Here is a 57671-nt window from a genome sequence, read left to right as displayed (position 1 = left end):
CAAGCCGGTCTACGTGCTCGTCGGCAGGCAGGACCGGGCCATAGACCCGAGCCTCGAGCGGTACGAGGCCAAGCGCGCACACGCGCGCAAGACGGTGGAGATCAACTCCTCGCACGTGTCCCTGGTCTCCCACCCCCAGGCGGTCACGGATCTCATCGTGAGCGCGGCCCGCGACTCCGGTCACCGGTAGGCGAACGGGCAGCACCGAGCACACGCGGCGAGGGGCCTCCAATCCACTCGGGTTCTAGTGGTTGTCGCAACACCCCAGTTCAGGGGTGGCGATGGACTTCGAGATCCGGCGGGACCGGACCCCTCAAGGGCCCAGAAAGCCGAGTCGGGAGCGGGAGGCGTACTCCCGGCGGCTCGGACCACGCCTCGAAGTCCCAGCCGCGCGACAGGACCACCTCGCGCGCCCAGCCGAGTGCGAAGTTCGCCTTCGGCCGCGTGAGCAGATGCCGCGGCTTGACGTCCACGACCAGCGGTACGTCCTTCTCACGCAGCACGAGGAAGTCCGTGACGGGCCGGTGCCGATGCCCGTCCATGGTGGTCGAGAGGAGAAACGGCTGGGCGAAGACGGCCGTCACGTTCTGGTCGAAGTCGGCGTAGAGCAGGCGCGTCAGCTCAAGCCGCGACTCGTAGACGACATGGGCTGTAGGTCGCGGTGCCATCGCAGGATCGTGTCCGGGCGTACCAGCAGCAGGAGGTGACGCAGCTTGTCCATCGGGAGGTGGTGGAGCAGGCCGGCGAGGAAAGCACGGTCGGTGTCGGTGAACCGGGGCTTGCCGACTTGGTGCTGGAGGACGAGCAGTTGGTGCGGCAGCGCCAGGAACTCGATGCCCGGTCCGGTCAGCCGGGCTTCGGGGCACCGACCTGGCGGCGTAGCACGGCGACCTCGTGTCGCAGGGGCAGTATCTCGGCGTTCATCGCCGCGGTGGATCGGCACAGCAGAGCAAGCCACGCAAGGACCTCGTGGCGAAGAAGCAGATCATCCGTAGGGGCATGGGGGCTGATCTTGCCGTACCGCGGGCCGAGCACATCGCCGGAGATCAGCAGCGGTGAAGCCATTCTGAAGCCGTACGCGATTCCCGGGCGGACCCGGAGCGCACTGCTTACTCGGGGATGTCGTGGATGAGCCATAGCCGGTCCATGCTCCACCATGGGTCGAGCAGGGTTACCCAACTGTCCATGTGGTCCGGGTGCGTCAGACCCAGGATGTAGGGGGTGCCGTGGAGCGCGATTTGGTAGCAGTCGCCTCTGCGCTTGAGCTCCCATTCGTGGCGGGAGCCCGGCAGTTGGTCGTTCTCCAGCAGGACCGGGCCCTGGAATCGGATGTTCTCGTAGACGGCACTGCCCTCGGCTTTGCGTAGGGGTTCCACGAAACGGCCCGAGCTGACGTGCCGAATCGTGAAGGTGCCCGAGTTGGTCGGGGTGAGGCGGAACCGATGGTGCCCTTGGAGGCGCTCGTGGTCTTCCCGCAACGCTTTGAGGTGCTGGCGCTTGTTGATGAAGGAATCCGGGATCAGCACCCCGCCGGTATGGGCGCTCACGATCATCTTCTCGCCGTCCACCGGTTCCTCCGGGCAGAGGGGCGGGTAAGGGGACTTGCTGGGCATCGTCACCTCTCTTGAGCGTCGGCGGCGACGTTCGCACACCGATCCGTGATACTTCCGGAAGACCCCGCCGACAGCAGACCTACTGTTCCAGGTTCACCCGGACGAATGACAGGTAGTCGGGAGGTCCAGGTGAAGGTCGACATGAGCCTGTGGGCGCCGGATAGCACATCCACGCCGGTCAGGCTGTATGTCGGTACTCGTGGAGGGTTCCGCCGAGTCGGTCGCGTCGTCGTTGCGCGATCCTGGTGGTTAGTTCCTTCAGGCGGCGAGGCTGAGTTCGAGGCGGGCGAGGTGGCTGGTGCGTGTGCGGTCGAGGGGGCGGCCGTTCCACCAAGCGTCGAGGCGGATCAGGTTCAGGGCGGCGCGCTGTAGATGTGGTCGAGATGGGTTTTCGCCAAGCCGCGGTAGCGGGCTCGGCGGCTGCCGGTGACGGCGGTTGCCTGCCGGATGGTGCCTTCGACGCCGGCGCGCAGGGCGTAGTCGGCGTTCCAGTCCTTGGTCTGCTGCTGGGCGTGGGCCTGACGGAGTGCACGGTCATCTCCCTGGGATGTAGGGAGAGTTGGCGGCGGTTCTTCTTCGCGCTGGTGCAATAATCCCGGTGGGCGCAGGGGATGCAGTCGAGAGCGGCGAAGGAGACCACGGTCTTGGGGACCCCCTCTTGCGCGACCGGATTCCAGGTCACGCTGGTGTGTCCGGCGGGGCAAGTGGCCTGTTCGGCCTTGCGCTTGCCGGAAACTCATCTGCACTGGTGGGAGGCGGTGTGCGGGATGTCGGGTGATGTCGATGGCAGTGGCTTGAACCGGGGCTGTCGCGAGGGTGGCGATCGTCGCGGCATGTGATCGACTGTGCTGCTGCGACTGGCTTACCTGGGCGTGACGAACGCGTTCGCCATTCTGCGCCTGCTACCGATGAGCGGCGGCGACTTCTTCGAAGCGGTCACCTTGTCCGGGGCGCGGCTGTACGCGTTCGCTGTCATCGAGCACACCAACCGACGGATCCGGATCCTCGGCGCTACCGCGCACCCCGCCGCATCCTGGGTGGCGCAAGCCACGGAGAACCTCGTCATGGACCTCGAAGACGCAGGCTGCCGGGCGCGTTACATGATCAGGGACCGGGACGGGAAATATCCTGCCCTGTTCGATGCCATCTTGGCGGATGCCGAAGGTGCCGTTCACCTCACCGCGCATCCGGTTGAGCCGATGGCTGGACAGACCCCTCTCATCTGCATGGATGGACTTCTCGGCACCCACAGCGTTGCGTGCGCCGTTCGCACGCTACCTGGCGGAGTGTCCGTTGCTGTACAGGTACTGCTCAAGCCTGGCGCCGAGCCCCTTCGCGGCCTCCCCGTGCGGACCTGACAGAGCGGTGAGGACGGCGTACTCGACTTGCATATAAGGGAAGTTGTCGTAGGTGATGGCGGGACTTTCCGCGGCGATGCGGTTCTCGATGCGTTGGCTGATTCCGCTGACCGCGTCATTGTGCGGGGAGAGATATCTTTCGACGGTCTTCACGACCCTCAGCGTCTGGGGGGATGTGCCAGCGGCGAGGAGGAACTGCCGGACCTGAGGCCGGAATTCGAATGTGATGCGGTCGTGCGGATCGGTGTCCGAAGGTGCGTTGACGGCGGTCAGCAGGTTGCTGGTGAGGAGAGCCGCCAGCTCCTCAGGGCCTGATTCGGGGAGTAGTTCGGCTTGTACCAGCTGCATGATGTGGCGGTTCAGTGGAGCGGCGGCCAACAAGGTAGCCAACTCGAAGGCGGTAGGCGACACGGAGCCGCGGAAGGAGTTGACGCGATCGCCGGCGTCCACGTCGTCGCCGGATTCCACGGGATGCGGAAGGTGCGTGGGCGACCTGTACTGCGCTGGAACAGTGATCGCCTGATGCGGGACCCAGAGGTTGGACAAGACTAGCCGAGACCATTGTTGAAGCCAGCGCTTGCGCATTTCCAGGACGGGGATGACGACTTCCCTGTCGGTGAACTCATCGGGTTCCGCTGGTTTCTCGGTGGCGTCGACCTCTTCCGGACGGTGGGCCATCTCGCTGTTGGGGCTGCCCGGGTGTGGTGAGCGAAGCTTGAGCCGCCGGGTGCTCACGCCGGTGCGGGTCCACTCTTGATGGGGAAGCACGTGCAGGATGGCAAGGGTGTGATGACGGCCCCAGGCATTGAGTCGGGGCCATAGTGAACCGTATGACCAAGCGTGGCCGACCCCATCGGTGATGACGAAGACGACCTTGCGACGCCCTCCGCCGTCTGGTGTGTGCAGGTTGGCCCTCTGCGCGGCGGCATTGTCGACCGTCGCGTCAGGGCCGCCGTTGGCTTGGCTGTAGAGCCTGACGGTGTGGACGTCGGTGAAGAGGGAAAGCTCGTGGGCCTTGCGCGCAAAGGCGTCCACGGTGGGGTACCAGGCAACCATCGACGCACTGATGTCGACAACGAGGACGAGGTCCCAGACAGACCGGTGGTGGGGTGCCAATGGTGCCGCGCCCGGCGCGTTGGGGACGGCGAGCGCTCCGTGTTCCGCGCCCCCTGGGCGCGGTGACTTGAGCGCTTGCAAGGTGCTGGCGGCCGCCTCCGCGGCAGGCAGCGGTCTGACCGGCGGCCAGGAGGCCGGAGGCGCGCCGAACATGGGCTGATATGGGTTGGTGCGCGGGCGGACTCGGTCATGCTGCGAGTCCGCGGCTGCCACCGGCGGCGCGGTGATGATCCAAGGGGGCCGGAGAGGGGCCGGTCCGGCCGAGACGCCCGGGTGCGTCATGGCACCGCCTCGCGCGGCGCCACCAAAGGATTCATGGTGGGAAGGGGGCGGCTGGGGTCATCCCAAAGCAAGGTGACATCGCGCAGGGCGATCGCATCGTCGCTCTGCTCGGTTGCGGCGGTGTGCTGGAGTCGGCCGATGCGGGAGGGGAGGTCCTTCAGCGACCCCTGGAAGAGAAGGCGTTCCACAGAGAGCTGGAAGGATCGGGCGGAGCAGTTTTCGCGGTGCCAGAGAATGGCGGGGACGCCGGCCCGGATGGCGGCCATGAGCTCATTGCGTCCCTCCTCCGCATCCGGAGGAGCGCTCAGGACCAGCGCACTGACGTCGGGCTCGTCCTGGACGGAGACTTCGGGGGAGGTGTCGGGCAACCGGACATCGGCCTCCTCGTGCATGAGGTGCGTCCACCGCCTGTGCCATGAAGCGTGCCAGCCGGGGCTCCGTAGACGTTCCAGGCTGCGGACGATGACCTGGCAGTCAACGGGTTTCGCCGTGCCGGCGGGTGACCGGCACCACTCCGCCACCGGCTGGTTGACCAGTGACAGGGGCAGGCAGAACTCGACGGTGATGCTGGGGAGTTCACCACCTGAGTGCTGACGGAAGCTGCTGAGACGCTCGTATACGGTTCGGTGGATGTCCGTCTGGTGCACGCGCACATCGCTGTCCCGCATGGACGGTGCGCCGTCGCGGCCACCGCTCTCGTGCCACATGCTCAGGATGTAGTAGTTGGTCTGCAGGCCGTCCGGGAGCAGGACGAACATGGCGCGGGGCGCAAGGGGGGCGGACGGCGGGGATGCGGCGGCCGCCTTGGAACGGCATTCGGTGAGTTCGGAAACCAGGTCCCACCGGTGCGCCCGGCCGTCGTTCCACTCCTGGATCTTCTCCGCTGTCGCCCCGTCGGCCACCAGGGCCAAGTGCTCCAAGAAGGACATGAACGAGGGCAGGCCGTTCGGCAGGGCATTGCGGCGCAGCAGGTGCAGCAGGATGGTTGAGGCGTCCGTGCAGTGCGGGGGCAGTGGTGCCAGGAGGGGATGCAGCGACGCCTGGGCGATGACGGCGGCGTCCGGGGCGGATACTCGACGCAGTAGTCCTTCCAGCAAGGCAAGGTCGGATTCAGGCAGCCATGTCGGGGCCGACCAGCGATCGGCGAGGGCGTGCATCTTGCGGGTGGCTGGTGACTCGCCCATCAGCAGCTCTACCGCTTTGGCCAGAGCATGCGACCCCTCGGCGCGGTCTGTGCAATGCGTCACAAGTTGCAATAGTTGTACGCGAGGGTGAGCATGAGGATCTGTGTCAGGAATGGACGTCCCCATACTCCGCTCCAGGGCCAGGCAGAGCACCTTGCGGCCGGAGGACTTGAACAGGGGTGTACCGGCCAGGACGTCGAGCATTTGCTGCCGAAGAGAATCGAGTCTGGGCGGGGTCGGCTCTGTGGAGCCGGAGTTCTCGTCACTCTTCGCGGCGTCAGCGGACATGATGGGCCCTTCCCCCCGGCGGTACTGGACTGAGCGTGCGACATAGGACGCGCGCCACGTGCAGTGGACCAACTGTCCGGCACGCAAGCGGGGTTAGCCAAGGCACATTCTTGCTGAAATTGGCGTGCGGCGGCGATGGTTCCGCACAATGCGGTGGTCGGCGTTCGGAGTAGCGGCCACAATTCCATGTGTGACGGACTTGAGCGCGTTTGCTGCCTGGGCGGCGGCCCTGACGAGTGTGGCGACGCTCGTGGTGACCACGGTTGTGGGCGGTCGGCGCGAACAGCGCCGCTGGGCCCGCGAAGCGCTGACCGACGCGTTCGTCGCTTTCCTGGAGGCCAGTTGGCGTCACTCCGACCTGGCCAAGTCCGTGCCGCCGGGCAGGGAAGACCGTGCGGACAGCCTGCGGCAGACCTACATCGAGATGCGAACCCAGCTGACACGGTTGCGGTTGCTCGCCTCGGAGGACGTTTTGCAAGCGGGTGAGGAGTTGTTGCGGCGGCAACGTGCGGTTCAGGAGGCGGAAACCGGTGAGACACGAGGAGAGGCGTTGATCGCCGCGTCGCGGGGGCGTCGTTCGGTGGTAGCCGCCGCCAAGCGTGAACTGGGCCTGCGGTGACGGGACAGCACGCCTGGCCTCAGTGAACATAGCGCCCCAGTTTGGAGTTGATGTTGTCGCGGATCCCGGCGAGGACCGCACGAGTGGTAGCCGGCAGGCTGTCCATTTTTAGACGGCCGCTGATCCACGACGCGACGTGCGGAAGGCAGGTTTCCCCCTGAAGGGTGAACGGCCCGGGGAGCCAGTGCTCGATGATGTTGTGAGCGGCGCTGGCGAGAACCGGATCGTCCGGAGTGATACCCGACAGCAGATCGCGCCAGTCGCCGAGGAACCCAAGGCCGATGAGCCGGGCCCGCTCCAAGCTCGCGTGCAGGCCTTCGGCCTGCGGCCCCATATGCAGTAGGGCGTGGTAGGCATCCTCGGCGTAAGACGTATGGCCCTCGAAGTAGGCCAGTCGTCCCAGATAGCCCACGGCGGCGGTGGCATGCGCGGCCAAGCAGACTTCCACCAGGCCGTGTTGACCGTGGGAATGCCAGGTCAGCTCTGTCATGTTCAGGGGATCCTGGGCGACCTCCAGGGCGAACCGTAGGGACTCGTACAGACCGGCGTTGGCGGCGACCATCACGAACCGGTGGGCCGGCAGTCCCTGCGGCAGCCGCGGTTGGAGACTGTGCAGCCGCTCCTGGTCGGCCAGGGTCAAGGGCGGTGACTGGGTTGGTGGTGGAGCGTCCAGGAGCACATCGACACTGCTGAGGAACGCCAGTGCGGCGGCCGAGTCATCCTGATGGTCTTCCAGCGCCAGGAACTGTGCGATTTCCGTACGGTCGGGAATGGCCTGCCGCCAGGCCGCGGACCAAGGCCAGTAAAGGGCGTTCTCCAGTTGATCTTCGCTCAGTGCCCGCTGGACCGTGAGTGCCAGCCGGGGCCGCAGTTCGTGGTCCAAGGTGCCAGCCGCCGACACCAGACAGGACAGCGGCTCGATGTAGTCGGGTGCGATGCGCGAACTGTGCAGGTCGACCAGTCTTTCTATCACTGCCAGGTCGCGGGGGCTCAAACAGTGGACGAAGCCGGCGACAACGGCCAGCCGGGCCGGGGACGCAGAGCTGCCGATGGATTCCAGGCGTGAAGCCTCCACGGTGTAGCCCTCGGCCAGGAGACGGTGGGCGGCTATGACGGCCAGATGGTCGTTCTCCTCCGTCAGCAAGGTGAGCCACTCCTGACATGCCTTCGGGTCGGGCGGCGTGAGCAGATGGGAGGCCAGGACATCGAGAGGGGAGCAGCGGATACGGCTATCCGCCGCCGTTTGCAACATCGCCTGCCACTGAGGCCGTTCTGCCAGACCTGCACGGAAGCGATGGTCGAGGAGCGTCTCCAGATGGCCTGCGAACGCCATGATGCCCAGCAGCACCATGCGTTGCTCATTGAGCGAGTCCGCCGTCAGCGTGTCGGCGGTGGTGCGCAGTTCCTGATTGATGTCGGCCAGTCGGCGCCCGCAAGCCTCGACGTACGTTGCGCGCAGCCTTCGATCAGGCAGGATGGCCAGTTGCCGCAGGGTGCGCCATGCCTGTTCAACGACGGCCCACGGTTCGGAGAGATGGACGCGTGACCAGATATGCCCGGCCAGGCTTGTCAGACCGGCCACCGCCGCGCTGCGAAGTGCGCGCAGGACCAACGAGTCCGGCACGGGCTGTCTGTCCGCAGCGGGATCGAGCAGGTGTCGCAGGGTTTCTTCGAGCGCCTTCGTGGCCGCTGGCACACGGGGCCCGGACGCCCACCGATGCATCATCACCAGTCCGTCAAGCGCCGCCTCCGCGGCCTGGGGGGCGCTCCCGGAATGGGTGGTGATGCGTTGCAGGATCTTCAGGGCCTGTTCGTTGCCGTACCTCGCCAGGGCGTATGCGGCTTCCTTCCAGGCCGCACGTCCACTGCTGCTGGCACAGAGGGTGCGTTGCTGCTGTTCCAGGAGTTCCCGGCTGAAGGGGGAAGCGGGGGACTCCACCACCAGCAACAACCATGCCGCATAGGCGGGGCTGGCAGCCATGGCGCTCCTCAGCACCGCGGAGATCACCGCCGGGTCTACACCTGGTTTGGCGACCAGGAGCCGGGCGGCTTCCCGCCAGTCGAAGTGCAGGATGCGTTCGGTTACGGATTCCAGATCATCACTGGCGTTGCGCTCCAGCACCGAGGCCGCACAGTAGGCGTGAACCAGGGGAGCGGAGAAGGCGACCCAGGATCCCTCGCTGCGCAGAACGTCGGTGGCCAGCAGATCTTTCAACTCCTGCTCGGCATTGTCCTGACGGAACTTGGCGAAGATCTCGACGGCATCGCTGTAGCTGATGACGGAACCGCGGTCGGTCATATGACGCACGAGCGATTCCAGCAATGACAGCTTCCTTCGGATTTCCGGCGGGAGCTCACCATCGGGCTCGTCCGCCGCCATCTCGTCGTCGGCCGCCAGCAGACGTACTACGTACTCGCGAAGCAACGTCACCGGGCTGGCGGGGACTTGCAACGTGCGCGCGTAGTGATCCACCAGGATACGCAGAAAGCGAGGAGTACAGGCGAGATCCCGCAATGCCACGGCGTCCGGGTCCCCGAACAAGCGTGCTTCGAGATGCCCGGTGATCCTCTGCCAGTTGCCCGGATGCTGAGTGCGGAGGGTGTCGGCGATGTACGTACGTGCCTGCTGCGGCGTGACCTTGTGCAGGACCACCGCAGGCCAGCCGAGGAGGTCGGGATGGTAGTCCCACGCGCGATGGCACACGACGACATGGACACGGGGGAAGCTTTGACGGAAGTCCCGAAGCCACGCGGTCAGACCGCCCCGGTCTGCTGCGCCGACCATGTGCATGTGGTCGATCGTGACATGAACCGCGCCCAGGCTCAGCAAATGCCTCAGGCACTCCGCGGTGAGGTACTGGCGCAACGCGCAGGCCTCGTACAGCAACTGAGCCGCGTTTTCCCCGGATTCGCCGCGCACCATCTCGCTCAGTCGTAACGCGCTGACGGTCAGCGGCAGGCACGGTGGCGGCTCGTCGTCTTCCCACCCGCAGCCGCCGATCGGCGCAGTGAGGCGATCCAGCATCCGACGATGCAGTTCGTGGATCACCGTGGTCTTTCCCGAACCGCTGTCGCCGATCAGGACCACCGCTGGATGCCGCATCAGCAACTCAAGGCAGTGCTTGGGCGATATCGCCAGGGCACCTTCCCCCTTGGAGATCGGCTCTTTGGGGCTCAACTCCCGTGCCTCCAGCGGGATGTAGCCTCTCTCGCCGTTTCTGCACTCCGCGCGGCAGCCTTCGATCGCCGTTGCACCCAACGCGTTGATGACCGCCGGGAGTCGCTGTTGAAAGCGTACGCCGGACGGTTGCGGATCCGCCTGCCGACGGTCGCTCTCGGCTATCGCCTCGGCGAGCAGGGCCGCGGACCGCGGGCAGGGCGGAGCGAAGTCGGCCAGCAGCGCCGTGCAGGCCGTGACGAGATCCGCTGCCGGCCACCATTTGAAGAGTTGGTGTCGGCAGTCATCCATGAACTCGGCCGCCACGCCGGCGGCGATGGCCGAGGCGCTCACCTTGACTTCCGACTGATCGGCGTCCGCCCACTTGAAGGTGCGGCACGCCGCCAAAGTCAGGTGCTGCAGATAGTGTTCTGCCCACCGGCCCTGAGCAGCTCGCGGCGTGGCCTGCCAAGCGCCGCGGCGTACCGCCCAGAGCAGTTGGAACGCGACGCCCAAGGCTGGGGACGTCTCATCCAGGGACCGCGCCAGTTGGGTGGCGACGCGATCGACGGCATTCTCACCTCCCCAGTGCGAGGCGAGCACACTGGCCAGCGCCAGATAGCGCTGGAGTCGGCACATGTCGGTCCAACCGATCTTCTGCGCCACGACCTCACGCAACAGGCAGATTTCCAGCCACGCCGGATCCGCCAGCAGGTAGCCGTTCCGCTCTGCCGCCGCGTAGTCGATCAAGAAGATCAATCCGCCGATGACCAGAACATTGCGGGGATTGAGGTCCCCGTGGACGTCCGATCGCACTCGGCCTTCGCCGGGAACATCCAAGACGTCGTGGAGTGAGCGGAGAGGGTGGGCTACGGAGCAGCCATTACGTGTCAGGGCCACCGGGTCCTCGCTGAAGTCTCCGCTGCGCGAAAGCACCCGTGCCATGAGCTCCGACCATCGCCGCGAACGTACCGCGACCACGCGTCCGTAGACGTCCAACGCCTCCAAGGTGTGGAGCTCTGGTGGGAGCGGCTGCTCGCTCGCCTCTCCCACGGTGTGCACGGTGACTGTCGTCGCGTCCACGCGGCCCGTTATCTTCGCTCCGTCCATGCGAAGCTGACGTAACGTCAACGATGTGGAACTTCCGACCGACAGTGAGGCGGAGTCTGCGCTGCCGACAGGTGCCGTCGATGTCCTCAGCACCTCTCCACCATGTACCCGTCGCGACTCTAGTTCGCGCTGACTGGGTGAACCGGCGTGCAGTCGGATGCTCGCATCAGCCGTCCGTTTGACGGTGTCGACCTCAAGTTCCAGATCTGGACCCAGGCTCTCGTTGAACTCCCGCAAGGACAGCTGATTGGAGCTGGCCGCCGCCCCGCCGTACAGCGAGTTTCGAAGGCGGCGCATCAAGGACCCGACAGCCTGCAGAGCACTGGAAACGTCTTCCTCCGTGCCGCTCAGCGCACGGTCGAACAACTCTTCCAGTGTGCGGACGGAGCCTGTGTCATCGCCTACGCGATCAGAGGCATGTTGGTAGACCACGGCCTGTCGCTCACCGGTGGCGGCGCGGGTGGGGTCAAGGACGGCACGGCTCACTGCGACGATCGGCACGTACATCACCTGCCGTTGAGACTGCACGACGTTGGTGAACGCCTGCCACTCACGAGCCGCCGCATCACCCGTCGATACCTTCACCACCTGCCGAGAGCGGCCTTGGCCATGTTCGACCAGGATCTCCAGGACCTCAGATCCGCTCCGTCCCCCCGCCAACCTGCGCAAGACGGTGATGGCGTGTACGGAGCCGGGCCAATGGCCGCTCTGCTGGTGATGGCTCATCGCGATACCGCGCATGATCGCGACGAGCTCGTCCCGGTCGTGTCGATCCCCGATGCCGCAATCGTCGGCGAAGAGTACTTCGAGGGCCATACGCGGCCTCCCCCCGGTAGGCACCTCACGTCGTAGCGCGCTCCTACCACGGCGCAGCGTGGCCTACGAGTGACGGAGAGCAAGTGTAGCGAGGGAGGAGGGCCTTGGGGCCTGATCGGGCGAGGAGGAGATGGCAGAGGTCTGTGACGACCTCAAAGGGGGGCGGGGCGGCAGAACACCAGGCCGAGACGCCGTGGCAGAGCCTGGTCGGCCGGTTGGTGGAGGTGGTGCGGGAGGTGAGGGCCTGGGGCGCTCGCGGGGCGGCCTCACCAGCAAGATCTACCTGAGCGCCGACGGGTGCTGCCGACCGCTGTCCTTGATCGTCACCCCTGGGCAGCGTGCCGATTGCACCCAGTTCGAGCCGGTGCTGCAGAAGATCAGGGGTTCCCCGCCTGGGGCAGGGATTGCAACCTTGCAGCACTCGGGCTTCCCCGCTGTCTCGCGCCAGTGCGGGTGCCGATTAATCATCCGGCCTGCTCAGGCAGCACGTCGGTACTCGTGCAGGGTCCCTCCGAGTCGGTCTCGTCAGCGGACCTCCGAGTGCCTGACCTGCTCTGGCACGTCGATCGGTTCGGGCCGTGGGGCGAAGTGGTGCGGCTCGCTTCAGCGATCGGTGCGGTCGATGCCCGTTGTGGAAGGACTCAAAATCGAGCACGTGTAGTGGGACGTGGAGCAGGGCTTCCAGAGCGAGACGATCCCCACCGACGCGGCCAGTGACCTCGCGGTGGCCGAGATCGGGGACGCGCGGCACCGGCGGCACCGTCGAGCATCACATCTGGGGGCCGGGTACCGGGATGCACCACGACACCTGGGCACTTGGACCTCGTGGGGACGACGGGGCCTACGCTCTCGCCGACTCAGCCGGAGAGCGCCGGGCGAAGGCCGGGGCGTGCTCCGGGCGCGGGCCCAACGCGACCAGTCGGGAAGGGAGTTGACGGAACCCCGGTAGGTACCGGGTGGCCAGGACCACCGAGGTGGGTGGGCCGACCCGGCGGCCGGTGAGGACCGGGGCGAAGAAGCCGTTGTGCAGCATCATTTGTACGCGCTGCAGGATCACCATGGGCCGCCACCGCCGCCGCTGCACCTTCGCCAGGTCGGCTGTGGTCAGCCGGCCTTGGCACAGCGGTTCGGCGAGCAGCGTAGCCGCCGCGACCGCGTCCTGGACGGCGAGGTTGATCCCCACGCCGCCGGCCGGGGACATCGCGTGGGCGGCGTCGCCGATGAGCAGGAGGCCGTTGTCGTACCAGCGCCGAAGCCGGTTGAGCCGGACGTCGAGCAGGTGGACGTCGTCCATGCTCGGCAACTGGTCGACCCGGTCCGCGTACTGCGGTAACAGGTCGGCGATCCGCGCCTGGAAGCGTTCGATGCCTTCGGCGCGCAGGCGGGTGTCAGATCCCTTCGTGGTGAAGTAGGCGATCTGGAAGTAGTCGTTCCTGGTGATGCTCAGCGCGAACTCGCCGACCCGGAACGCAGGGATCAGCCGGGGCTCTTGGGCCTGCTCCGCGGCATGCCTGGGCAGCCGGAACCACCAGGTGTCGAAGGGGACCGGGAATTCCTGGGGCACCAGACCGGCGTGCTGGCGCAGCGCGGAGTGGCGGCCGTCGGCGGCGACGGTGAGGGTGGCGCGAATCTCGCCTTCCTCGCCGTCCCGGGTGCGGTAGCGGACGCCGACGACCTTGCCGCCCTCCCGGATCAGCCCGGTGGCCGTGGTGTTCATCCGCAGGGTGAACGACGGCTCCAGCCGGGCCGCCTGGGCGAGCAGGTTGAGCAGGTCCCACTGCGGGATCATCGCGATGTAGTTGTACGGCGTGGGCAGGCCCTCGAAGTCGGTCAGCCGCACCTGGCGGCCGTCCGAGGTGGGTATCTCCATGTTGCCGAGCCTGCTCTGCGGCAGCGCGGCGAACTTCCGGCCCAGACCCAGCTCGTCCATCAGGCGCACGGTGGACGCGTGGACGGTGTCTCCGCGGAAGTCGCGCAGGAAGTCACCGTGCTTCTCCAGCACGGTGACGTCGATCCCGGCCCGCGCCAGCAGCAGGCCCAGCATCATTCCGGCTGGTCCGCCCCCGGAGATGACGACGCTCATGACGCTCTCCCCTCATTCCGGATGGAACTCCCATATACAGAGTCTCTGGAATGGTCTCATGCGTCAAGTAGTATCATGTTGCACATGCAGGAACAGGAGCAGCTGCGGGATCTGGTGGCCGCCGCCCTGGCGGCGGCGAGGGAGCGCGGCCAAGACGTCGCGGACGTCCCACTGACAGCGATCGCGGGCGCCGCCGGCGTCTCCCGCAGCACTCTGCTGCGTCGGCTGGGCGGCTCCCGGGGCGCGTTGGACGAGGCGGTCCGGCGGGCGGGCGTCGACCCCGGCGGACGCCCGCCGGTCCGCGAGCGCGCGATCGAGGCGGCGGCGCAGCTCGTCGCCGAGCGCGGCCTCGGCACGGTGACCCTGGACGCCGTCGCGGAGCGGGCCGAGTGCTCGCTTCCCAGCCTGCACACGGTCTTCGACGGCCGGGACGGCCTGTTCGCCGCCGTCTACGAGCTCTACGGCCCGTTGCCCGACTTCGAGGCCCTGGCCGCCGATCCGCCGGAGCGCCTGGAGGACACCGTGCGGGGGCTCTACCGGGCCGTGATCACGACGTTCGAGCGCGAGCCGCGGGTGCTCCCGGCGATCTTCGCGGACCTCTTCAGCCGTCCGGACGGGCCCGCCGCGCGAGCGGTGCGGGCGTACTTCCCGCGCCTGTTCGACAGCCTCGCCCGGCTGCTGCTGCCGCACGTGGACGCGGGCCGGGTGCGACCGCTGCCGCTCCCGATTCTGATCCAGCTCCTGCTGGGCCCGGTGGTCAACCACATCCTCCTGCGGCCCGTCCTCGAACCCATGCCGGGCCTCGACCTCCCATCCGTGGAGGAGGCCTGCGAGCTCTTCGCCGAAGCCTACCTACGCGCGGTCACATAGCCGGAACAGTGACGATGAAGCGGTGACCGCAGGTCTGATCGCGAAGCCCACCGGCGACCTCGCGCTAGTAAGGTCGGGGACTGGAAACGGAGCATCAGCCACCGCGCCAGTCCCCGACCCTACTAAGGTCTGTCCCGTAACTCAGCACGGCGGTTGGCGAGCCACCGTCGTCGGACCAGGTTGCCCGGTTCTGCCCTGTCTTGCAGACTCGCCGAAGCGCCGCGCAGCCAGGTCCGCCCGCGAGCGGCATCCAGAGTTACGGGACAGGCCTCAGACTGCATGCCTCGTCAAAATACGCGGGGCAAACAGTATTGGCTGTTGTCCGGTCTTTAGGACCAGTTGAACTGGTAGCCACTCCCCCAGGGGGTGCAGGTGTAGGAGGTAAGGCCTCCCATTTGGGCCCATGTGTTGCCGTAGGTCTGGCACTCCAGCAGAGAACTGAAGACCATGCCCTCGCGAGGAGACCCGTTGTCGGATGCTGCTGCGGACGCGGGACCCGCAGCCAGAAGGGAAGCCGCAGCAGCGGCGGAGACGATTGTGGAGACCGCTACCGACTTCATCCCCATCTTACGCATTCATGCTCCCTTTATAGTTTTCCGTTTTTTGGACAATGAGAGAGTGCGGGTGATGGGCAGGTCAACCACTCACCGTCCACCCGCACCGCCTTCGACTCGCTCATCCGTGCCGACTGCCCGTCTACCTGTGGACTCATTCCTGCTGTACACACCCTCGATGTGCGGTGGGCGTGAGTTCGCGGCAGCATCCAGAATTCAGACGGATCGGGCGGCCGAGGACCGGCACCGCCAAGTCGGGCCAATATGGGGCTGGTTGGTTTTCCAGAACCTCGGCTCGGCCACTATAGGCAGACTGACGATCCACGCGGTCAAGTCCGCTGGACGTGGTGTATCGATGGCCACTGGAATTTGCCCCTATGGCCACTGGAGTGGTGTATCAATGACCACCCGTGATCCACTTGCGAGGTTGAAGGCGCGCAGATACGCATGTTGGTACTCGTGGAGGAGTCCGCCCAGACGCTCAAGCCTTCGTATGTCGAGATGGTTTGAGGGGTCCTGTGCTTCTCGGACAGCGGTTTTGAGGGTCTCTTATGCTGTGGCCTGCAGCTCTTCGTGCTCGGACTTGACTTCCGCGGGGGTCCTGTAGCCGAGGTTGGAGTGGAGGCGTCTTTGATTGTAGAACATTTCGATGTAGCGGACGACTGCCCCGGTAGGCATGTGCCCGTGTGGGGAAGGTAGTTCGATGGATGAGCTCGTTCTTGAGGGCGCCGTCCGGGACAGCACCCGGCGTGCCGGTGTCGTGCCAGAGTGCAAAGCAATCTGATCCAGCGTTGAGAGGGAGCGTCATGCGTACTGGCTACCTGTGGGACCCCGTGTTCGGATGGTTCGACCACGGCAGCGGCCCGATGTTCCCAGCCGACCCGCTTGCTGGTGTCCAGCCCATCGCCAGTCACATCTCGAGCCCGGACACCAAGCGCCGTCTGCACGAGCTCGTCGAGGTCTCGGGGCTTGTCGAGCACCTGCACCGCGTGCCCTCCCGCACGGCGAGCGACGAGGAGCTGACCCGTGTCCATGGTGAGGCGTACGTGTCCCGCATCCGCGCGGAAAGCGAGCAGCCCAAGGGTGGTGACGCGGGGGACGGTATCTCGTCCTTTGGTCGCCACGGCGACCGGATCGCCGCTGTCGCGGCGGGGAGCGCCATCGCGATGACGGAGGCCGTGCTTGACGGCGTCGTCGACCAAGGTTTCGCCTTGGTTCACCCCAGCGGCCACCATGGCCTGCCCGACCACGGGCAGGGCTTCGTCCTGTTCAACAACATCGCCATCGCGGTACGCCACGTCCGCGCGACACGCGACGTCGGGCGGATCGCCATTGTGGACTGGGACGTGCATCACGGCAACGGTAACCAGGACCTGTTCGCCGACGATCCGACGGTCCTCACAATCTCGATCCACCAGGACAACTGCTTCCCACCTGGTTCCGGGTCGATCGACGACCGCGGCACCGGGCCTGGCACCGGCTACAACATCAATGTCCCGCTTCCGCCCGGCACCGGCGACGATGGCTACCGCTATGCCGCGGACAGTGTCGTGGCCCCGGCCCTCGCCGCGTTCAGCCCTGACCTGATCATGGTGGCGTGCGGCTTCGACGCGAACGCCATGGACCCGCTGGCGCGCCAACTGGTCACCAGCGAGGGGTTCGCCGCGCTCACGCGGACGGTGATGGACGCGGCGCGTGACACCGCGCATGGACGGCTGGTCCTCGTGGTCGAGGGCGGCTACAGCCCGATCTACGTGCCGTTCTGCGGGCTGGCGACGTTGGAGACACTAGCCGGCACGCACGTGCTGGACGATCCGCTGCTGCCGATCGTCGGATCGATGGGCGGCCGTCGTCTCGAGCCCCACCAGAAGGACGTCATCGACCGCGCCGCGAACCTCGTCGCCGACATCGCGGCCTGAGCCCCCGAATCCACGTGCAGCGTGAGGCTCGGTGAATCGAAGGAGGTGCAAGTCCTCCTCGCCGGACTGCAGGGCTTCGGCGTAGTCGCGAGGCGGCTGATGGTGATGATCCCGTCAGATAGGTTGCAGGGCTGGGATGTTGACAGGCACGACTTCCAAGATGATGGAGTTCTCTACGCTCTCGACTTTCGACGTTTTCGTTGATCGTCATGTGGGTCGCTCGGGTGGGTGATGCGGTGTCATCTGGCCGCGCGGGTTGCAGACAGCGGAGAAGCATCGGCGGTGCTTTGCGTCTCCTCCGGGGAGGGCCGGCCGAACGGCTGAGCATCAGCCCGCGCACCGTGTGCGCCGTCGCACTTCAGATCTCGCGGAACCCGCCGACGCGGTGAGTCCTCTCCTGCCGCAACCGCAGGACGCGACATCGATGTCTCTGACTCCGAGCGATTGCGCGGCGGGCCGCCGCCGCACCGGTGGCTTCGGCGAGGTGCCGCGTATGCGAGGGGGGACCGTGGCGACGGAAGCGACGGGTGGACAGGGGGCAGAGAGGATTGCCGTCGCGCCGAGTCCTCGGGTATCCGCTGAACCACACGTGACCGCCGGTCCTGAGCACGACGCCGGAGCGGCGGTGTGGAGCGGCGCAATGGGACGCAGGCCCGCAATCCGGCTCGGGGCCGCGCCACGACCGCCGATGTCCGGACGGGCATCCGGACGGCGGGGAGTCGGCCTGCCATACGCCGCCCCGCTCCCGGCGACCTGGCAGGCTCGAAGCTCCCTCGACCGGCGGGTCCGTGGCGTGGCTGCCGTGCAGCATGACGTGCCCGACGAAGTGGTGGGACCGGGAGTGATCAGACCAAAGGAAAGGCAAGTGAGGAGTTGTGGTGGAGCGCCGTGCGCCACTCATCGGTAGGGACAGCCAGGTCAGCACGGTCGCCGAGGTCCTGCGGTCGTCTGGTGTGACGCAGACGCTGCTGGTCACCGGCGATGCCGGTGCCGGCAAGACGGCCGTGGTGGAACAGGGGCGGAGGACGGCGGTCGGTGGGGGCGCCAGGGTGCTGCGGCTGGCCTGGGAGGGTGTCAGTGGTCCGGCCGGAGCCGCCGCCCTCGTCGACGCGGTCTGCGGTGTCCTGTCCAAGATCCACGACGGTCGGCTTCCGGTGCGTATCACCGCGATACGCCGGGTTCAGTTGCGCACCACCGATGGCGGAAGTGGCAGCGAATTGGCCTTGCTGTCCATGGCGAGCGAGATGCTTGCGGACGCCGCCAGCTATATTCCGTTTGCTGTCTTCGCCGATGATGTCGACCGGATGCCACCGCAGACGGCCGCCGCGCTGCGGTTGATGCTGCGTACGTTCCGTCCTGCCGGCATACCCGTGGTGATGGCTGGTCGGGCGCCCGCGGGCCCGGGCGGCCAGGAACGGGCGGTGGCCGACCGGGTACTTGACCTGCCGCCGCTGCAGCCGGACGAGGTCGGCAGGCTCGTGGAGCAGCGGATCGGCAGGGCGGTTGAACCCGCTTTGGTGCAGGCTGTGCTGGGTGCGCTGGGGCCGCTGGCCGGGAACCCCGCCGCCGTGCTGTCGGTGCTGACCACGCTCGACGAGAACGGCGGCCTGCTGGAGCTGGGCGGCCGCACCGGGCTCGTCGAGCCAGAGGGCCGGTTGCTGCGCGCCCCGGATGTCGCGGAGCTGTGCCGGCTGGGCTGGCCGGACGCGGCACCGGACGCCAGGCGGCTGGAGATCGCCGGGACCTTGGCACGCCTCGTCCATCATGCCGAACTGCGGCTGGAGGACCTGTGCGGTGTGACGGTGCCGGGCGGCGATGTCGGCCGGACGCTGGACCAGTTGGTCCGGGACCGGGTCCTGTCCGTCGACCGGGACGGCCGGGTGTCCTTCACCGTTCCCGCGCTCGCTGCGGCGCTGCGGAGGTTGCCGGCCGGCCGTGACGTCCGGTCGGTGCACGCTGGTGTCGTACGGTCGGTGACCGACCGTCTGGGACCGGCCACCACGGGCGCCTGCCATCCCCGGCTGGCCGATCACGTGGTGGCGGCGGGCGCGATGCTGGACGACGCGCTGGCGGTGCCCTTGCTGTTGGCCGCGGCGCGCCAGGATGCCAGGGTCGACCAGCCGCGGGCGGCACGCGCCTACTCTTCGGCGCTGCGCCGCTTGCCGCCGGGCGACCGCGAGATGTCGGAGGCGCTGCGTGAGGCGGCCGCCTCAGGCCTTCGACACGCCGGCCATGGCGGCGTCCTCGCCCTCGGCGAGCCGCTGCTCGCCTGCATCGAGGCGCCCGAGCGCGCCGACCGGGCCGGCCTGGAACTCGTCACGCGGATGTGGACGCTGGCCGCGCTGCACGAGCACCGGTCACCATACGAGCCCGGCGCCGCGCCCGAATTCCACGCGGTGCTGGAGCGGATGCCGCAGGCCGCGGCGCTCGCCGCGCTCGGCGGCCGGTACGGGATCGGCCCGGTGGTGCCATGGCCGGCCGGCGCTGATGGCGCGGCGGAAACCGGCGGGGTGTGCGGACGCGGTCTGCTCCCCTCGCCCGCGCAAGTGCGCTTGCTGGCCGCCGCCGTAGGAGGCCGCGTGGCACTGGAACGCGCCGTGCGGAACCTGCCGCGGAACGCGGTCGGCGAGGCCGCCGTCGAACAGCTGCGGAGCGCTGCCGCATACGGCGACCTGGCAGGGGCCTTGGCGGCCGTTCTCGGCCAGCAGAGCGTGCCCGACGGCCACAGCACCGCCATCCGCTACCACGCCGTGGTCCGCGACTACCTGGCCGGGGAGTGGGACAGCGCCCTGGCGGGCGCCCGGCGGATCGAGGCACTTGGCCGGGCCGACGGCGGGTCCGGCGTCGGACAGCTGGCCCGGGCGCTGGCGGCCGAGATCCACAGCTTCCGCGGGGAGCTGGCACGGGCCCGCGAGTGGCTGGAGCTGATTCCCGATACCGTCGCACACCCGCTGGTGGCCCGGGTACGCCTTGGCGTGCGGTTCTGGTCGGGGCAATCGGACAAGGCACTGGAGGCGGCGTGGGACGACGTCAGCCAGGCACGCAGGAGCGGCCTGCTCGTGGGCGTCGACAGGCTCCTGCTGCGCATCCTGACGTTCGCGGTGGAAAGCGAGCAGGCGCAGACCGCGCACCAGGCCCTGGAGAAACTGGAGGAGCTGCACGAGGAGGTGGGCACGGCCATGACACGCGAGGCGGTGCTCCTGGGGCGCGGCGTGCTGCACCGCGACGCGGATGCCATGCATGCCGCCTACCGCTCGGTCGAGCGGCGCGGCGACCGGCACCTGACGCTGTACTGCTGCCAGGTCCTGACGGACGTCGCCGACGACCCCATGCCATGGCTGACCGAGGCGGCACACACCGTCCACGAGTTGGCGATCGGGCGGCCGGTGCGCGTCCTGTTCGGCCAGTTGGCGCAGCGGCTCAATTTGCCGCTGCCGAGGCACCGTTCGTTCGAGGAAGGGTTGAGCGACCGGGACGTACAGCTGATCGGCATGGTCAGCGACGGGGCCACCAACCGGCAGATCGCAGCACGCCTGGCATGCAGCGAGAAGACGGTGGAGCAGCGGCTGGCACGCCTCTACCAACGCACCGGCCGCCGCTCCCGGGTGGAGCTGGCCGCGGCCTGGCTTGACGGCAGTCTGACCTGGCTCGGCCCGGTGCCGGACGCCCTGCCTGCCGGCACGTCAGGACCGGCCGCGCGGTCCGGCCCGGTCGGCGCTTGAACAGGTGGGCAGAGCCCGCTGCCCGCACGGACACGGCCACCGTGCAGTGCCTGTCCGGAGCCGTGCTCCTTCCCTGGCCCGGCGCTGCGGCTCCAACCGCTGCTCCTGCAACGCCAGATCGGCAAGCCCGCGTTCACTGACACCGACCGCTTCCCGCTCACCGGCTTGCTCCACCACCTCCGCGACACAAGCCACGGCAGCGCCCGTTCCACGTACGGGAGGGCATGGTCACGTGCCCGACAGTGCAAGGAGAGCGCCGGTCGGCGCGCAAGGACATCGGGCCGTGGCAGCGTCGGATTTGGCTGCCACGGCCGGCCCGCGAATGCGGTTGCCGCGTCGGCAGCGAGCGGGACGGCCCCGGGTTGTCCTGCAACCGATCGTACGGAGAACGTGCACATGAGAACAGTGGTCGTGGGAGCGGGCTCCGCCGGCATGACCTGTGCGTGGAAGCCCAGCGAGGATCCCGGAAACGAGGTCGTCCTGGTAGAAGGCGGCGCCGATCCCGGCCCGGGCGTCCCCGACATCCTGCGCCAGGAGATCGGGCTGCCGCCCGATTACTACTGGAACCACACCGGTGCGGATACCGGCGACTTCCTTCCCTGCGGCAGGGTGTTCGGCGGCAGTTCGGCCGTGAACGCAGCGGAAGCGCAGCGCGGCCGCCCCTGGTGCTATGACGCCTGGGGTTCGCCGGAGCGGACCTGGCAGAAGTGCCTTCCGGCGTTTTGCGCCCTCGAAGCCGACCAGCAGTTCGGGGAAGCCGAGCATCACGGGGCCGACGGACCCATTCCCGTCACACGTTACGCACCCCAACCGTGTCGGCAACGACCGGATCAGCACCCTCCTGGCGCCGGCAATTTCGGCACTCCTGAGATCCTGTTCCGTTCGGGGATCGGACCCGCGGAGCACCTGCGCGCCTCGGAACTCCCGGTGATGGTGGACGCGCCCGAGCTGGGGTCCCATCTCTCCGACCATGCGCTGGTGCAGATGGACGTGACCGATCCTTTGCAGCTTGCGATGCCGGGGGAGTGGGAACGCTGCCGGCCTTCGCGCTGGACGGCGACGACCACCCGGAGGCCCAGCTCTTCGCGCACCGCACGAACTTCTTCGAGCCATCGGCCGGACCGCTGACGGCATCGGAGACCTGCGCCGCACGCACGTGGTCGACGAGTCGCTGCGGGTGCGCGGAGTGGATCGGTTGATGGTCGCCGACGCGTCGGTGATGCCTTCCATTCCCCGCTCGCAGACCAACTTCGCCGCGATGCTGATCGGATAGCGGGCTGCGGTGGACATCATCCGGTGAGCACGGGAGCGGCGGTCGGAGGCCATGCCATGGCTGCCCGGGCCGCGGCCCGGAACCGCGAAGAGATCCTGAGCTGAGACGAGGCCGATCCGGCGCCCCTGGGCCTCCCGATCTTACGGAGGACCGGAAACAACCCACAGCGAAAGGTAGGGACGCATGCTCCAACTTGCTCTGTACACCTTCGGCGTCCTGAAGTCACCCCTCAGCGATCCCGCACCTCTTACGCGGGAGTTCCACGAGACCGCCGAGGCTGTCTACCGGGAGATCGGCCAGTACCCCGGATGCCAGTACCCCGGATACGTCGCTCGTGCTGAAGCGTCAGACCGCAGCCGGGGCACACTTTTCGACCGGGACTGGGGTGAATGGGGGGAATTCGCCGTTCCGGCTTGGTACTTGAAGGGCCGCACCGCTGAATCCACGGCCCTGGCCGCGACCCTCTCACTCTGGACCGACCTGCGATCCGCCTCCGACTTCATCTTCACCGGCCTGCACCGCGCAGCGCTCGACAGGCGTGACGACTGGTTCGAGAAGTCGGGACGCCCGGGTCATGTGCTCTGGTGGGTCACCGAGGGCACGGTACCGACCTGGCAGGACGGGGTTTCCAGGTTGGAACACCTCCACGACCACGACCCCGCACCGTACGCCTTCACCTTCCACCACTCGTTCGATCCGGACGGAACATCGACCAGGCTGGCAGTTCTCGGACGATCGGGTACTCGATAGAGGACCGGCACCGGCGATGCGCACCATCTGTGAGCGGCTCCACCCTGGTTACTGCCCGTTTCCCGAGCCGCTCTCGTGTTTCAGCCGCGCAGCGGAGTACGTCCGCCGACTGCGGTGCCACGCGCGCAGGAGACGGTCGGCGATCCCGCCTGACCGGGGGACCGGCTGGTCGGGGTGCGGTGGCCGTTCAGCGATCCGCGGGGGTCGGCAGGGTGCCGGTCAGCACCGCCGAAACGACTTCGGTACGGGAGCGCAGGCCCGTGCGTGCGAACAGCCGGGACAGGCGGTTGGCGACCGCGTCCTCGCTGATACGAAGCACCGTGGCGATCTGGCGGTTGGTGAGTCCCTCGGCGATCAGGGTGGCCAGCAACTGCTCGTTCTCCGCGGTGGCCTGTTTGCGGCCCGGGATGCTCAGCCCTGACTCGCGCATAGCGGCCCTGGTGTGGAAGCGCCGGAGCGCCGAGCCGGTGTCACCGAAGAGTTCGTAGGCTTCGTACAGCAGAGCTGGCGGTTCAGCGCCCTCGGCGGCCGCCGTCGCCAGCGTGACCGCCGTCTCGAACGGCTGGCTGCGCGAGCGCGCCAGCTCCACCGCTTCGCGCAGCCTCTCATGGGCGTCGCCGGGGCGGTCCTGCCGCAGGACCCGGGCCGAGGACAGCAGGTACAGCAGCCGTGTCCGGCTTCCGTTCGTCCGGCCGATCAAGCGTTCAAGGCGTCCCAGGCAGGCCATCGCCGCCTCGGCCCGGCCCGCCTCCGTGTGGACCTCGACGAGGCCGGCCAGCAACTCGTCGGTCCCGTAGACGTGGCCGCGAGCGTCGGCCGCCTCCATGCCGCGCCGCAACGCCTGCTCCGCCTCGCCGGGACGGCCCAGGGTCCGCAGCACCTCGGCCTCGGCGGCGTCCAGGAAGACCCCCAGCGGGCCGTCCTGCGGCCTGGGCACGCTGCCGATCAGGCGATCAGCGTTGGCTATTCGCCCCCTGGCCAGCAGGATGGCTGCCGTCCGCGCCGCGAGTAGATGGTGGTTCGGCGCCGTACGGGACCCCCGGCCAGTCGCCAGCATCCACCGCCCCAGCGCCAGCGCGTCGTCCCACCGGCCCTGCAGGTGGAACAGCAGGAAACGGCCGTGGGGCGGGAGTGCCTCTTCCGGCATGCCGCGGTCGGTCAGCAAGTTCACCGCGCCGGACAGATCGCGGGCGCCGAGCAGTAGGTCGGTCTGCGTCATCGTCACCCCGTACACCGTGTCCGAAGGCAGCCGCGGGTCCTCCGGCAAGGCCAGGGCACGGGTGAACCGTTCCGGCCGGCCCTGCGCCAACTCAGCGAAACTGCGGGTGGTTTCAGGGAGGAACCGACTGAGCGGATCGGCGTCCCACAGCGTCTCGTTCCGAGACAGCAGATCCAGAGCCTCCTTCCACCTCTCCGCCAGGAACAGCGCCATGGCCTGCGCCGGCACGGTGACCGCGGCGGGCAGCAGCAGGCGGTTCCACCACCCGGAGGTTCCCAATTGGGTTATCCGCGGCCAGTTCTCCTCGGCGGCGGTCGCGACCACCAGCAGGCCGACGGCCTCCTGGACCGCTGACGCCGTCAGGTGTTCGGTGCGGTTGCGCACTATCATCTTGGCCGTCGTCATCGCGGTCCGGTAGTCGCCCGTGACATGGGATGCCTTCGCGTAACGCAGCAGCGCCAGCTCGCGAGCGGCGGGCTCCTCGACGAGGCGCAGCGTCGCCCGCAGCCACCGCAGCATGCCGCGGCTCTCACGGTCGGGGAGGAGTTGTTCCGCGGCGGCCGACAGTTCCGTCACCGCGCGTTCGCGGTCGACCATGGCGCCCGCGTCGACGATCCGGTCCGGCAGATACGTCTGCAGGTCGACCTCGTCGAGTATCGCGGTTGTCCGTGCCTCCGAAGTCCGGGCGTCCGGCCGGTCCTCCGCCGTCCACAGCGCCCGCACCACGGCGGCCGACAGGCGCCCGCGCTCCAGCGGCCCGAGCCGTTCCCGCACCGCGTGCTCCACCAGCGGCGAGCGAAACATCCAGCCCCGTACGCGAGCGCCGTCTTCCCCGTGGAGCTCGTCCACCAGGCCCGCAGCGGCCAGCCGGCGGATGCTGTCGCCGACCTCCTCGCTGGACAGGCCGGTCAACTCCGCCACCGGCGTCGCCGCCGCCCGGCCGAGCGGCCAGAGGACGCTCAGCGCGTCGGCCACCGCCCGGCAGGACTCGCCGAGCGCGTGCAGCACCGTCATGAACCGGTCGCTGTCCGGTAGCACCGGCACCGGCGTGCTGGGGCAGATGAAGGCGTGCCCGTCGACCACCCGGATCGCGTCCTCCCTCGACCACCCGGAGAGCAGCGCGTCGACGGCTCCGGGAATGCCCCGGGTGAGCTCGTGCACCCGCCGCACCAGGAAGGCGTCGGGCACCGCCTGCAGCCGCCGCGCCACCATGTCAGCGACCTCCGACGGAGCCAGCCGCGGCAGGACGATCGTGTGCGACGCGCCGTCTGCCACCAGCCGTTCGAGGGCAGGGCCGTCGTGGGACGAGACCCGACCACTCCCCGCAGTGCCCCGCGCGGTCGTGATCATCAGCCGGAGGCCCGGCGCGGACTCCGCCGCCCCGATCCCGCCGAGGACGGCGAGGGACGCCGCATCCGCGTACTGGGCACCGTCCACGACCACGGTCGTGGCCGACGAGCGTGCCAGTGCGGTCAGCAGTGTGTCGGCCAGCGCCGCCCGGCCGCCCTGCTCCACAGCGGACAGCGTCTCCGGGCTCGGGCCCGGCCGGTCTGCCGCATGCTCCCTGGCGGTGGCCGACCGCTGCTTCTGCGCGGCGGTGACCAGCCGCAGCGCCAACAGGAGCGGATACTCCTGGTCGCCGTCCACGCAGGAAAGCGACAGAACCGGGACACCCCGCCTACGCTGCCTTTCGGCGGCGACGTGCGCGAACGCGCTGAGTCCGGCCCCTCGTTCACCGCACACGACCACCAGGCGAGGCCCGCTCGGGTCGTTCAGACAGCGGTCGGCCTGCTCCAACTCCTCTCCGCGGCCGCTGAGATGTCCGCTCCCGTGGCCGGTCCGCGCCGGTGTGGCGCCGCGGATCGACTTGCTGTCTGCCGGTCGGCCAACGTCCACGGCACTCCATTCAACGACACGTGTGCACGACACTGCGGCACTCATTCAACGACAGGAAGTCTGGCGGACGTTGAGGTGCCCAGGAGACGGGGCACACCTGGGCGCCAGAGGAGGAGCGCCCGCGCGGTCCGCGGGGCTCAGCACGGGTACGGGTTCCTCCCGGAGATGGTGGCCACACCCCGTACGCGAAGACGGGCCGTCAGATCAGGCCGGCGCGTATGGCGTACGAGACGGCGTGCGCGCGGTTGTGCAGGTTCATCCGTTTCATCAGGCCGTACAGCACGTACTTGACAGTGCGTTCGGAGTACGTGAGCTTCGCCGCGATCTCCGCCAGCTCCTTGCCCTCCGCGAGCAGGCGCAGCACGTCCAGTTCGCGGGGGCTGATGCCGGTCGCGGTCAGGCCGCGGGGGGTGAGGACCTCGCGATGGGTCCACTGGACCTGCTGCATGAGTGTTCCCTGGAGGCTGGGAGGAAAGCTGCCGCCGCCTTCGGCGACGGTGAGCAGGGTCCGGGCGAAGATCGCGGGCGTGCAGGTGTCCTGCCACAGCACCGCGCGTACGCCCCGGTCGACTGCGGCGAAGATGTCGGCCTGCCACTGCTGGCCGACCACCAGGACGAAACGCGCCTGTGGCTGGTCGGCCAGGGTGCGCAGCAGGCTGAGGGTGGAGGCGTCCGCGGTGTCCACCGCCACCACGGTCACGTCGGCTTCGCCTCTCCGCAGGACCGGGAGCTCGGACAGTCTGCGGTCGTGCCGCAGATGGCTGGCGAGTCCGGCGCAGGTGATGACGTCGGGCGCGTGGATCGCCACGCGCACCTGGTGGGTGAGCACCTGCTGAGACATGCGGACCTCCCTGACGGACACCGGAGTGTGCCCCGTCAACTCAGGAGGCCGGCGGTGCCACGGGTGGTTCCGGCCTTCCGCCGTCTGCTGCCCGCTGCCCGCTAACGACAGGGAAACCTGGCGCGAAAGTGTCCGGACCCTTCCGCGGGCCGCGTACGGCTGCTCCGTGCGGGGGGTTGCCCGGGCGCCCCGCGCGGCCCGCCAGGGGAAAGGGCAGCCCGAGGAGGCCGCGCGTACTGCGGACGACGGTGCCGAGATCCAGCACGGCGGTTGGCACAATGTGCGGCGGGCGCGCGAGAGCGGTCTGCCGGAGGGCCTGGCCGGCTCCTCCTGCGGCTCTTCCAGTTCGGCAGATACGCGGTACGGCAGATACGCGGTACGGCACAGACGGCGCGGCCTGCCGCAGGTCACCCGCCGGGCGCTGGAGGAACTGGAGGCGCTGCACGAGGAGTGCGCCTGGCCGAGGACCGGCGGTGCTGCTGCTCGCCCGGTCCGTGCCGCGTTGCGACACGGACGGCGCGCTGGAGGCGCTCCGCCTGGCGGGTAGCGGGGGACGAACTCCCCACGCTGCTGTGCCACGAGTTGCGCGGCGGTACGGGCGGCCCGCGCGCTGGGAAACCGGCACATCGACGGCACCATGCCCGGCCGCAGAGCGCGGATGTACGGGCTGGAACTCCCGCTGCCTACCGGGTGGGGTCAGGTGCGAACGCGCCGACCCGGTGGTCAGCCCCGGGCACCCCGCACCCCCGGTGGGCGAGGTGGCGGCGGTCCGGTCATCCGGAGGTCAGGGCCCAGTCCTCCGCGGTGGAGCGACAGGGCTCGATGACCAGCCTCACCCCGTGCTGGGCCGAGGACCCGCCGGCGACGCTCAGGCACATGCCGACGGAGGCGAGGTTGCGGAGCTGGTAGTGGTCGCCGTCCCCGGGCGCCAGGTACCACAGCTGGTTGTCAGCGGTGGTCGCGTTGCAGGTGTACTCCGACACCGCGCTGCCGGCGGGTTGGGCGCCGTACCACGGGAGGTCCATGCACAGGTTGTCCTTGTCGTTGCTGATGGTGAACAGCCGCTCGCCCCCTGGGCCCTTGGGGCTGCCGACGACCTTGAGGGTCCACATCTGGTTGTCACTGCTGCCGGCCTGGCAGTCGTACTGGTCGATCACTCCGCCGACCCGGCCCGGTCCGTACAGGGGCAGATCCGCGCACTGGCCGGTGCCGAGGTTCCGCAGCAGCACATGGTCCGCGCCGCTGAACGACTGGGCCGCGGTGAGCGCAAGGGCGTTCGCCGCGGCCCCGTCGTTCGGTGGCATGGCCGTGGGGCCGGGGGAGTGCTGGGCGGGCCCACTGGGGGAAGGCGAGGCCGACGGGGGGCGGGAAGAGGACGGCGACGCGGAGGCCGGATCGGAGCCGAGCGCCCTGGGCTCCGCCTGGTTGGCCACGTCCTCGGGCGTTGTGCTCGCGCTGCTGTGCGTGCCACCGTGCGAGCCCGTACCGATCACCAGGAACGGTACGGAGAGCAGCGCCGCGCCGCACATGGCAGCGAGCACGACCGTCCGAGCGGGCCGTCCCGGCGGTGTCTGTCCGCCGCCGGTCGGGGCGGGGGCGGTCGGATGTGTGGCGGGTGCTTGCAAGCCGCGGTCGCCGCGCTCCCATATGGCGGGAGATCCATGCTCCGGCGGCTGCCCCGGCGTTGCCCCGGTGCGCCGCGCCAGCAGCGAGCGGACTGCCGTCCGGATGCCGCCGTCGGCGGTCCCGGCCGCGGGGACGGCCTGCGGTCGTGCCGGTTCCCCTCTCCTGGCGGGCACCAGACCGCCGGATGCGCCGGTGCCGGCGGCCGCGCTTGTGGCGGCGTCGCGGCCGACGGCGGTTCCGGTTCCGGTGGCGGGTGGTGTTTCCGCCTGGTGAAGTCCCGGATTCTGCGCGCCTCCGGAGGAAGCTCGCTGCGAGGACGGCGAGGACGGCGAGGACACGGCACGCCTCCTTCTGGGCAAGGGGTGAAGGGATCGGATCGGGACCGGCCGGGCAGGCGCCGCCGGGACAGCAGGCATCAGCCGGGACCGGCCGGTCCCTGCTTCTTCCGTTGGGGATGCTAGTGGTCACGCACGGTACGGCGGCCCGGCCGCCGGGCTCCGGCGGCCCATTTTTCTCGGGTGTACAGAACAGGCCGTACAAACGGGCAGCGTTGCCCGTGTCCGCTCTCTCGCCCGGCTGTCAGCGGGGGCGGCAGCCATCACGGTCGCGTCCGCACGGCGCTCCTCCGAGTCCGTCTGGTTCCGCCGTACTTGTGCAAATGCATACGCACTCGTAGGCGTCCACTGCTTGTGCCCCTTTTCGCCGCCGTCCGCGGGCTTTCTTCCCGTCCACCTCGGGCCTGTTCGCGGCTGTGCGCACGCCAGATTTCCCCATGCCTAAGAGACGGGTGCCGGATAAGCCCGCTATAGGCAGATATCCGAGTGGCAGCATCGGTCTCCTGAGTCGTACCGATTTTGGAAACCAGGGAGTGCGCATGCGGCAGCAAGTGCTCGCGGAGACCGTGCGCGTGGCCATCCACGCGTCAGAAGACCTCACCCGTGCCGGACTGGCCAGCTGCCTTCAGCGCGAGCGCCGGCTGTCGCAGGTGGCCACCGTGCGCGAGGCCGACGTCACCGTGGTGGCCGCCGACGTCGCGGACGGCGCCACCCTGGACCTGCTGCGCCGCCTGAGCGACGAGGGCGAGGGGGCGGACACCAGCTTCGTGATGGTGGTGGGCAGGCGGTGGCACGCCGATGTCTCGGCGGCCATCGACCGCGGGGTGCGAGCGGTGCTGTGGCGGGACGCGTTCACCCCGGCCGACTTCGCCCGGACGCTGTTCACCGTGGCGCAGGGCGGCGGCAGCCTTCCCCCTTCCCTCCAGGGAACGTTGATGGAGCAGGTCCAGGTGACCCAGCGGGAGGTCCTGGTGCCCCGGGGCCTGACGGCGTCCGGGATCAGCCCCCGTGAGGTGGACGTGCTACGGCTGATCGCGGAAGGCGCGGAGCTGGCGGACATAGCGGCGAAGCTCTGCTATTCCGAACGCACCGTCAAGTACGTGCTGTACGGCCTGATGAAGCGGCTGCAGCTGCGCAACCGCGCGCACGCCGTTTCGTACGCCATCCGCGCCGGGCTGATCTGACGCCTCGCGCCGCCGGCGGATGCACGGGCAGCCGCGGTTGAGCAGGTAAGCCGAGGGATGAGCGGGCCGACCCGTGGGATGCGCGGGCCGGGCGGTGGGACGACGGGCCATGCCGTGGGATGAACGGGCAGGCAGAGTCCACTGTCCGCACGGACAACGTCCGCCTGGGGTGCCCGATGAGCCCAAGTGCAGGTCCCTAGCCTGAAGTGGCAGCCCTACCGGGCCTTGTCAGGCATGACGCAGGCCCCGCGGCTCCCCCCGGAGGCGCCGACGTTCCGAAGGACAACTGATGAGCACTGTGATCGTGAAGCGCTCGCCCCGTGTTTCCGGTCCCGAAGCTCCGGAGGGGCAGATCGAGTTGGCCGAACCTCCCGTCCTCGGGGAGCCGGCCACCGCGGACGCCACCTCCGCCCTGGTGTACCTGCCGATGGCGCTCGGTATGGGCGCCATGGTCATGATGTTCACCGTCAGCGCCCGGTCGCCGTACACATTCATGATGTCCGGGATGATGGGCACGGCGATGCTCAGCATGGGGCTCAGCCAGCTCGGCAGGAAGGGCGCCGAGCGCAAGCGCCGGATGCGCTCCGAGCGCCGCGACTACCTGCGCTACCTCGCCCAACTCCGCAGGAAGGCACGGCAGGCCGCGGCCGAGCAGCGGGCGGCGGCCTCCTGGGACAACCCCCGCCCGCAGGACCTGTGGGCGGTGGCCGCCGGCCCGCGGCTTTGGGAGCGCCGAGGCGCCCACGACGACTTCGCCCAGGTACGCATCGGACTCGGCACCCGCCGCGCCGATCTGGTCCTGGTGCCGCCGGAGACCAAACCGGTGGAGGACCTCGAACCGCTGACGGCCATCTCGCTGCGGCGCTTCACCAAGGCGTTCCAGTCCGTCGGCCATGTGCCGGTCTCCGTGCCGCTGCGCCGCTTCACCAGTGTGGAGTTCGCCGGTGACGGCGTGGCCGCGCTGGGGCTGCTGCGCGCCCTGATCGGCCAGTTGGCGACGCTGCACGCGCCGGACGAACTGCGCCTCGCCCTGCTCACCGACGCGGTGGGCCGCGACGAGTGGGACTGGCTGAAGTGGCTGCCGCACAACGCCCATCCGTACGAGGAGGACGCGGCCGGACCGCTGCGGCTGGTCGCCGACGACCACGACGTGCTGCTCGACCTGCTCGGCGCCGAGGTGACCGACCGGCCCGACCACGACCCCGGCTCGCCGCCGCGGCCCGCCGAGCCGTTCGTGGTGGTGCTCGCCTACCGCACGCTCATCCCGGAGACCTCGCGGCTGCTGGCCGGCGGTCTGCGCAACATGGTGCTGCTGGACGCCACCGGCGCGATGACCGGCGGCCCGCAGGTGCTGCGGCTGACCGTGCGGGACGGCACCGTGGAGTACCCGGCGGGCGACCTCACCGTCACCGCCGACGCCGACGACCTGTCCCCCTCCGCGGCGGAGGATCTGGCCCGGGTCCTGGCCCCGATGCGCACGAGCGGCGGCGTCGAACTCGTCGAACAGCCGCTGGAGACCGACTTCGACCTCGGCGCACTGCTCGGCATCCGCGACCCGCGCTCCTTCGACGTGGCCGCTCTGTGGCGGACCCGGGCCGCGCAGAGCGCGCGGCTGCGCGTGCCGATCGGCATCACCGAGGACAACGAGGTGCTGGAACTGGACCTGAAGGAGTCCGCGCAGGCCGGCATGGGCCCGCACGGACTGCTGATCGGCGCGACCGGTTCCGGCAAGAGCGAACTGGTGCGCACCCTGGTCATCGGGCTGGCGGCCACCCACTCCTCGGACGTGCTCAACTTCGTGCTGGTGGACTTCAAGGGCGGCGCCACCTTCCTCAACATGGACCGCCTGCCGCACACCTCGGCGGTGATCACCAACCTCGCCGACGAACTCCACCTCGTGGACCGCATGCGCGACTCCCTCAACGGCGAGATGATCCGCCGACAGGAACTGCTGCGGGAGAGCGGCCACTCCTCGCTGTTCGAGTACGAGAAGGCCCGGCTCGGCGGCGCGCCGCTGACCCCCCTGCCCTCGCTGCTGATCGTTGTCGACGAGTTCTCCGAACTGCTGGCGAACAAGCCGGAGTTCGTCGAGCTGTTCGTCACCATCGGCCGCCTCGGCCGTTCGCTCGGGGTGCACCTGCTGCTGGCCTCCCAGCGGCTGGACGAGGGGCGCATCCACCGCGTCGAGGGCCACCTGTCGTACCGGATCGCGCTGCGCACCTTCTCCTCGATGGAATCCCGCAGCGTCATCGGCGTGGGCAGCGCCTACGAGCTGCCGTCCGCCCCTGGCAACGGCTATCTGAAGGTCGACACCACCAACCTGGCCCGCTTCAAGGCCGCCTACGTCTCCGGGCCGTGCCCGGTGCCCGCCACCACCATCCGGCCCGCCGAGGCCGCGGCCGGCGCGGAGCAGGTGGTGGCCTTCGGCATGGAGCAGCGCGTGCCGGACGCCCCCAGCGCGCTGGAAGAGCCCGACCGGTCCTCGGCACAGGGCGCCGAGCCGCAGCCCGCGGAGCCCGCCGGTGACGACGAGGAGAGCCTGCTGGAGGTGCTGGTGGACCGGCTGGATGGGGCCGGCCCGCCGGCCCGGCAGGTGTGGCTGCCGCCACTGGACTCCTCGCCCAGCCTGGACCAGCTGCTGCCCGGTATCGTGCCGGACCCGGAACGCGGCATGAGCGCCGGCGACTACCCGGCGCTCGGGGCCCTGCGGGTGCCGCTCGGCATGGTCGACCGGCCCTTCGAGCAACTGCGGGAGCTGCTGGTCGCCGACCTGTCGGGGGCCGACGGCCATCTGGCGGTGGCCGGCGCCCCGCAGACCGGCAAGTCCACCACGCTGCGCACCCTGATGCTGTCCCTGGCGCTCACCCACACCCCGCGCGAAGTGCAGTTCTACTGCCTGGACTTCGGCGGCGGCGGTCTGCAGTCCACCGCCGGCCTGCCGCACGTCGGCTCCATCGCGACCCGGATGGAACGCGACCGGGTGCAGCGGACCGTCGAGGAGCTCACCCAGCTGCTGGAGGTGCGCGAACAGCGCTTCACCGACCACGGCCTGGAGTCGATGCCCGCCTACCGGCAGCTGCGCGACCGCGGCGAGATCGACGACCCGTACGGGGACGTCTTCCTGGTCGTCGACAACTGGTCCACGATCAAACAGGACTTCGAGGAGCTCGAACCGCGCATCACCGACCTGGCCGCCCGTGGCCTGTCGTTCGGGCTGCACGTGGTCGCCTCCGCGGTGCGCTGGTCGGAGATCCGGCCCCGAGCACGCGACCTGTTCGGCACCAAGCTCGAACTGCGGCTCGGCGACTCCATGGAGTCCGAGATCGGCTCCAAGATCGCCGCGAGCGTCCCCCACCAGCCCGGCCGCGGCCTCACCACGTCCAAGTACCACTTCCTGAGCGCTCTGCCGCGGCTGGACAGCCTTTCGGGAACCGACGACCTCACCATGGCGACCAAGTCAGCCGTCGCCGAGATCGACGCCTTCTGGCCCGGGCGCCCGGCCCCCGGGGTGCGCCTGCTGCCCGCCAAGCTGCCGCTCGACCGGCTGCCGGCGCCCGAGGGTGACCTGCGCTTCTGCCTGGGCTGGGACGAACAGCGGCTCGCCCCCGTGTGGCACGACCTCGCCACCACCCCGCACCTGATGGTGTTCGGCGACGCCGAGACCGGGAAGACCAACGTGCTGCGGGTCGCCATCGACGCCATCACCCGCCGCTACCAGCCGGACGAGGCCCGGATCCTCCTCGCCGACACCCGGCGCGACCTGCTGGCCGCCGTCCCGGAGGAGTACCGCGTCGGCTTCGCGGTCGACGGCGAGGCCCTCACCTCGCTGGCGGGCAGCGCCGCCGTGTCGGTCAACAAGCGCATCCCAGGGCCCGACATCGCCCCCGAACGGCTGGCGCGCCGCGACTGGTGGAGCGGGCCCCGGCTGTTCGTCCTCATCGACGACTACGACCTGTACGGCGGCGGCCCCGGGGCCGTCTCCCCGCTGAACGCCCTGGCCCCGATGCTCGCCCACTCCGTCAACATCGGCCTGCACATGGTGATTTCCCGGTCCACCTCCGGTGCCAGCCGGGCCATGATGGACCCGGTGCTGCGCCGCATCTGGGAACTGGGCAGCCCGGCGCTGCTGCACTCCTACCCCAAGGAGGAGGGCAAGTTCATCGGCGAGGCCCGGCCGCGCACCCTGCCATCCGGCCGCGCCCAGCTGGTCACCCGCCGCGGAGTACGGCTGATGCAGGTCGGATACGCCGGCCCCTGACCGCGCGCCGGACCCCCGGACACCCCGGCGCCGCCCCCTCCCGCCCTCCCAGGAGCACCATGACCACCGCCATCCCCGCACCCCGCACCCCGGGGGCGTACAGCACCGAGGTGTGCCGGCTGACCATCGCCGGGCCGGCCGGCCGGGCCGATCTGGCCGTACCGGTCACCACCCCGGTCTCCGCGCTGCTGCCGGTGCTGCTGCGCCACGTCCCCGCCGACCCCGCCAGGCCGGTGGGCACCTGGACGCTGCAGCGCCTCGGCGAACAGCCGCTGGACCTGGACGCCAGCCCGCAGAGCGCCGGACTGGTGCACGGCGACACCCTGTATCTGCGTCCCGCCGACGACCCGATGCCGGAACTGGAATTCGACGACGTCTCCGAGGGGGTCGCCCTCGCCGTCGGAGCGCACACCGACCGCTGGCGGCCGGAGTCGACCCGATGGCTGTTCCTGGCACTGGCCTGCCTGGTCCTGGCCGCGCTCGCGGCGGCCGTCCCGGTGGCCGGGCACGGCACGGTCGTCCCGGTGCTGTACGGCGTGACCGCGGTCGGCCTGGGCACCTTGTGTGCGCTGGACCAGCGGTGGTCCGCCGACCGCGGGATCGCGGTGATCACCGGCCTGGGCGCCTGCGGGTTCGCCGTACTGGCCGGACTGACCTGCGCCGACCGGCATTCCGGCCTGACGGCGCCCCGTCCCGGCGGTATCGCGCTCGGCGCCGCCTGCGGCGTCCTGGTGGCTGCTGTCGTACTGCTGCCCACCGCGCGCATACCGCTGGCGGTGACCGGGACGGCCCTGTTCACCGCGGCGCTGGCCGCGCTCACCGCGGGGATGGCCGCCGTGACCGGCTGGGACGCGGTGCGCGCCGTGAGCACGGTGGCGGTCGCCGCCTTCTTCTTCGGGCACCTCGCGCCGCGTGCGGCGCTGCGGCTGGCCCGGGTGCGGGTGCCCCAACTGCCGCACAACGCCGAGGAACTCCAGGAAGACCTCGAACCCCACCCCGAGCGCCTGCTCAGCCGGCGCGCAGCGGCCGCCGACGCCCTGCTGACGGTGGTGGCCGTCTCCACCGCGCTGCTGTGCTCGACCGCCTTCGTCCTGCTGGCCTTCGACGGCGGATGGATCGCCTGGGCGTTCCCGCTGGTCTTCTCCGGCGCCGTGCTGCTGCGCTCGAAGCACCTCAACGCCACCTGGCAGCGGGTGCCCGCCGCGTTCTGCGGGGTGCTCGGCCTGCTGTCCGTGGTGCTGTCGTGGACGGCCTCGGCCTCCGGCACCGGCACGCGCTGCGCCCTGCTGCTGGGCCTGCTGGTCGGCGCCGTACTGCTGCTGGTCGGCGCGTGGCGGCTGCCGCCCACCCGGCTGCTGCCGGTGTGGGGGCACACCGCGGACATCCTGGAGCTGCTGACCGCCCTGGCGCTGCTGCCGCTGCTACTGCAACTGCTGCACGTGTACGCGCACGTGCGGTCCTCGGTCGGCTGAGGGAGAACCGGTGCAGACCCGACGCGACCACCTGCACGCGTACCAGTTCGCCACCGGGCGACTGGCCTCCGCGCTGGTCTCCGGTGACCCGGGAACCGGCGAGACCCCCATGCGCAGGGCCGGCCTCGGCACCGTGTTCGGTGTCATGATCGCCGCGCTGCTGCTGCTGGCCGCCCTGGTCTACGGCTTCCTCAAGCCGGCCGGCAACAGCTCCTGGGCGCATACCGGCGCCCTGATCGTGGAGAACGAGACCGGAACCCGCTACCTCTACGCGAACGGGCAGCTCCACCCCACCGCGAACTACGCCTCCGCGCTCCTGGCGAGCGGCCACGTCGGAATGGTGAACGTCCCCCGCTCCGCGCTGGCCGGCGTGCCGCGCGGCTCGGCCATCGGCATCCCCGGCGCCCCCGACGACGTCGCCGAGCCGGGCTCGCTGCTGACCGGCGAGTGGGCGGACTGCCTGCGGCCCGGCGCGGATGTCGGCGAGACTCTGGACTTCGGCCCGAGCACCGCGCACGCGGTTCCGGACAGCACCCACATCCTGGTGGCGGACCCGAACGGCTCGCGGTACGTGCTGTGGCACGGCACCAAGTACCCCGTCAGCGGCCGCCCGTCGCTCCTCGCGCTCGGCCTCGACACCGAGCAGCCGGTCAAGGCCACGTCGGCCTGGCTGGACGCCCTGCCCACCGGCACCGCCATCGCCCCGGCCACGATCCCCGGCGCCGGCACCGGGGGCCGCACCGTGGCCGGCCGAGCCGAGGAGGTCGGCACGCTGCTGAGCACCGTCGTCAGCGGCACCAGCCACTACTACGTCCTGAAGTCCGACGGCGTCGCCCCCCTCAACGCCACCGAGTCCGCTCTCCTGGCGGCCGCACCCGGCGGCCGGCAGCCGGTGCGGGTCAGCCCGACCGACCTCGCGTCCCTGCCGTCCTCCGCCGACACCTCCATGCTGCACCGCATCCCCGACCTGATGACCGGCACCGACGGCACCGGCGACCGCTCCGCGCTGTGCCTGCTGCAGGGTGTGAGCGGCTCCCAACTGCGCAGCGCGGTAGTCCGCGAGACCGGTCGCGCCGCCGTCGCCACCGCCGCCGTCCTGGTCCCGCCCGAGCGGGGGGTGCTGGCCGCGCCGCCGAAGACCTCCGCCACCGCCCGGACCCCCGACCCGTACCTGATCACCGACCGCGGAGTGAAGTTCCAGCTGACCGGCGACGCCTCCAACGCCCTCGGGTACGGGGGCGTCACCCCCCGGGTCCTGCCGCAGAGCACGCTCGACCAGATCCCCAGCGGTCCGCAGCTCAGCCGCGCCAAAGCCGCCGAAGCCGTGCCCGGAGTGAACTGACCATGGCCCCCGCCTCCGACGAGCGTGCCGCCGCACGTCGCGACGTCGCCCACCGGCTGTCCGCCCGGCTGGCCCGCGCCGCGCTGCGGGCGGCCGGCCCCGCGCTGGAGTCCAGAAGCGTCGGCAACGCGCTGCTGGTCCATCCGCGCGGCTTCGTCGACAGCCGGGCGCTGGCCTTCACCCGGGAACTGGCCGCCGACCCCCAGCACACGCTGGTCGTCCTGGACCTGCCGGCCCGGCCGCAGGACACGGTCTGGGAGACCGTCGCGCGCGCCCTGGACCGCCGGGGCCGCAGCTTCCGGCTCGTGCCCGGCCGCGGCACCCGCGAGGACGTCGAGCGCGCGGCGCAGTGGCTCGCCGACCGGCTGGACCGGATCGTGCTCGCGCCCGACGGGACCGTGGTCCCAGCGGCGGGCGGGGCGCTGTTCGTGCCCGCCGACCACGGGGCGGGCTGGCTGCGGTACCGCCCCAAGCTGCCGGCGGCACCGGACTCGCGCCGCTTCCCCAAGCCGCTTTGGGAGTACTCGGTGCCCGACCGCCCGCGGCCGACCGGGCCGGGCGGAGTGGTGGAACCGCTGCCCGGCGGCGTGTGGATCAGGGGTACCTGGGACGACGCGGCCTCGCCCGACCACCGCCGGCGCCTGATCGACCTGCTCGTCACCGACCCCGAGTTGCTCGGTGTCGTGCTCGGCTCCCCAGGAACCTCCGGCGCCCTCGCGCTGGAGGAGGTCGCCGCGTTCTGGGACACCGTCCCCACCAGCGCCCGCCACCTGGTGCGCTTCGTCCCGTACGGCCCGGTGGCCGTGCCCGGCGGTGGCCCGTTGGGGCAGGCCCTGGCCGACCTGCTCGGCCAGCGCGTCGTGGTCTACGCCGGCATTCCGGGCCCCGGCGCGGACGGCAGGGCGCGCGAGGTGCGCACCCTGCACAGCGACGGCAGCCTCGGCTGGCGCCCGTACGCCGACGAGTTCGGCTTCGCGCCGCGTGCAGAGACCGACGGCGGCGCGGTGGCGCCGGTGGCGCTGGGCACCCGGGTGCCGGTGGGGGACATCGCCGCGGTCGCGCCCGGTGTCTACCAGTACACGTCCGACGTGCTCCTGGAGGTCGTGCAGAGCGGGCTGTGGGTGCGCCCGTCGGCCGAACCGCACGACGGGTACGCGGTACGCGCCGCGCCGGCCGACCCGGCGTACCCGGTCATCCTGTACGACCAGACCGACCCCATGGCGGCCGACCGCATGCGGACGGTGGCCTACGACCTGCTGAACGGACTCGACCCGTCGTTCACCCGCAGCAGCCGCGTCATGCCGTCGAGCGATGCGGGCCGGGTCCCCCCGGGCGGATACCCACCGCCTCCGGCGGCCCAGGCGGTGCTCACCGCGGCACGCCCCGGCCCGGCTGCCCCGGAACGCGCCGACGGCAGGCTCCCGGCCGCAGGCCCGCAGCCGGCACGGGATGGCGGCCGACCCGCTGCCGGCGGCCCGCAGACCGGGCGGGTCCTGCCGCCGTCGGCGCCGGAGCATGCGAATACCTGGACCGACCAGCCGCCCCCGCCGCCGTCCCCTGGCCGGCTGACCGGACCGACCCCCGGTCCTTCCGCCGGTCCGGCCCGCCCCCTGGCAGAGCCCGGCGGGCGGCTGCCGTGGCGGCTGGACTCCGACAGCGGCTCGCCGGCAACGGGCGGCCCCGGCGAGCCGCCGTCCGTGACCGGGGCCGACGGGCCGGGCGGGCCGGGCGCCTGGGTCCAGGCCGGGACCGGGGCGGCGCCTGAGGTGACGGGTGCTCATGAGGGCCCGCTCGCGGGTCCCGGGCCGGATGGGCGCGGCATTCCGACCGACCCGGCGGGCGGGCCGGGACCGGACTGGTCGGGTGAGCCGCCCGCCGCCATGCCTGGGCCCGGTCCCGGCCCGGACCCGGGCGCGCCCGTCGGCGCCGCCCGATCCGTGGGTGGGGCCGCGCCGAACACCCCCCTGCCGCCGGCGCCTTCCCCGCAGCCGCCGGCGCACCCTGGACCACCACCTGTCGCGCCGACCCCCGACGGCGCGCCTCCGCCAGGTGGTGGGGCACCGGGCGGTTCCCCCCCGCCCGGCGTCACAGCACCGGGCGGTACGCCCCCGGGAACGGCACCGCACGGCGGTCCCGTCCCGGGTGACGGCGCACCGCCCGGTGCTCCCCGCATCCGGCTGGAGTCACCGGATCCGCTGCCGTCCACCACGGACCCCGCGGAACCCGCGCCGCCGCCGGCCGAACCGGCCCCGGCCGTGGCCCCGGGCCCACCCGCGGCGGGCGGCGGCGCGGTCCGGGTGCAGCCCGAACCCGCGCCGGGCGCCAGCGTGTTGCCGTCGGACAAGGGCGTCGACCGGGAACGCGACTGGCTGCGGCGCAGCCTCGGCGTGCGCTACGACACCGCGGCGGCCTTCGTCTCCCGTGTGCTGTCGGAGTCCCCGGGGCTGCACGGCGGACCGCGCAGTTCCGCGGGCGACGCCCTCACGGACCTGGCGGCCGTCCGTCTGTACCTGTCGGGCAGCACACCGGCGATCGACGCCGCCATCAGGTCCGCCACCGCCGGAGCGCACGTGCCGCTCGCGCGTTGCGCCGGCAGCGGGTTGCGCCGCCTGCCGTCCTACCGGGGCGGCGCCGTCCTGCGCGCCAACCTCAGCGCGGCCGAACGCAGTTGGTACCGCGAGGGCACGCTCGTCACCGAGCACTCCTTCCTCACCGCACTGTCCGCCATCCGCCGGGACCTGCCCGGTAACACCGACGTCCTGCTGTGGTCGCTGACGGCTCGGCGGACCGCGCTGGTGGCGCCCGAACTGCCCGACCGCCTGCTGTTCGCGCCCGGCACCCGGTTCAAGGTGCTGCGCGCGGTGGGCGGCGACCGCCCCGCCGTCATGATGCGCGAGGTGGCCGCGGCCGAGCTCGACGAGCGGGGGCGCCTGCGCGAGGAACGGGTCCCGCTGGACGAGATCGCGCTGACCGGACTGGACCAGTTGCACACTTTCTGGCACAAGGCCGAGGACGGCACCGGAGCGACCCCGGGCGACCCGCTCCCCGAGGAGGCCGCTGACGCCTTCTGCACCGCCCCCGGGCTGCTCCAGACACGGCCCGGCGCTCCAGGCGGGCCGCGGCGGCCCGCACCCTCCACCGGTACCCCGCCGCAGCAAGGGGGGAAGCTGTGAACCGGCAGGTCCTGCGGGTGTCCGCGACGCAGTCCGGCGCCTACCGCACCGTGTCCCAGGCGCTGGCCGCCGCCCAGGACGGGGCGCTGATCGCCATCGCGCCCGGCACGTACACCGAATCGCTCACCCTCAGCCGGGCGGTCACGCTGTCCGCGGACGGCGACCCGGGCAGTGTGCGGCTGGAGTCGCCGATGGGCAGCACGGTCGTGGTGGACGCCGAGGCGGTGCAACTGTCCGGCCTGACCCTGTACGGGTCCGACGCCAACGCCGCCGTCCTCGACATACGCCGTGGGCAGGCCGCGATCGACGGGTGCACCGTGGCGGGCAGCAAGGCGTGGGCCGCGGTGATCGCCTGGCAGTCCGGCCAACTGGCCGCCCGCGACTGCGCGGTGACCAACCCTGGCGGCGCCGGCATCGTGGTGACCGCCGCCACCGCCAACACCGTGGAGCGCACCACCGCCGCCGACCTGGGCTCGTCCGCCGTCGTCGTCGCCGAGAACGGCCGCCTGACGGTACGCGACTGCACCGTCGAACGGGTCGGCGGCAACGGCATCTGCGCCAACGGTCAGGGCACCGTCACCGTCGAGAACACCACGGTGGCCGCCAGTCAGAAGCCCGCCATCGTCGTGGAGCAGCAGGCCAGGGCCGAACTGATGCGCGTCACCGTGACGACGTCCGCGAGCCTGGACGCGTATCTGACCAGCGCCGGCCTGACCACGCTCACCGACTGCACCCTTACCGGATCGGGTGGGCAGTCGCTGCACGTCGGCGGCGGAGCCGCCCCGCGGCTGCGTGGCTGCACGCTGGACTCGGCCGCCACCAGCGGACTTCAGGTGACCGGCGGCTCCACCCCCAGGCTGGAGGACTGTGCGATCACCGGCGCGCCGCTGGCCGTGCTGGTCGAGGACGGCAGCCAGGCCGAGTTCCACCGGCTGCGCATCCGGGGCGCCCAACGGGCCGCGGTGCAACTCGGCGGCGCCGCCGCCGCGGACTTCCGGGAGCTGTCCGTGCAGGACGGCTCGGCCGGGCTACGGGTGGCCGGGTCCGCCCGGCTCGGCCTGCGCGACTGCGACATCGCGGCCGAGCAGGGCACCGGGGTGGAGCTGAACGAGGGCGCCACCGCCAGGCTGGAGGACGTGACGCTGCGCGCGGGCGGCGAGTGGGGCATCGCGGTGTCCGGCGGGGCGCGGGCCGAGGTCGAGGCGTCCACCGTCGAGGGCGCGGGCGTCCTGGTCGGCACCGACGGCGAGGCCGTGCTGCGCGGCAGCGAGTTGTCCGGCTCCGTCGGCGACGCGGCACGCGTGCTGGCCGGCGGCGCCCTCACCGCCGCCGGCTGCCGGGTGCACGACGCCAAGGGACACGGCGTCAACGTCCAGGCGTCGGGGCGGGCCGACCTCAGCGACTGCACGATCACCGACAACGTGGGCGACGGCGTCCGCAGCAACTCCGAGGAACCGGTCCTCGTCCAGCACTGCGACGTCACCGGCAACGGCGGAGCGGGGGTCAACCGGCTGCGCGCCGACCAGGACGAACCCGCGGCCCCGGCCGGGCCCGGCCCGGCCGCCCGGCGGGCCACCGCGCCCGCGGGCGACGAGCCCGGCGCGGCCGGGGGCACCACCGGCCCGCTGGCCGAACTCGACGCGCTGGTCGGGCTGGAGAGCGTCAAGCGCGAGGTCACCGGGCTGATCAACCTCAACAAGATGACCCAGCGGCGGCAGGAACTCGGCCTGCCCATGCCGCCGATGAGCCGGCACCTGGTCTTCGCCGGGCCGCCCGGCACCGGCAAGACCACGGTGGCCCGGCTCTACGGCGCGGTGCTCGCCGAACTCGGCATCCTGGCCAAGGGCCACATTGTCGAGGTCTCCCGCTCCGGCCTGGTCGCGCAGATCATCGGCGGCACGGCGATCAAGACGACCGAGGTGTTCACCAAGGCCATCGGCGGCGTGCTGTTCATCGACGAGGCGTACACGCTCACCAACCAGGCCAAGGGCAGCGGCCCCGACTTCGGCCAGGAGGCCGTCGAGACGCTGATGAAGCTCATGGAGGACCACCGCGACGAGATCGTCGTCATCGCCGCCGGGTACTCCGAGCAGATGGGCCAGTTCCTGGAGTCCAACCCCGGCATGGCCTCGCGTTTCTCGCGCACCGTGGAGTTCCCCAACTACGAGGTCTCCGAACTCCTCACGATCGTCCAGGGCCTGTGCGCGAAGCACTACTACGAGCTGGACGACTCCGCGCTGGAAGCCCTCACCCGCTACTTCGAGAACATCCCCAAGGGGCCCACGTTCGGCAACGGCCGCGTCGCCCGCTCGGTCTTCGAGGCCATGATCAGCAACCAGGCGTCCCGGTTCGCGGTCGAGTACTCGGACGACAGCGCCGTACTGAACCGCCTGGAGGCCGTCGACGTCGGACCGCTCCCCGAGCCCGACAGCCCGCAGGACACCCCGGCCGCACCTGCCGCCGCACCGGCCCCCGGACCTGCCCCGCGCCAGCCTTCGCCCGCCGCCCCGCCGCCCACCGATCCGCCGCCCGCCATGCGCCGCCTGGCCGGGCTGTGCGGTCTGCGCGACGTCCGGGCGGCACTGCTCAAGCGCACCAACGAACTGATCGTCGCCGGCCGCGACGGTGCGCCGCCCGCCCCCGCGGCCAACATCGTGCTGGCCGGCGACCCGGGCAGCGGCCGCACCGCCGTGTCCGCGCTCTACGCGAAGTGCCTGGCCGAGACCGGGGTGCTGCGCAACGGGGCGGTGCAGCGCACCGAGCTGTCCCAGGTGTACGCCCGCCGTGCCGAGGAGGCCCGCGCCTACACGGCAGCGCTGTTCGCCAACGCCGACGGGGGCGTGCTGGAGCTCGACCTCGACACCGCTTTCGCCGCGCGCCCCGAACACGAACGCACCGCGGTGTGGGACGCGTTGGTGGCCGCGGTGGCCCGCAACCCGCACACCGCCCTGGTGCTGCGCGGAACCGACCCCCGCCTCAGCGAGGTGCTCCGGGCACGCGCCGACCTCGCCCGCTGCTTCGCCGAGTACCTGCGCCTTCCCCCGTACACCGCGGAGGAGTTGACGGAACTGATCTCCCGTCGGCTCAATGCGCGGGGGCACGAGGTCAACGATGCCACCCGTGCCACCCTGACCGCGCGCCTGGCCGGCCAGGCGCCCGCCGACGGGGCCCGCGGCGCCCACCGGCTCGCCGACCGCATGGCCGAACGTGCCCTGTCCGGCCCGGCCGGCGGCTCCGCATCCGCGCGCCCGCGGGCGGCGCCGGCCCGGTGACCCGGCCTCGCCGCGAACGGGGCGCACGTGCAGACAACGGCCTCTGTACCGGAAGGCAACAAAGAGCCCGCACCGTCCCGCGCGGGCGCAGCGCACGCCACGATGGAACGCGAACTCGGTTGAAATCGTAGCCGTAATCCCTATTGCGGCACCCGTCGTCGAAAGGACGGACCATGGCAATCAACGGACAGACGAATGTCGATATCGCGGGCATGCTGGCCGCGCAGCCCCACTTCGAGAAGGCGCTGGGCGACACCACTACGGCATACAACGGTATGAACGAACAGGCCCAGACGCTGGAGTCCAGCTGGACGGGGCCCGCGGCACAGCAGTTCATTCCCGCGCTGCAGCAGTGGCTGGACAACTGCAACACGGTGAGGGCGCAGCTCCAGATCGTGTACGAGAAGCTCGAAGCCAACACCGGCCACTACGACCAGGTGCACACCCAAACCATCGACGCCGCCACCGCCGTCAAGCAGGCGATGGCGGCCGGCCTCCCCGGCTTCTGATCCGCGTTCCCCCGGCATCTCCCCATTGAGCGAAAGGGCAGCAGCATGACCTCCTACCAGGTGAGCCTGGAGCAGATGGACTTCGTCAAGGGCGAAATGGACTCCATCACCAAGCAGATCCAGCAAACGCTGAGCGACCTGGACGACGGCGCCAAGCAGCGCCTCGCGGAGTGGTCGAGCGACGCGCGCGACGCGTACAACGTCGCCAAGGCGAAGTGGGACGCGGCCGCCGCCGACATGCAGAACCAACTGGCCACGGCCACGGTGGCGGTGGGCAACATCGGCGAGTACTACACCAGCGGTGAAAAGTACGGCGTCAGCCTCTGGGAGCAGTGACGCCGGTGGCGACGAGCACATGCGGTGCGAGGAGGTGACCGATCGTGGCTGGGGAATTCGGCAACCAGGACTTCAATCCGTCTGATTCCAGCGGCGGTACGTCTGGTTCCGGTAGTGATGGACCACAGCCGTACCAGGGCGGCCTCTACACCGACAGCAACCCGGGCCACATCAACCCGGGCCAGCCGACCCCCGCCATGCCGAGGATTCCCGCCTCGGCCGACGGCGGTGCGCCGCTGTCTGTCGACACATCGGCACTCAAGACCTTCTCCGACAACCTGGACACCATCGCCGACGCGCTGGGCGGCGCCAGGAAGAAGCTGGACCAACTCCAGCCCGTCCGGGCCGGCGGTAAGGAGTTCGTGGAGGCGCAGAACCTTGCGCGGAAGGTTTCCGGGAGCCACGGGGACGGGGGCCTGCAGCACAACTACGTGGCGTCGTTGACCGCTCTGCGGACCGCGCTGATGGACACGGCCGAGGGGATCAGGACGCTCGCCAACAAGTACTCGTCGATCGAAGAGATCAACCAGAAGGCGGGCGCCGACCTGCACCAGCTCCTCCAGCAGGCCCAGGGCGACATCGGGAAACTCCAGCAGACGGCCGGGGGTTCGGGTTCGCACTCGGGCTCGTCTTCGGGCTCCAACTCGGGTTCGAACTCGGGTTCGTCTTCGGGCTCCAACTCGGGTTCGTCTTCGGGCTCTACGGCGTAGCACGTCCGTGTCCGTCTGGCCCGGTGACCCGTCACCGGGCCAGACGGATCATCCAGGCAGAGCGCTGTCCGGCACAGAACGGTGCAGAGAGAACAAGGCAGGCCCCACCGGCGGTGTACGGGGCTCGACACAAGTGATGGCGGCGCAGCGTCCAGGGAGGTGGGCGGTGCGCCTCCCGGGCATGCGGCGGAGGGAAGCACACAGACATGGCGGACAGCGAGACGAACGGCGTCGTCGGAGGCGCCATGGGGCGCGTGGAGGCGGGCGCCCAGGGCCCGGTGAATCTGGACACGGGAAACCTGAACACAGGCGATACGAACGCGGCAGATGGTATTGCCCCCGCACATACCGGGGACGGCTGGCTTCGGGAAGGTAACTACCCCCACTCCATGGCGGATGGTGGCTTCACTCGCCCCGAGTGGCACAAACACCCCTACCCCCGCGGCTGGCACTCCATGGCGGATGGTGGCTTCACTCGCCCCGAGTGGCACGTTCCGGCCAGTGATGGTACTGGCCCCGCACGTACCGGGGACGGCTGGATTCCGGAAGGTAACTACCCCCATTCCGAAGCGGATGGTGGCTTCCGTCGCCCCGAGTGGGAGCACCCATACGCTCCGGGCGGCGATGGCAACGCGGACCAAGGCGTTTCTGGCACCGGCGGCTACGACGCGAGTACGGGCTACTACAGCGGCGTTGCGAACCCGGGTACGGCGAACACTGCGACAGGTAACGGTTCGGGCGGTTCAGGCAGTTCGGGTGATTCCGGTGGTTCGGGCGGTTCCGGTGGTTCTAGCGGTTCCAGCAGTTCCGGTGGTTCGGGTGATTCCAGCGGTTCCGGTGATTCCGGGAGTTCCGGTGGTTCCGGCGGTTCGGGTAGTTCCAGTAATTCCGGCAGTTCCAGTAGTAGTGGCTCGGATAGCAAAGGTTCGGGCAGTTCGGGTAGTTCCAGCGGTGATGGGGGAGCGAGCGGTGCAAAGGGCGACTACTCCCAGTGGAAGTGGAAGCAGGTCATGATGGCCATCACCGGTGCAAACCCGGATGACCCCGGCCAGAACGGCAATACGATCTCCGACCCCAAGACCCTCCAGGACGCCGCGGACGCCTTCTGGTACTCCGACCAGGTGCTGCAGAAGGCCGCCGAAGCCATCACCAACCAGGCTGACGCCCTGGCCGGTTCGAATGGGTCGTGGCAGGGAGAAGCGGCCCGGAGCCTCCACGGAGCAATGCAGACGCTCTCCAAGCAGACCAAGGCCATGGCCGACACGCTGTCCGGGGGCGTCTCCGGTGACGCCAACGTCCCACAGCAGTTGGCGGACAACGCGGAGCACCTGCGCGAGGCGATCGCGAAGCTCCAGGACATCGACGCCTATTACGCCAAGGAGGCCCTGCGGGTTGACCCGAGCCTCGCGATGGACGACAACCGGGTCAGGGTCAGCGGCAACGATCAGATCAAGGCGATGTTGGACAACGACATGCGGCAGGTGCTCGTCTCCCTTGCGGCGCACTACCAGGTCAACGTCGACAGCGTGACCTACTCCACGCCGCCCACCAACCCGGCGAATCCGTCGGGCGGGTCGTCGGGTTCGTCTGGGCAGTACGGGTCGTCGGGTCAGTACGGGTCGTCGGGTCAGTACGGTTCGTCGGGGGGTCAGTACGGTTCGTCCGGGGGTCAGTACGGTTCGTCGGGGGGTCAGTACGGTTCGTCGGGGGGTCAGTACGGGTCCTCTGGTCAGTACGGGTCGTCCGGGGATCAGTACGGGTCGTCGGGGCAGTACGGGTCGTCCGGGGATCAGTACGGGTCATCGGGGCAGTACGGGTCGCCGGAGGGTCAGTCCGAGTGGTCTGGGTCGGGAGATCAGTACGGCGGGTCGGGGGAGCAGTACTCCGGGCCGCCTGTAGACCCCCGCCGCCACGGCCCCGGTCCGATGATTTGGCATCATCCGGACGTCGGGGTTCATCAGGCGTCCTGGACGGGTGACGGTTCGTCGCAGTCGGGTGGTCTGCACGAGTTGCACTTGCGGAGCGACGGTCCCTCCCAGCCGGACGGTATGGAGCAGTTGCGCCCGGCGACCGTGTGGAGGCTTTATTCGGCTGGCCCTGGGGTGCTGTCAAATGTGCACAGTGACATGGTCTCGGGGGGCGGCCACTCGCCGCAGCCGGACAACACGGTCCAGCCGCTTGGTTCGGGCAGTGCGCAGCAGCCGGTAACTCCCATCCAGCACCTGGGAACCGGCGTCCCCCAGACCGACGACGGGCCGTCGACGTCGGTGCTGCCAGTGGAGCCGAGTCAATCGGAGCAGGAGCCGGCGACACTGCCGGGGTTCTAGGCGGTCATTTCCGATAGCACGGGCATCGGGCGGATGGGAGCGCGGAGAGCATGGCTGACAGCGGCAGCGGCAGCGGGGGCAAGGACAGCGGCAGCAGCGGCAGCAGCAGCAGTGGCAGCGGGGGCAAGGACAGCGGCGGCAGTGGCGACACGGGTTCTGGCGCGAGCGGTGATTACAGCCAGCTGCCCTGGAAAGACGTCATGCGGTATATCACCGGTGAGGACCCCGACCACCCGGAGAACGACCCGTCCGCGCAGCTGATTTCCGATCCGAGCACCATCCAGGACGCCGCGGACGCCTTCTGGTACACGCAGCGAGTGATCGAGGCGTCCCACAAGAGCATCGGCCAACAGGTCGAGGCTCTGACCGGTGAGCACGGCCCGTGGCAGGGACCGGCGGCCCGCAGCCTGAACGGCGCTATGCAGACGCTGAACAAGCAGGTGTCGGGGATGGCCAGCACTCTGTCCGGGGGCATCACCGGTGACAACAACGTCCCGCAGCAGTTGGCGAACAACGCCCAGCACCTGCGCGAGGCCATCGCCAAGCTGAAAGACATCGACAGTTACTACGCGGATCAGGCCGTGAAGATGGACCCCAGCCTGGTGATGCCGAACGGTAATGTCGCGATCAGCCAGCAGCCGCAGCTCAAGAACATGATGGAGAACGACATGCGGCAGGTGCTCGCCACCCTGGCGAGCCACTACCGGATCACGACGGACTCCGTCGCCCAACCGACCCCACCCCACAACCCGGCCGCCGGCCCCGGCCCCGGGCCCGGGGCCGGTGCGCCACCCCCCTACCCCCACCTCGGCCCCGCCCCACACCCGCACGGCCCCGGCACCCCTGGCCCCAACACCAATCTGCCGGACTTCGGTCCCGGGCCCGGCGCCGGGGCGCCCCCTCCCTCTTCGGGTGGTACGGGCCCTGGTTCGGGTGGGCATTTGCCGGACTTCGGTCCTGGGTCTGGCGGGGGCGCGCCCTCTCCGTATCCGGGTGGTACTGGCCCTGGTTCGGGTGGGCATTTGCCGGACTTCGGCCCCGGGGCCGGCTCGGGCGCGCCCTCCCCGTATCCGGGTACCGGTCCTGGTTCGGGTGGGCATTTGCCGGACTTCGGTCCTGGGTCTGGCGGGGGCGCGCCCTCTCCGTATCCGGGTGGTACTGGCCCTGGTTCGGGTGGGCATCTACCGGACTCCGGCTCCGGGCCCGCCGACGTCACCACCAGCCCATATGGATCGAACCTCCCGGGCGGCGGCAGCCTCGGCCCGGACTCCGGCGCGATTCCGCCGCCACTCCGGATTCCGAACCCCAACGCGTACCCCGGGGGCACGTCCCTGGGCGGCGGCTCGAACCTGCCGACCAACGGCACACTCGACCCGACCATGGACGCAGCTCTGAACCCTGGCGGTTCGGGTGCTTCCGCCGGCGACATCGGGAACGTGGCCCCGTACCCGGGCGGCCTCGGACTCGGTGGTTCGGGGGCCAACTCCGGCGGCGACTCCAAGTCCCCCGGGACGAGCCCGCTGCGGTATCCCGGCGGCCTCGGACTCGGTGGTTCGGGGGCCAACTCCGGCGGCGACTCCAAGTCCCCCGGGACGAACCCCCTGCGGTACCCCGGCGGCCTGGACGTCGGTGGTCCGGGCACCAGCGCCGGATCGCTGAGCGATCACGGAGCTCTCGGGTCCAATCTGCCCGGCGTGGACACCTCCGGGATCTCCGCGCCGGACCTCGGCGGCCTCCAGAATCCGTCCGGGTATCCGAACACCTCCCTGGATTCCGGGCTGGCAGGTTCGGGTGGCGGGGCTGCTGGTTCGGCGGGGGGCATGGGCTCCGGTATGCCGATGATGCCGATGGGCGGTATGGGTTCGGGTTCGGGTGCGGGGGCGGGTGGTTCGCATACGGGGCCGTCGGATGCGTCGGGTCTGTTGCATGGGGATGTGACGCCGTGGAAGGGGTCGCCGTCGCTGGGTGCGTCGGGTGACGTCCCGGGCGGCGCGACGTCGGGCGGCCCGGGGCTGGACCTGTCCGGGTATCCGAACACCTCCCTGGATTCCGGGCTGGCAGGTTCGGGTGGCGGGGCTGCTGGTTCGGCGGGGGGCATGGGCTCCGGTATGCCGATGATGCCGATGGGCGGTATGGGTTCGGGTTCGGGTGCGGGGGCGGGTGGTTCGCATACGGGGCCGTCGGATGCGTCGGGTCTGTTGCAAGGAGATGTGGCGCCGTGGCAGGGGTCTCCGTCGCTGGGTGCGTCGGGTGACGCCTCGGGCGGCGCGGCGCAGGGCGGCCCTGGTCTGGATCTGGCGGGGAACGACGTCTCCTCGGGCGGACAGGCCACGCCGGACTCGGGGCAGAGCGGTTCCGGTATGCCGATGATGCCCATGATGCCGATGGGCGGCATGGGCGCCGGCGGCGCGAACAACGACGGAGAGCGCTCCTCCTCGGACGCGTCCGGGCTGCTGGACGGCGGCAGAGAGCCGTGGTCGGTCACACCGGTGGAGAACGGCGCGGACGTGGGCTCCGCACAGGGGACGCCGCCCGGTACGGGACAGCTGCGGCTGCCCGGCGGGAACGGCCAGGTCACCTCGCGGAGCACGGGGGACGAGGGCAACTTCGGCTCGCCGTCCGCGACTTCGTCCCCCGGCGCGTCCACTGGTCCGTCCGCTGTGCCCCCCGCCGAGCAGGCCGAAGCCGGACTGCTGGAGGGGCTGCCGTTCCTCGCCGCGGGGGCATGGGGCGCCGCGGGGGCGTGGGGCGGCGAGGGCGGTGCAGGGGAGCCCCGCGGCCGTCACTCCGAGCGGGCCGAGGCGTGGCAGGAGGCGCCGTGGGAGAGCACCGGGAGCGGTCTGCCGGCCGAACCCGCCGCCGACCCCGGCCGGTCCGAGCCTCACGAGCCGTCAGAGCAGCCCGCGCAGGCCACGGAGGTTCCCGGCACCACCGTCCACGAAGCGACCCCGCCCGCGCACGCGGCGACGGCTCCCGAGCGCCTCGAAGCACCGGCCCCGGGGACGTACGAGGTGGCGCCGGAAGCCGTGCGGGAGCCCTCCGCCGGGCAGCCGTACGAGGCCGAGGCCGTCGCCCTCCCGGACGGCGGGACCGGCGGGACCGTCCAGGTGCCAGGCAGCCAACAGGCGAACGCGCAGCCCGTCACCGGCCCGGCCCGGCAGCCCGTAACCGGCCCGGCCCGGCAGCCGGTCCACGCCTCCGCCCAGGCGCCGGCCCCTCAACCGGTGCACGAGCCCGCGCGCGAACCGGCGGCCCAGGCACCCAGCGGTACGGCCCCCGCTGCCGATCCCGCCGTCCCCGTGACGGCCTCCGAAGGACCTGCCGCCGACGATGCCTCCTCCTGGGACGCGCCGGACACCTCGCTCCTGCATCTGCTCGGGCATCCCGCCGGGGCGGCCGCCGGGCCCGGGGCGGAGGCCGACCTTCGGATGGACGAGGCGGCGGCCACCGTGACCGGTCTGGCCGGGGCCGCCTTCATGATCGGCCAGACGACCCCCACCGACCAGGCGCAGGGTCTCGACGAGCCCGTACGGCCCGCGTGGCGGCCGAAGGCACCAGGGCCCGGCGGCATCCGGCGGATGGAGTTCACCTGCGCCTTCGACGAGCCCGACCAGCCGCCCGCCGCGCAATCGTCCGAGGAGCCCGAGGCCCCCGCCGCGGGCAAGGGCCGGATCGGCGGCAAGGTCAAGGGCAAGAGCAAGGACGGTGACGGGGAGGACACCAGCAGCGTTGCCGACCTGTTGCGGCAGAGCGAGGAGATCTGGGGAGCCGGCGCACCTGGCACGGGCACCTTCGGCTGACAGAGGACCGCCGCGGCTCCGCCCGGCTGCGCAAGAGGGCAGAGCCAGCTGTATGTGCGGTCAACGACCGCCGTATCCGGTAGGCCCCGGCCGCCCGGTGGGATTGACTCGTGACGCCCGGCCGGTGAGGGAACACAGCGCTCAGGAGGACAGGGATGCCGTCTCCGTACGACCAGCAGATCGAGGATCTGCTGGCCCAGTATCGCGACGCCCGGGAGCAGGCGGTGGACACCCGCCGCCGCATCAACGAGGTCGAGGCCACGGTGACCGCGCCCCGGCGCGCGGTGAAGGTCACCGTCGGAGCGCAGGGACAGGTGACGGCACTGGAGTTCCCCACCAACGCCTACCGCACCATGGCGCCGAAGGAACTGTCGAAGCTGATCGTCTCCACCCTCCAGCAGGCCCGTGCGCAGGCGTTGGAGAAGGTGATGGAGACGGCACTCGGGCCGCTGCCCGGCGGACTGTCGCCGGCCGCCCTGGCACAGGGAGACATCGACCTGCGCGCGCTGCTGCCAGAAGAGGTGGAACTGCCCGACGCCGTAAGGGCATACGTCGAGCACGGCCTGGGCATGGCGGAGGGGCGGGGACGTGAGTAGCGATCAGCAGTCCTCGGCGAACGGCCAGGTGCAGGTCGACACCGACAGGCTCCAGCAGGGCGCCGACGCCCTGGAGGGCTTGGCCGCCCGGCTGACGACGGCTGGGGAGCGGTTCTGGAGCGACAGCAATGCGCAGGGGCAGGCGTGGGGCGACAACGATGATGGGAAGAAGTTCTTCGCCCAGTACAAGAAGCCGCACTCCGACGCGGTGGATGCCGGGGAGGAGGGTGGCACGGCGCTGGACGACGCGGCGAAGCAACTCCGCGATCTGGTGGCGACGCTGACCGCGCTGGAGCAGCAAGCGGCGGCCACCGGGCGGAAGTTGACATTCGAGCCGACCAACGGCGGGTGACAGATGGGCAGCACATCCGAGAGCGCGGCGGCCGTGGAGCAGGACGGGCCGGTAGTCCCCCAGACGCCGGTCTCCGAGGACGCCGCGGCGGACGCACCCCGGTCCGGCGGGCAGGACGAGGAGACCGGCAGCGAGATGCCACCGGTTCCTGATCACGTCCGTGAGGCCGCTCGGCTCGCTCCCGACCACTGGTTCGGCATGATCGACCCCACCTGGTCGGGGGAGGGCAACCCACCGGAGTGGGCGATGGTCGGCCAGTGGCGCTCGGACCTTGAGGGCGAGATCGTCGAGTGGCGGGACAACGAGGACTACCGCCCCTCGCCCAGGGCGCTGGACTGGCCCGACCCGACCGACCCGGTGGACGCGGCGGTGCAACTCGCGGCGACCGGCTACGGCCCGGCCGAGGACATCACCCGCGCCCTGGCGGAGGCGGAGGTCGCGGTGTTCGTGGCGCAGGGCGGCGCGCTGATGTCCGCCGTGGCGCCGGATGACGAGACCCCCGTCGTACCGGTCTTCACCGCGCCGGAACACCTGCACGCCGCGGGTCGGCTGTCCTTCGTGGCACTGAAGGTCCCCGAACTTCTCGACCGGCTTCCCGAGGGTCACCTGATCTATCTCAACCCCAGCGGCGCGGTGAGCATGACGGTGGAGCTCGAAGTGCTGCGCGAGGCGGTCGGGGCCGCCGGCGACGAGGACGGCGAGGGCGGCTGGCTCGGTGCCCTGGACGACCTGCTGCCCGCACCGGCCCCGGCTGACCCCGGGGTGGCCGCCTCTTCCGAGCCTGACGGCCCTGCGGCGCCCACCGTGTTCACCGCCACCTCCACCGTCTCGACCGTTCCGACGACCGGAGACCTGCTCTGACCAGGCCGCGGCGCGCTCCCTTCCCGGTCGCGCGGGACGCGCGCCGCCTGGCGGGAGCCTGTCCGCGGTACACCTCGCCGGACGGGTGCCGCGCATGAGCATCATGCTCCCGCCCGAACTCAAATGGGTCGCCGACCTGGCGGGCGGCGACTGGCCGCCGGCCGACGAGGACAAGCTGTGGGCGCTGCGCGACATCCACAACGCGTACGCCGAGGAACTGCGTTCCATCGCCCAGGGGTTCGACGAGGCCATCGCCGCCGTCAAGGCGGGCGTCTCGGGTGCCACGGCGGAGAAGTTCGAGTCGTACCTGCAGAAGTTCCAGAAGAACCTGGAAGACGTGGCGACGGGGTGCGACCAACTCGCCAGCAGCCTCGACGAGTTCGCAGTCAAGATCGAGTACGCCAAGATCATGATCCTCATGAGCCTGGCGTGGATGGCTGCGCAGATCGCCTTCTTCATCTGGTGGGCCCCCGAGGCAGTGTCGGCCATCGTCGCCGAGGGCCGGCTCGCCATCATGATGATCCTCCGGCAGTTGATCGCGGCCGCCGCGATCAACGCGGGGGCCGGCGCCCTCATGGCCGCGGCGGCCGAGGGCATCCAGTTCGCCAAGGGGCACCGGCACCAGTTCGACTGGAGCGACGTCCTCGTCGCCGCCGGGTCCGGCGCCATCAACGGGGCCATCACCGCCGGCCTGTTCGGGGGAGTGGGCCTGTTCGGCGGCAAGGTCGGTGGGCAGATCCTCTCGACGCTGGCGGGCAAGATGGTCCTGGGCGGTATCGGCGGCGCGGCGGGAACCGCGGCCTCGGACGCCGCGTTCGGCCTGAACGGCAGCCCGGGGCTCGGCTTCGTCGCGGGCATGGCCGGCGGCGCGATCGGCCACATCCCCTCGATGCACGGCGGCAAGGGCGGCGGCGACCGCGGCGGCGAATACACCAAGATCCCGGACTTGCCCGACCCACCGGACCCCAAGGGCGCCGTCCCGCACCTGTCCGTCGAGACACCCGCCCCGGACCCGGCCGCCACCCACATCCCGGGCGATCACGTGGGCCTCAGCCTGGAGGGCACCGGTCCGGACGCCGGCGGCAGGCGTGGGGTGGGGGACGGCGCGAGTGAGTTTTCCAGTTGGTCCGGCAGTGAGGCCGGTTCGGCGGACTTCGCACCGAGCACCGGAAGCGACAACGAGCACACCCCGCTGCTGAACGGCTTCGGTGACGGCAGTCCGGACGCCGGCGGCGAGCACGGCGTGGGGGACGGCGCGAGTGAGATCTCCGGTCGGCCCGGCAGCGAGGCCGGCTCGTCGGACTGGACACCCAGCATCGGCGGCGGCAGCGGGTATACCTCGCTGCTGGGCGGCTTCCGTGACGGAAACTCAAACGGCGGCGGCTCCACGCGGTCCGGCGACAGCTCCGCTGTCTCGGAGCCGGGCGGTGACAACGGCTGGGGCGGGAGCAGCTATCCGGAGTATTCCCGGCCCGGCTCGAACGACGGCGGCGAGGGCGGCGGCGCAGGGAGTTCCGCCGCGCCGCCTGCGGGCAGGGACGAGTACGGTCATGACGGCCCGACGGGCAGCAGCGACACGTCCAGCGTGGTCTCGGCGCCGGACGGCCCGGTCCGCGGCAGCAGTGTCGCCGCCTCGGGGATCGACCCCAGTGAGCCTCCTCCTGTCGTGGAGGCTCCCCCTCCGTCCGAGGGGCCCGCGGGCTCGTCCGGCCTGACCGAGCCCGTCTCCGGACCGCCGCTGCCGAAGCTCACCGCCCAGGCGCTCGACCAGGTTCCCGGCTCCGGGGATCGGGTGAGTTCCTGGCTGAAGGAGAGCGGGCCGGACACGTCGATGCCGGTGGAGGGCGGCGGGTCGCACGAGCAGACCCCGGGGCCGCGGGTCACGCCGGACGGCGGACTGCGCGACCTGGAAGGCCCGCAGGGTCCCGCGCAGCAGCCCCCCGCGTCCGCGCATCCCGAGGTGACCACCCCCGCGCCCGGCGGGCAGCCACCGCTGGCCGGCTTGCGGCAACCGGACGGGCCTGAGGCGGGCTCCGGGCTGCGCGGTCTGGACGACCACCCCGCGCAGCAGCCCCCGGCCACCCCCGTCCAGACACCCCACGGCACCCCGCCGCCGTCGGGGCATGAGTCTCCGCCGCCGAGGCTCACCTCCGAGGCTCTAGGCCAGGTACCGGGCTCCGGGAACCGGGTGGAGTCCTGGCTGGAGCGGCTCGGGCCGCACGAGCAGACGCCGCGACCGCAGGTCAGCTCCGGCGGCGGACTGCCGGGTCTGGACGGTCCGCGGGGCTTCTCGGGGCGACCTGACGGGCCCGCGCATGCCGAAGGGCTCTCCGTGCCACCCGGCGGCCGGCGCTCGGCCGTCGGCCCGGAATCGGAGTACGGCACGGAGCCGCCGATCGTGCGGGAAGCCGGTGCGCCACAGGTCGGTCCGCAGCAGCCCGGGCTGAGCCCGGGCGGGCCGCGCCCAGAGGCGGAGGGGCCGTCGGGCACCGTCACCCCTGGGCAGGAGGTGAAGTCGCTCGCCGGGGACACGGCGTCCCACGGCGCGCCCGAACCGAGCCAGCCCGGGGAGAGCCGACCGCCCTCGTCCGACGCGCCACCACGGACGGAAAGCCCGGCGCCCCCGATCGGGACACCGCCGCGGACGGAGAGTCCGGCGCCCGGGCCCGTACACCCGCATGCGGATGTGGAGCCGTCCCCGCAGCACGGCCACACGGGCCCCGATGGCCACCCGGACCACCGTTCGGATGACCGGCAGGACGCCGAGCAGCACGACCCGCAGGAGGCGACGGCCACCCCCTACAACCGGCCGGACGACTGGAACGACCGGGTCGACCGGTGGGCCGGGTACTGGGACGACCGCAACGCCCGCACCGACGCGATGCTGCGTTTCGAGCGGGAGCACCAGGGGCAAGAAAGGGCACTCCAGACCGGCTACGAGAACTACGCGCGCAACGACCTTTTCGGCGGCCGCTGGCTGCCCAAGGACGGCGTCGGCCACCAGCAGGCCGTCAAGGACTTCCACCGTGCGGTCCTGGACGACTTCAGGAACCAGTGGCAGACCAGGGGGTCCGAGGGCTTCGACGAGCACCAGTGGGCGAGCAGCTACGAGCAGCACCTGGGCAGCGCGGACCGCTACTTCGCCAACGCCGGCTCGCGCAACCGCGAACTGACCCAGTTCAACGAGGCGATCAACAAGGCGGCCGGCAAGGACCTGTTCGGCGGCCGCTACCTCCGCTCGTCCGACGACGTCCCCAGCAGCGTCGACGACTACGTCACCGACCACTACAAGGACCCGTCCTACGACAGCGACAACGGCAGGCCCCGCCCCGGCGACGACGGCTACCTGCCGACTTCCCTGTCCCACCTGCGCGCCGACCAGTTCGCGAGGATCCGCGCGATCGTCGACCGAGCGCACGAGGATTTCCCCGACGACCCGGTGGCGCGGCAGAACATGATCGACGACCGGATCACCGAGCTGGGCGAGGGCCTGCCGCGCCGGATCGCGCGGCTGACGGACTCCACCAGGGCGGTCGACGAGGCCACCGAGCGCCTCGACGACGTGCTGAATCCCGATGAGCCCGGTGAGGAGGCGCTGCCGGCCACCGCCCTGGACGACGCCAACCTCGCCAGGTTCCGCAAGGAGTTCCAGGACGACCTGCACACGTTCCACCAGCGCGGGTGGGACGAAGCGGCTCTCGGCGATGATCTGACGCCCGGGCGGACGGCGAACCTGCGGCAGTTGCGGGACTTCGAGCACGGCTGGAACCAGTTCGTCGACCGGACCTTCGAGAACCTGGACAGCCGGATCGGCCACGCCGAGTTCCGGCAGTTCGCGAACAACAGGCTGCAGCGCCGGCTGCCGGCGGAGTTCGACGCCTACGAGGAGAACACCGCAGGACTGCGGTCGCTGGACGCGGAGGCTCGCGACCGCCTCGGCGCGGAGTTGACCCGCGCGCACGAGAAGGCGGTGGACGAGTACTGGTTCGACCACTCCAATCACCCCGACTTCCGCCCCTTCCGCCAGCCCAGGTGGGACGGTGACGCGACCCGGCCCCCCCGCGCGTACGACGCCAGCCGTGCTCTGCTCGACTCCTCGATGACCGCCCGGATGGACCACGAACTCGGCCTCAACGAGACCCTGGAGCGCAGCGCCAAGGCGTTCCATCCCATGCGCGAGGACCCCGGCGAGGAGAACGCGCTCGACAAGAGCTTCGCCGAGGACGCCAGAGACGACTTCAGGAAGGAGACCATCAGGACCTACGACAACCTCTTCGCGCCCTACGAGCACAACATCGAGGCGTGGCTGCAGCACGAGAAGGACCACGAGAACGCCTTCCAGCGCACGTTGGACTCCCTGCCGCCGTCCGACCGCTCCCGGCCGCCGTCGCCGGACGCCGCCGATGGGCCCACCCCCGAGGACGGCGGGGCCGGCGCCGCCGAGGGCGCTCGCGCCGACGCGCCGGGCGAGCACGGTCCCGTGGAGGGGCCCACGGCCGAGCAGGGGCAGGCGACGGTCCAGCAGCCGGCTCCGCCCCGTGCGACCACGGCTGTTCACCACGACGAGGCGCCCACCGGCGAGCAGCAGGTGGTGGAGCAGAGTCCGCAGGAGCGGTCGGCGGCTTCCTCGTCCGCCTCGGCGGTGACTCATGCGGAGCCGGAGACCGGCTTGGCGCCCTCGGTGTCTGAGCGGTCGAGTGCTGCGGACGTGCACGATCGGGCTCAGGGTGTCGAGTTGAGTCCTGCTCAGACTGAGGCGGTTGTGCGGTCGGGTTCGTCTGGCTCGGCGGACGAGCGGGTGGCGGCTTGGCAGGAGTATCAGCGGGCGTCGGCGGCGGTGGTGCGGGC

Annotated in this window: 35 protein-coding genes and 2 pseudogenes (1 of these 37 running past the window's edge); 25 read left to right on the top strand and 12 right to left on the bottom strand. The window is 70.6% G+C overall.

What is annotated here, in order from left to right; genetic code table 11:
• A protein-coding gene (locus P2L57_RS24695) for an alpha/beta fold hydrolase (protein WP_275818200.1) crosses the window boundary here: on the top strand, positions 1-190 show its 3' end. It extends 653 nt beyond the left edge of the window; 190 of the gene's 843 nt are visible here — the last part of the coding sequence; its start codon lies beyond the left edge, outside the window; the stop codon is at positions 188-190.
• Positions 191-269: 79 nt separating this feature from the next.
• Here P2L57_RS24695 and P2L57_RS24690 read toward each other — a convergent pair whose 3' ends face one another.
• The 5 genes and pseudogenes from P2L57_RS24690 to P2L57_RS24670 form a co-directional block, all read right to left on the bottom strand.
• Positions 270-668 (bottom strand): hypothetical protein, encoded by a 399-nt coding sequence (locus P2L57_RS24690; protein ID WP_275818198.1) that lies wholly within the window; start codon positions 666-668, stop codon positions 270-272.
• Positions 653-835: pseudogene (locus P2L57_RS24685) on the bottom strand (integrase); the annotation flags it as partial. The gene P2L57_RS24690 and the pseudogene P2L57_RS24685, both read right to left, overlap by 16 nt.
• 11 nt (positions 836-846) lie before the next feature.
• Complete coding sequence (locus P2L57_RS24680; RefSeq protein WP_275818353.1) at positions 847-1065, bottom strand: hypothetical protein; 219 nt, start codon at positions 1063-1065, stop codon at positions 847-849.
• Positions 1066-1109: 44 nt separating this feature from the next.
• Positions 1110-1613 (bottom strand): hypothetical protein, encoded by a 504-nt coding sequence (locus P2L57_RS24675; RefSeq protein ID WP_275818196.1) that lies wholly within the window; start codon positions 1611-1613, stop codon positions 1110-1112.
• Between the two features lie 353 nt (positions 1614-1966).
• Positions 1967-2203, bottom strand: a complete 237-nt coding sequence (locus P2L57_RS24670; RefSeq protein WP_275818194.1) for a transposase — start codon at positions 2201-2203, stop codon at positions 1967-1969.
• A gap of 330 nt (positions 2204-2533) precedes the next feature.
• Here P2L57_RS24670 and P2L57_RS24660 point away from each other — a divergent pair.
• A pseudogene (locus P2L57_RS24660) lies at positions 2534-2773 on the top strand (integrase); the annotation flags it as partial.
• Between the two features lie 114 nt (positions 2774-2887).
• Here P2L57_RS24660 and P2L57_RS24655 read toward each other — a convergent pair.
• Together P2L57_RS24655 and P2L57_RS24650 are read right to left on the bottom strand one after the other, a co-directional pair.
• The gene (locus P2L57_RS24655; protein ID WP_275818192.1) at positions 2888-4087 is read right to left on the bottom strand and encodes an SAV_2336 N-terminal domain-related protein; all 1200 of its coding nucleotides are present in this window, start codon (positions 4085-4087) and stop codon (positions 2888-2890) included.
• A gap of 278 nt (positions 4088-4365) precedes the next feature.
• A complete protein-coding gene (locus P2L57_RS24650) occupies positions 4366-5757 on the bottom strand; it encodes a VMAP-C domain-containing protein (RefSeq protein ID WP_275818344.1) in 1392 nt (463 codons plus the stop codon).
• 274 nt (positions 5758-6031) lie between these two features.
• Here P2L57_RS24650 and P2L57_RS24645 point away from each other — a divergent pair, with 274 nt between their 5' ends.
• Entirely contained in the window at positions 6032-6460 is a 429-nt protein-coding gene (locus P2L57_RS24645) for a hypothetical protein (protein WP_275818189.1), read from the top strand.
• Between the two features lie 19 nt (positions 6461-6479).
• On the opposite strand, the gene P2L57_RS24640 is transcribed toward P2L57_RS24645, so the two are convergent.
• On the bottom strand, positions 6480-11543 hold the full coding sequence (locus P2L57_RS24640; RefSeq protein WP_275818187.1) for a hypothetical protein: 5064 nt from the start codon (positions 11541-11543) through the stop codon (positions 6480-6482).
• Between the two features lie 841 nt (positions 11544-12384).
• The gene (locus P2L57_RS24630) at positions 12385-13626 is read right to left on the bottom strand and encodes an FAD-dependent oxidoreductase (protein WP_275818185.1); all 1242 of its coding nucleotides are present in this window, start codon (positions 13624-13626) and stop codon (positions 12385-12387) included.
• A gap of 84 nt (positions 13627-13710) precedes the next feature.
• On the opposite strand from P2L57_RS24630, the gene P2L57_RS24625 reads away from it, so the two are divergent.
• The 6 genes from P2L57_RS24625 to P2L57_RS24595 all read left to right on the top strand — a co-directional run bounded on the left by P2L57_RS24625 (position 13711) and on the right by P2L57_RS24595 (position 22714).
• Positions 13711-14496 carry a TetR/AcrR family transcriptional regulator gene (locus P2L57_RS24625; RefSeq protein ID WP_275818183.1) on the top strand — a complete coding sequence of 262 codons (786 nt, stop codon included), beginning with the start codon at positions 13711-13713 and terminating at the stop codon, positions 14494-14496.
• Positions 14497-15856: 1360 nt separating this feature from the next.
• A complete protein-coding gene (locus P2L57_RS24615; protein WP_275818180.1) occupies positions 15857-16969 on the top strand; it encodes a histone deacetylase-like amidohydrolase in 1113 nt (370 codons plus the stop codon).
• Between the two features lie 878 nt (positions 16970-17847).
• The gene (locus tag P2L57_RS40315) at positions 17848-20691 is read left to right on the top strand and encodes a helix-turn-helix transcriptional regulator (protein WP_275818178.1); all 2844 of its coding nucleotides are present in this window, start codon (positions 17848-17850) and stop codon (positions 20689-20691) included.
• Positions 20692-21087: 396 nt separating this feature from the next.
• Positions 21088-21819 (top strand): GMC family oxidoreductase N-terminal domain-containing protein, encoded by a 732-nt coding sequence (locus P2L57_RS24605; RefSeq protein WP_275818176.1) that lies wholly within the window; start codon positions 21088-21090, stop codon positions 21817-21819.
• On the top strand, positions 21701-21964 hold the full coding sequence (locus P2L57_RS24600) for a GMC oxidoreductase (RefSeq protein ID WP_275818174.1): 264 nt from the start codon (positions 21701-21703) through the stop codon (positions 21962-21964). The genes P2L57_RS24605 and P2L57_RS24600 overlap by 119 nt, the downstream gene beginning before the upstream one ends.
• Before the next feature lie 183 nt (positions 21965-22147).
• Positions 22148-22714, top strand: coding sequence for a DUF3291 domain-containing protein (locus P2L57_RS24595; protein WP_275818171.1), 567 nt, complete (start codon positions 22148-22150; stop codon positions 22712-22714).
• 187 nt (positions 22715-22901) lie between these two features.
• Here the strand turns inward: P2L57_RS24595 and P2L57_RS24590 are convergent, their stop codons facing one another.
• Positions 22902-25829 (bottom strand): AAA family ATPase, encoded by a 2928-nt coding sequence (locus P2L57_RS24590; protein WP_275818169.1) that lies wholly within the window; start codon positions 25827-25829, stop codon positions 22902-22904.
• A 199-nt stretch (positions 25830-26028) separates the two neighbouring features.
• A complete protein-coding gene (locus tag P2L57_RS24585) occupies positions 26029-26670 on the bottom strand; it encodes a helix-turn-helix transcriptional regulator (protein ID WP_275818167.1) in 642 nt (213 codons plus the stop codon).
• Between the two features lie 166 nt (positions 26671-26836).
• Between P2L57_RS24585 and P2L57_RS24580 the strand changes: the two genes are divergently transcribed.
• Positions 26837-27217, top strand: a complete 381-nt coding sequence (locus P2L57_RS24580; RefSeq protein ID WP_275818165.1) for a hypothetical protein — start codon at positions 26837-26839, stop codon at positions 27215-27217.
• 226 nt (positions 27218-27443) lie between these two features.
• Here the strand turns inward: P2L57_RS24580 and P2L57_RS40310 are convergent, their stop codons facing one another.
• Complete coding sequence (locus P2L57_RS40310) at positions 27444-28634, bottom strand: RICIN domain-containing protein (protein WP_275818163.1); 1191 nt, start codon at positions 28632-28634, stop codon at positions 27444-27446.
• 536 nt (positions 28635-29170) lie between these two features.
• Here P2L57_RS40310 and P2L57_RS24570 point away from each other — a divergent pair.
• The 15 genes from P2L57_RS24570 to P2L57_RS24500 all read left to right on the top strand — a co-directional run.
• A complete protein-coding gene (locus P2L57_RS24570) occupies positions 29171-29815 on the top strand; it encodes a helix-turn-helix transcriptional regulator (protein WP_275818161.1) in 645 nt (214 codons plus the stop codon).
• Positions 29816-30104: 289 nt separating this feature from the next.
• Positions 30105-34073: a type VII secretion protein EccCa gene (eccCa, locus tag P2L57_RS24565; RefSeq protein WP_275818160.1), complete on the top strand. Its 3969-nt coding sequence runs from the start codon at positions 30105-30107 to the stop codon at positions 34071-34073.
• Between the two features lie 59 nt (positions 34074-34132).
• Positions 34133-35545, top strand: coding sequence for a type VII secretion integral membrane protein EccD (gene eccD / locus P2L57_RS24560; protein ID WP_275818157.1), 1413 nt, complete (start codon positions 34133-34135; stop codon positions 35543-35545).
• A 10-nt stretch (positions 35546-35555) separates the two neighbouring features.
• Positions 35556-36887, top strand: a complete 1332-nt coding sequence (gene eccB, locus P2L57_RS24555) for a type VII secretion protein EccB (RefSeq protein ID WP_275818155.1) — start codon at positions 35556-35558, stop codon at positions 36885-36887.
• Positions 36888-36889: 2 nt separating this feature from the next.
• Positions 36890-40060 (top strand): hypothetical protein, encoded by a 3171-nt coding sequence (locus P2L57_RS24550; protein WP_275818153.1) that lies wholly within the window; start codon positions 36890-36892, stop codon positions 40058-40060.
• Complete coding sequence (locus P2L57_RS24545; RefSeq protein ID WP_275818151.1) at positions 40057-43332, top strand: right-handed parallel beta-helix repeat-containing protein; 3276 nt, start codon at positions 40057-40059, stop codon at positions 43330-43332. The genes P2L57_RS24550 and P2L57_RS24545 overlap by 4 nt, the downstream gene beginning before the upstream one ends.
• Positions 43333-43505: 173 nt before the next feature.
• Positions 43506-43841, top strand: coding sequence for a WXG100 family type VII secretion target (locus tag P2L57_RS24540; protein WP_275818148.1), 336 nt, complete (start codon positions 43506-43508; stop codon positions 43839-43841).
• A 45-nt stretch (positions 43842-43886) separates the two neighbouring features.
• Positions 43887-44177, top strand: coding sequence for a WXG100 family type VII secretion target (locus P2L57_RS24535; RefSeq protein ID WP_275818146.1), 291 nt, complete (start codon positions 43887-43889; stop codon positions 44175-44177).
• A 44-nt stretch (positions 44178-44221) separates the two neighbouring features.
• The gene (locus P2L57_RS24530) at positions 44222-44887 is read left to right on the top strand and encodes a hypothetical protein (protein ID WP_275818144.1); all 666 of its coding nucleotides are present in this window, start codon (positions 44222-44224) and stop codon (positions 44885-44887) included.
• A gap of 206 nt (positions 44888-45093) precedes the next feature.
• Positions 45094-47214, top strand: a complete 2121-nt coding sequence (locus P2L57_RS24525) for a WXG100 family type VII secretion target (protein WP_275818142.1) — start codon at positions 45094-45096, stop codon at positions 47212-47214.
• Between the two features lie 50 nt (positions 47215-47264).
• Positions 47265-51014, top strand: coding sequence for a hypothetical protein (locus P2L57_RS24520; protein ID WP_275818140.1), 3750 nt, complete (start codon positions 47265-47267; stop codon positions 51012-51014).
• Between the two features lie 155 nt (positions 51015-51169).
• Positions 51170-51610 (top strand): YbaB/EbfC family nucleoid-associated protein, encoded by a 441-nt coding sequence (locus P2L57_RS24515; protein WP_275818138.1) that lies wholly within the window; start codon positions 51170-51172, stop codon positions 51608-51610.
• Positions 51603-51962 carry a hypothetical protein gene (locus tag P2L57_RS24510; RefSeq protein WP_275818136.1) on the top strand — a complete coding sequence of 120 codons (360 nt, stop codon included), beginning with the start codon at positions 51603-51605 and terminating at the stop codon, positions 51960-51962. The genes P2L57_RS24515 and P2L57_RS24510 overlap by 8 nt, the downstream gene beginning before the upstream one ends.
• A gap of 3 nt (positions 51963-51965) precedes the next feature.
• A complete protein-coding gene (locus P2L57_RS24505) occupies positions 51966-52823 on the top strand; it encodes a type VII secretion system-associated protein (protein WP_275818134.1) in 858 nt (285 codons plus the stop codon).
• 94 nt (positions 52824-52917) lie between these two features.
• On the top strand, positions 52918-57671 hold a 4754-nt coding region (locus P2L57_RS24500), incomplete at its 3' end, for a WXG100 family type VII secretion target (protein WP_443732078.1).

This window comes from Streptantibioticus ferralitis (assembly GCF_029223525.1).
In the GTDB taxonomy this organism is placed as follows: domain Bacteria; phylum Actinomycetota; class Actinomycetes; order Streptomycetales; family Streptomycetaceae; genus Streptantibioticus_A; species Streptantibioticus_A ferralitis.
The sequence above is the reverse complement of the archived record's forward strand: the minus strand, read 5'-3'. Positions and strand labels throughout refer to the sequence as shown.

Excerpts from the sequence above, each read along its gene's own strand:
- P2L57_RS24690 (WP_275818198.1), bottom strand. The coding sequence starts at position 668 with ATGGCACCGCGACCTACAGCCCATGTCGTCTACGAGTCGCGGCTTGAG.
- P2L57_RS24680 (WP_275818353.1), bottom strand. The coding sequence starts at position 1,065 with ATGGCTTCACCGCTGCTGATCTCCGGCGATGTGCTCGGCCCGCGGTAC.
- P2L57_RS24675 (WP_275818196.1), bottom strand. The coding sequence starts at position 1,613 with ATGCCCAGCAAGTCCCCTTACCCGCCCCTCTGCCCGGAGGAACCGGTG.
- P2L57_RS24650 (WP_275818344.1), bottom strand. The coding sequence starts at position 5,757 with ATGCTCGACGTCCTGGCCGGTACACCCCTGTTCAAGTCCTCCGGCCGC.
- P2L57_RS24640 (WP_275818187.1), bottom strand. The coding sequence starts at position 11,543 with ATGGCCCTCGAAGTACTCTTCGCCGACGATTGCGGCATCGGGGATCGA.
- P2L57_RS24630 (WP_275818185.1), bottom strand. The coding sequence starts at position 13,626 with ATGAGCGTCGTCATCTCCGGGGGCGGACCAGCCGGAATGATGCTGGGC.
- P2L57_RS24625 (WP_275818183.1), top strand. The coding sequence starts at position 13,711 with ATGCAGGAACAGGAGCAGCTGCGGGATCTGGTGGCCGCCGCCCTGGCG.
- P2L57_RS24615 (WP_275818180.1), top strand. The coding sequence starts at position 15,857 with ATGCGTACTGGCTACCTGTGGGACCCCGTGTTCGGATGGTTCGACCAC.
- P2L57_RS24605 (WP_275818176.1), top strand. The coding sequence starts at position 21,088 with ATGAGAACAGTGGTCGTGGGAGCGGGCTCCGCCGGCATGACCTGTGCG.
- P2L57_RS24595 (WP_275818171.1), top strand. The coding sequence starts at position 22,148 with ATGCTCCAACTTGCTCTGTACACCTTCGGCGTCCTGAAGTCACCCCTC.
- P2L57_RS24585 (WP_275818167.1), bottom strand. The coding sequence starts at position 26,670 with ATGTCTCAGCAGGTGCTCACCCACCAGGTGCGCGTGGCGATCCACGCG.
- P2L57_RS24570 (WP_275818161.1), top strand. The coding sequence starts at position 29,171 with ATGCGGCAGCAAGTGCTCGCGGAGACCGTGCGCGTGGCCATCCACGCG.
- eccCa (WP_275818160.1), top strand. The coding sequence starts at position 30,105 with ATGAGCACTGTGATCGTGAAGCGCTCGCCCCGTGTTTCCGGTCCCGAA.
- eccD (WP_275818157.1), top strand. The coding sequence starts at position 34,133 with ATGACCACCGCCATCCCCGCACCCCGCACCCCGGGGGCGTACAGCACC.
- P2L57_RS24550 (WP_275818153.1), top strand. The coding sequence starts at position 36,890 with ATGGCCCCCGCCTCCGACGAGCGTGCCGCCGCACGTCGCGACGTCGCC.
- P2L57_RS24540 (WP_275818148.1), top strand. The coding sequence starts at position 43,506 with ATGGCAATCAACGGACAGACGAATGTCGATATCGCGGGCATGCTGGCC.
- P2L57_RS24535 (WP_275818146.1), top strand. The coding sequence starts at position 43,887 with ATGACCTCCTACCAGGTGAGCCTGGAGCAGATGGACTTCGTCAAGGGC.
- P2L57_RS24525 (WP_275818142.1), top strand. The coding sequence starts at position 45,094 with ATGGCGGACAGCGAGACGAACGGCGTCGTCGGAGGCGCCATGGGGCGC.
- P2L57_RS24520 (WP_275818140.1), top strand. The coding sequence starts at position 47,265 with ATGGCTGACAGCGGCAGCGGCAGCGGGGGCAAGGACAGCGGCAGCAGC.
- P2L57_RS24515 (WP_275818138.1), top strand. The coding sequence starts at position 51,170 with ATGCCGTCTCCGTACGACCAGCAGATCGAGGATCTGCTGGCCCAGTAT.
- P2L57_RS24505 (WP_275818134.1), top strand. The coding sequence starts at position 51,966 with ATGGGCAGCACATCCGAGAGCGCGGCGGCCGTGGAGCAGGACGGGCCG.